The 57,671-nt window shown below is 66.4% G+C and carries 49 protein-coding genes and 1 pseudogene (1 of these 50 running past the window's edge); 28 read left to right on the top strand and 22 right to left on the bottom strand.

Going from position 1 to position 57,671, the window contains the following annotated elements; genetic code table 11:
- From sucC to BM031_RS26040, 3 genes are all read left to right on the top strand, one after another.
- Positions 1-753: the 3' portion of an ADP-forming succinate--CoA ligase subunit beta gene (sucC, locus tag BM031_RS17240; RefSeq protein ID WP_091875798.1), read on the top strand. It extends 417 nt beyond the left edge of the window; the window shows 753 of its 1,170 coding nt (coding positions 418-1,170); the start codon falls outside the window, past its left edge; the stop codon is at positions 751-753.
- 15 nt (positions 754-768) lie between these two features.
- Positions 769-1,650 carry a succinate--CoA ligase subunit alpha gene (gene sucD, locus BM031_RS17235; RefSeq protein WP_091875797.1) on the top strand — a complete coding sequence of 294 codons (882 nt, stop codon included), beginning with the start codon at positions 769-771 and terminating at the stop codon, positions 1,648-1,650.
- Positions 1,651-1,972: 322 nt separating this feature from the next.
- On the top strand, positions 1,973-2,425 hold the full coding sequence (locus tag BM031_RS26040) for a pilin (protein ID WP_307187169.1): 453 nt from the start codon (positions 1,973-1,975) through the stop codon (positions 2,423-2,425).
- Positions 2,426-2,515: 90 nt separating this feature from the next.
- Here the strand turns inward: BM031_RS26040 and BM031_RS17225 are convergent, their stop codons facing one another.
- Positions 2,516-4,588 carry a S9 family peptidase gene (locus BM031_RS17225; RefSeq protein ID WP_091875796.1) on the bottom strand — a complete coding sequence of 691 codons (2,073 nt, stop codon included), beginning with the start codon at positions 4,586-4,588 and terminating at the stop codon, positions 2,516-2,518.
- Positions 4,589-4,938: 350 nt separating this feature from the next.
- Positions 4,939-5,427 carry a cyclic pyranopterin monophosphate synthase MoaC gene (gene moaC, locus BM031_RS17220; protein ID WP_091875795.1) on the bottom strand — a complete coding sequence of 163 codons (489 nt, stop codon included), beginning with the start codon at positions 5,425-5,427 and terminating at the stop codon, positions 4,939-4,941.
- A gap of 164 nt (positions 5,428-5,591) precedes the next feature.
- On the opposite strand from moaC, the gene BM031_RS17215 reads away from it, so the two are divergent.
- The gene (locus BM031_RS17215; protein WP_091875834.1) at positions 5,592-7,094 is read left to right on the top strand and encodes a M48 family metalloprotease; all 1,503 of its coding nucleotides are present in this window, start codon (positions 5,592-5,594) and stop codon (positions 7,092-7,094) included.
- A gap of 7 nt (positions 7,095-7,101) precedes the next feature.
- On the opposite strand, the gene BM031_RS17210 is transcribed toward BM031_RS17215, so the two are convergent.
- The 3 genes from BM031_RS17210 to BM031_RS17200 are packed head-to-tail and all read right to left on the bottom strand — an operon-like array spanning position 7,102 to position 8,922.
- The gene (locus tag BM031_RS17210; protein ID WP_091875794.1) at positions 7,102-7,689 is read right to left on the bottom strand and encodes a DUF2946 family protein; all 588 of its coding nucleotides are present in this window, start codon (positions 7,687-7,689) and stop codon (positions 7,102-7,104) included.
- A gap of 13 nt (positions 7,690-7,702) precedes the next feature.
- Positions 7,703-8,689, bottom strand: a complete 987-nt coding sequence (locus BM031_RS17205; RefSeq protein ID WP_091875833.1) for a YheT family hydrolase — start codon at positions 8,687-8,689, stop codon at positions 7,703-7,705.
- Between the two features lie 38 nt (positions 8,690-8,727).
- Entirely contained in the window at positions 8,728-8,922 is a 195-nt protein-coding gene (locus BM031_RS17200) for a zinc-finger domain-containing protein (RefSeq protein WP_091875793.1), read from the bottom strand.
- A 233-nt stretch (positions 8,923-9,155) separates the two neighbouring features.
- On the opposite strand from BM031_RS17200, the gene BM031_RS17195 reads away from it, so the two are divergent.
- The 11 genes from BM031_RS17195 (at position 9,156) to BM031_RS17145 (ending at position 20,489) form a co-directional block, all read left to right on the top strand.
- Positions 9,156-9,917, top strand: a complete 762-nt coding sequence (locus BM031_RS17195; RefSeq protein ID WP_091875792.1) for an AzlC family ABC transporter permease — start codon at positions 9,156-9,158, stop codon at positions 9,915-9,917.
- On the top strand, positions 9,910-10,254 hold the full coding sequence (locus tag BM031_RS17190) for an AzlD domain-containing protein (RefSeq protein ID WP_091875791.1): 345 nt from the start codon (positions 9,910-9,912) through the stop codon (positions 10,252-10,254). The genes BM031_RS17195 and BM031_RS17190 overlap by 8 nt, the downstream gene beginning before the upstream one ends.
- Before the next feature lie 42 nt (positions 10,255-10,296).
- Complete coding sequence (locus BM031_RS17185) at positions 10,297-11,502, top strand: phosphoglycerate kinase (protein ID WP_091875790.1); 1,206 nt, start codon at positions 10,297-10,299, stop codon at positions 11,500-11,502.
- A 79-nt stretch (positions 11,503-11,581) separates the two neighbouring features.
- Positions 11,582-13,042 (top strand): pyruvate kinase, encoded by a 1,461-nt coding sequence (pyk, locus tag BM031_RS17180; RefSeq protein ID WP_091875832.1) that lies wholly within the window; start codon positions 11,582-11,584, stop codon positions 13,040-13,042.
- A gap of 19 nt (positions 13,043-13,061) precedes the next feature.
- Positions 13,062-14,126, top strand: coding sequence for a class II fructose-bisphosphate aldolase (gene fba / locus BM031_RS17175; protein ID WP_091875789.1), 1,065 nt, complete (start codon positions 13,062-13,064; stop codon positions 14,124-14,126).
- Between the two features lie 393 nt (positions 14,127-14,519).
- Positions 14,520-15,416, top strand: coding sequence for a phosphoribosylaminoimidazolesuccinocarboxamide synthase (locus BM031_RS17170; protein WP_091875788.1), 897 nt, complete (start codon positions 14,520-14,522; stop codon positions 15,414-15,416).
- Between the two features lie 2 nt (positions 15,417-15,418).
- On the top strand, positions 15,419-15,916 hold the full coding sequence (gene purE / locus BM031_RS17165) for a 5-(carboxyamino)imidazole ribonucleotide mutase (protein ID WP_091875787.1): 498 nt from the start codon (positions 15,419-15,421) through the stop codon (positions 15,914-15,916).
- Positions 15,917-15,921: 5 nt separating this feature from the next.
- Entirely contained in the window at positions 15,922-17,106 is a 1,185-nt protein-coding gene (locus tag BM031_RS17160) for a 5-(carboxyamino)imidazole ribonucleotide synthase (RefSeq protein ID WP_091875786.1), read from the top strand.
- Positions 17,103-18,140, top strand: a complete 1,038-nt coding sequence (locus tag BM031_RS17155; protein ID WP_091875785.1) for an L-threonylcarbamoyladenylate synthase — start codon at positions 17,103-17,105, stop codon at positions 18,138-18,140. Before BM031_RS17160 ends, BM031_RS17155 begins: the two co-directional genes overlap by 4 nt.
- 241 nt (positions 18,141-18,381) lie before the next feature.
- A complete protein-coding gene (locus tag BM031_RS17150) occupies positions 18,382-19,749 on the top strand; it encodes an SGNH/GDSL hydrolase family protein (RefSeq protein ID WP_091875784.1) in 1,368 nt (455 codons plus the stop codon).
- A 56-nt stretch (positions 19,750-19,805) separates the two neighbouring features.
- Positions 19,806-20,489: an OmpW/AlkL family protein gene (locus BM031_RS17145; RefSeq protein ID WP_091875783.1), complete on the top strand. Its 684-nt coding sequence runs from the start codon at positions 19,806-19,808 to the stop codon at positions 20,487-20,489.
- 273 nt (positions 20,490-20,762) lie between these two features.
- Here the strand turns inward: BM031_RS17145 and BM031_RS17140 are convergent, their stop codons facing one another.
- The 3 genes from BM031_RS17140 to BM031_RS17130 all read right to left on the bottom strand — a co-directional run bounded on the left by BM031_RS17140 (position 20,763) and on the right by BM031_RS17130 (position 26,556).
- Positions 20,763-23,717 carry a TonB-dependent receptor gene (locus tag BM031_RS17140; RefSeq protein ID WP_218147620.1) on the bottom strand — a complete coding sequence of 985 codons (2,955 nt, stop codon included), beginning with the start codon at positions 23,715-23,717 and terminating at the stop codon, positions 20,763-20,765.
- 219 nt (positions 23,718-23,936) lie between these two features.
- On the bottom strand, positions 23,937-25,139 hold the full coding sequence (locus BM031_RS17135) for a BT3233 family polysaccharide utilization protein (protein ID WP_091875831.1): 1,203 nt from the start codon (positions 25,137-25,139) through the stop codon (positions 23,937-23,939).
- A 7-nt stretch (positions 25,140-25,146) separates the two neighbouring features.
- Positions 25,147-26,556, bottom strand: coding sequence for a glycoside hydrolase family 88/105 protein (locus BM031_RS17130; RefSeq protein WP_091875781.1), 1,410 nt, complete (start codon positions 26,554-26,556; stop codon positions 25,147-25,149).
- A 140-nt stretch (positions 26,557-26,696) separates the two neighbouring features.
- Between BM031_RS17130 and garD the strand changes: the two genes are divergently transcribed.
- The 6 genes from garD (at position 26,697) to BM031_RS17100 (ending at position 32,741) form a co-directional block, all read left to right on the top strand.
- Entirely contained in the window at positions 26,697-28,238 is a 1,542-nt protein-coding gene (gene garD / locus BM031_RS17125; RefSeq protein WP_091875780.1) for a galactarate dehydratase, read from the top strand.
- Between the two features lie 136 nt (positions 28,239-28,374).
- Entirely contained in the window at positions 28,375-29,193 is an 819-nt protein-coding gene (locus tag BM031_RS17120) for an NAD-dependent epimerase/dehydratase family protein (protein ID WP_091875779.1), read from the top strand.
- 3 nt (positions 29,194-29,196) lie between these two features.
- Positions 29,197-30,072, top strand: a complete 876-nt coding sequence (locus tag BM031_RS17115; RefSeq protein WP_091875778.1) for an aldose 1-epimerase — start codon at positions 29,197-29,199, stop codon at positions 30,070-30,072.
- Positions 30,069-30,995, top strand: a complete 927-nt coding sequence (locus tag BM031_RS17110; protein WP_229408963.1) for an alpha/beta hydrolase — start codon at positions 30,069-30,071, stop codon at positions 30,993-30,995. The genes BM031_RS17115 and BM031_RS17110 overlap by 4 nt, the downstream gene beginning before the upstream one ends.
- A 98-nt stretch (positions 30,996-31,093) precedes the next feature.
- On the top strand, positions 31,094-31,357 hold the full coding sequence (locus tag BM031_RS17105) for a hypothetical protein (RefSeq protein ID WP_091875777.1): 264 nt from the start codon (positions 31,094-31,096) through the stop codon (positions 31,355-31,357).
- Positions 31,358-31,436: 79 nt separating this feature from the next.
- Entirely contained in the window at positions 31,437-32,741 is a 1,305-nt protein-coding gene (locus tag BM031_RS17100; protein WP_091875776.1) for a dipeptidase, read from the top strand.
- Positions 32,742-32,786: 45 nt separating this feature from the next.
- On the opposite strand, the gene BM031_RS17095 is transcribed toward BM031_RS17100, so the two are convergent.
- The 9 genes from BM031_RS17095 to BM031_RS17060 all read right to left on the bottom strand — a co-directional run bounded on the left by BM031_RS17095 (position 32,787) and on the right by BM031_RS17060 (position 44,677).
- Positions 32,787-34,619, bottom strand: a complete 1,833-nt coding sequence (locus BM031_RS17095) for a glycoside hydrolase family 28 protein (protein ID WP_091875775.1) — start codon at positions 34,617-34,619, stop codon at positions 32,787-32,789.
- A gap of 129 nt (positions 34,620-34,748) precedes the next feature.
- The gene (locus BM031_RS17090) at positions 34,749-37,574 is read right to left on the bottom strand and encodes a TonB-dependent receptor domain-containing protein (protein ID WP_177207802.1); all 2,826 of its coding nucleotides are present in this window, start codon (positions 37,572-37,574) and stop codon (positions 34,749-34,751) included.
- Positions 37,575-37,886: 312 nt separating this feature from the next.
- A complete protein-coding gene (locus BM031_RS17085) occupies positions 37,887-38,585 on the bottom strand; it encodes a FadR/GntR family transcriptional regulator (protein ID WP_091875773.1) in 699 nt (232 codons plus the stop codon).
- Positions 38,586-38,693: 108 nt separating this feature from the next.
- Positions 38,694-39,446 carry a M56 family metallopeptidase gene (locus tag BM031_RS17080; RefSeq protein WP_218147618.1) on the bottom strand — a complete coding sequence of 251 codons (753 nt, stop codon included), beginning with the start codon at positions 39,444-39,446 and terminating at the stop codon, positions 38,694-38,696.
- Positions 39,443-39,613, bottom strand: coding sequence for a M56 family metallopeptidase (locus BM031_RS25790; protein ID WP_218147617.1), 171 nt, complete (start codon positions 39,611-39,613; stop codon positions 39,443-39,445). The genes BM031_RS17080 and BM031_RS25790 overlap by 4 nt, the downstream gene beginning before the upstream one ends.
- The gene (locus tag BM031_RS17075; RefSeq protein WP_091875771.1) at positions 39,600-39,989 is read right to left on the bottom strand and encodes a BlaI/MecI/CopY family transcriptional regulator; all 390 of its coding nucleotides are present in this window, start codon (positions 39,987-39,989) and stop codon (positions 39,600-39,602) included. Before BM031_RS17075 ends, BM031_RS25790 begins: the two co-directional genes overlap by 14 nt.
- Positions 39,990-40,058: 69 nt before the next feature.
- The gene (locus BM031_RS17070; RefSeq protein WP_091875770.1) at positions 40,059-43,187 is read right to left on the bottom strand and encodes a pectinesterase family protein; all 3,129 of its coding nucleotides are present in this window, start codon (positions 43,185-43,187) and stop codon (positions 40,059-40,061) included.
- On the bottom strand, positions 43,184-43,912 hold the full coding sequence (locus tag BM031_RS17065; RefSeq protein WP_091875769.1) for a rhamnogalacturonan acetylesterase: 729 nt from the start codon (positions 43,910-43,912) through the stop codon (positions 43,184-43,186). Before BM031_RS17065 ends, BM031_RS17070 begins: the two co-directional genes overlap by 4 nt.
- Positions 43,913-43,987: 75 nt before the next feature.
- A complete protein-coding gene (locus BM031_RS17060; RefSeq protein ID WP_229408962.1) occupies positions 43,988-44,677 on the bottom strand; it encodes a FadR/GntR family transcriptional regulator in 690 nt (229 codons plus the stop codon).
- A 165-nt stretch (positions 44,678-44,842) separates the two neighbouring features.
- Here BM031_RS17060 and BM031_RS17055 point away from each other — a divergent pair, with 165 nt between their 5' ends.
- The 5 genes from BM031_RS17055 to BM031_RS17035 all read left to right on the top strand — a co-directional run bounded on the left by BM031_RS17055 (position 44,843) and on the right by BM031_RS17035 (position 50,556).
- Positions 44,843-45,571 (top strand): FadR/GntR family transcriptional regulator, encoded by a 729-nt coding sequence (locus BM031_RS17055; protein WP_091875767.1) that lies wholly within the window; start codon positions 44,843-44,845, stop codon positions 45,569-45,571.
- Positions 45,572-45,705: 134 nt separating this feature from the next.
- On the top strand, positions 45,706-46,620 hold the full coding sequence (gene kdgD, locus BM031_RS17050; protein ID WP_091875766.1) for a 5-dehydro-4-deoxyglucarate dehydratase: 915 nt from the start codon (positions 45,706-45,708) through the stop codon (positions 46,618-46,620).
- A gap of 3 nt (positions 46,621-46,623) precedes the next feature.
- Positions 46,624-48,201, top strand: coding sequence for an aldehyde dehydrogenase (NADP(+)) (locus BM031_RS17045; RefSeq protein ID WP_091875765.1), 1,578 nt, complete (start codon positions 46,624-46,626; stop codon positions 48,199-48,201).
- Between the two features lie 76 nt (positions 48,202-48,277).
- A complete protein-coding gene (locus BM031_RS17040) occupies positions 48,278-49,669 on the top strand; it encodes an MFS transporter (protein WP_091875764.1) in 1,392 nt (463 codons plus the stop codon).
- Positions 49,670-49,677: 8 nt separating this feature from the next.
- Positions 49,678-50,556, top strand: a complete 879-nt coding sequence (locus BM031_RS17035; protein WP_091875829.1) for an SMP-30/gluconolactonase/LRE family protein — start codon at positions 49,678-49,680, stop codon at positions 50,554-50,556.
- Here the strand turns inward: BM031_RS17035 and BM031_RS17030 are convergent.
- The 5 genes from BM031_RS17030 to BM031_RS17010 all read right to left on the bottom strand — a co-directional run bounded on the left by BM031_RS17030 (position 50,553) and on the right by BM031_RS17010 (position 56,681).
- Positions 50,553-52,676, bottom strand: a complete 2,124-nt coding sequence (locus tag BM031_RS17030) for a putative bifunctional diguanylate cyclase/phosphodiesterase (protein WP_229408961.1) — start codon at positions 52,674-52,676, stop codon at positions 50,553-50,555. The genes BM031_RS17035 and BM031_RS17030 overlap by 4 nt on opposite strands.
- Positions 52,677-52,880: 204 nt before the next feature.
- Positions 52,881-54,074, bottom strand: coding sequence for an acyl-CoA dehydrogenase (locus BM031_RS17025; RefSeq protein WP_091875762.1), 1,194 nt, complete (start codon positions 54,072-54,074; stop codon positions 52,881-52,883).
- Positions 54,075-54,227: 153 nt separating this feature from the next.
- On the bottom strand, positions 54,228-55,190 hold the full coding sequence (locus BM031_RS17020; RefSeq protein ID WP_177207801.1) for an AraC family transcriptional regulator: 963 nt from the start codon (positions 55,188-55,190) through the stop codon (positions 54,228-54,230).
- A gap of 41 nt (positions 55,191-55,231) precedes the next feature.
- Positions 55,232-56,068 carry an SDR family NAD(P)-dependent oxidoreductase gene (locus tag BM031_RS17015; protein ID WP_091875761.1) on the bottom strand — a complete coding sequence of 279 codons (837 nt, stop codon included), beginning with the start codon at positions 56,066-56,068 and terminating at the stop codon, positions 55,232-55,234.
- A 109-nt stretch (positions 56,069-56,177) separates the two neighbouring features.
- Entirely contained in the window at positions 56,178-56,681 is a 504-nt protein-coding gene (locus tag BM031_RS17010; protein WP_091875760.1) for a flavin reductase family protein, read from the bottom strand.
- Between the two features lie 119 nt (positions 56,682-56,800).
- Here BM031_RS17010 and msrA point away from each other — a divergent pair, with 119 nt between their 5' ends.
- Both msrA and BM031_RS17000 read left to right on the top strand, forming a co-directional pair.
- The gene (msrA, locus tag BM031_RS17005) at positions 56,801-57,340 is read left to right on the top strand and encodes a peptide-methionine (S)-S-oxide reductase MsrA (RefSeq protein ID WP_091875759.1); all 540 of its coding nucleotides are present in this window, start codon (positions 56,801-56,803) and stop codon (positions 57,338-57,340) included.
- A 94-nt stretch (positions 57,341-57,434) separates the two neighbouring features.
- Positions 57,435-57,671, top strand: a pseudogene (locus tag BM031_RS17000) (IS110 family transposase); the annotation flags it as partial.

The following is a 57,671-nucleotide window of genomic DNA, read 5'->3' as shown; positions in this document are numbered from 1 at the left end:
AACCCGGAAAAAATCCACTCGATCGCGATCGATCCGGCCGTCGGCCTGACCGACGCCGAAGCGGACGACATCTCGACCAAGATCGGCGTGCCTGCCGAATCGCTGGCCGACGCCCGCACCCAACTGAAAGGCCTGTACAAGGCATACTGGGAAACCGATTCGTCGCTGGCTGAAATCAACCCGCTGATCCTGACCGGTTCGGGCAAGGTCATCGCCCTCGACGCGAAGTTCAACTTCGACTCGAACGCGCTGTACCGCCAGCCAGAAATCGTCGCCTACCGCGACCTGGACGAAGAAGATCCAGCCGAAGTCGAAGCATCGAAGTTCGACCTCGCCTACATCTCGCTGGACGGCAACATCGGCTGCCTCGTGAACGGCGCCGGCCTGGCCATGGCCACCATGGACACCATCAAGCTGTTCGGCGGCGAGCCGGCCAACTTCCTGGACGTGGGCGGCGGTGCGACGGCTGAGAAAGTCACCGAAGCATTCAAGATCATGCTGAAGAACCCTGGCCTGAAAGCCATCCTGGTCAACATCTTCGGCGGCATCATGCGCTGCGACGTGATCGCCGAAGGCGTGATCACCGCATCGAAGGCCGTGTCGCTGCAGGTGCCGCTGGTCGTGCGCATGAAGGGCACCAACGAAGACCTGGGCAAGAAGATGCTGGCCGACTCCGGCCTGCCGATCATCGCCGCCGATACGATGGAAGATGCAGCCAAGGCCGTCGTCGCCGCTGCAGCTGGTCAAGCCTAATTAAGGAATAAACAAATGTCGATCCTGATCAACAAAGATACTAAAGTCATCACCCAGGGTATCACCGGCAAGACCGGTCAGTTCCATACCCGTATGTGCCGCGACTACGCGAACGGCAAAGCTGCCTTCGTCGCAGGCGTGAACCCGAAGAAGGCCGGCGAAGATTTCGAAGGCATCCCGATCTACGCCAACGTCACGGAAGCCAAGGCCGCTACCGGCGCCAACGTGTCGGTGATCTACGTGCCGCCGGCAGGCGCAGCCGCCGCAATCTGGGAAGCTGTCGAAGCCGACCTGGACCTGGCGATCTGCATCACCGAAGGCATTCCAGTCCGCGACATGATGGCCCTGAAGGACCGCATGGCCAAAGCCGGCTCGAAGACCCTGCTGCTGGGCCCGAACTGCCCAGGCCTGATCACCCCGGACGAAATCAAGATCGGCATCATGCCGGGCCACATCCACAAGAAGGGCCGTATCGGCGTCGTGTCGCGTTCGGGCACCCTGACCTATGAAGCAGTCGGCCAGCTGACCGCACTGGGCCTGGGCCAATCGTCGGCAGTGGGCATCGGCGGCGACCCGATCAACGGCCTGAAGCACATCGACGTCATGAAGATGTTCAACGACGATCCTGATACCGACGCGGTCATCATGATCGGCGAAATCGGCGGTCCGGACGAAGGCAATGCTGCCTATTGGATCAAGGACAACATGAAGAAGCCGGTGGTTTGCTTCATCGCTGGTGTCACCGCTCCACCGGGCAAGCGCATGGGCCACGCCGGCGCGCTGATCTCGGGCGGCGCAGATACCGCGCAAGCCAAGCTGGACATCATGGAAGAGTGCGGCATCAAGGCCACCAAGAACCCGTCGGAAATGGCACGCCTGCTCAAGGCCATGCTGTAATACTGGCGATCTGGTAGTGAGGGAGAAGGGGAGCCGAGGCTCCCCTTTTTTCGTCTGGACATATCGCATGCCAGCGCCAGGTCGGCACTTTTCGTCCGCACCTGACAAATTGCGTTACGTAAACTATTCGCCTGACAAAATTTGCTGGTCTCCAGTGACAAATTTTGTCACCAATCAAGCCGAAACTTGTCCTGGCACGCCGTTTTGTTAGCTCCGCACTAATAAAATCAGCATTTTTGGGGCTGGCACACCGCTTGCATATAAGAAAGCGTGGCAACAAGCAGTAACCCAATCACCCCCGACTACCACCTGGAGAGACAAAATGAACTTCAAGCAAATGCAAACCAAAAAAGCCCAAGGCGGCTTCACCCTGATCGAACTGATGATCGTCGTCGCCATCATCGGTATCCTGGCTGCTGTCGCCATCCCGGCGTACCAGGATTACATCGCCAAGACCAAGGCTGGCGCTGCTTACGGCGAGATCGCTTCGGGCAAGACCGGTTACGAAATGGCTGTGGTCGAAGGCAAGACGACTGATGCCGCTGAATACCTGACCAAGTCGGGCCTGGCTGCCGACACCGCCAACTGCGAAGTCGCAGCCGCTGTCCCAGGCGAAGACACCGCCGTCCTGACCTGCACCATCAAGAATCCAGGCCGCCTGGGCGACGCTCCGACCATCGCCCTGCACCGCGCAGCCGCCGGCACCTACCGCTGCGTCGCTACCGGCTTCAACGAGGACGACAAGTTCATGCCAACCGGTTGCACCGCTGAATAATAGCAGCACCGCGTCAGTAAAAAGAGACCGCCAAGGCGGTCTCTTTTGCTTTGCTGGTCCGGAACGCCCCGCTGCCGCGGGGCGTTTGCATTATTGCTTCGTGTGGCGATCGAGCCAGTCGATCACGGTGTGATGCCACTGCAGCGAATTGGCCGGCTTGAGCACCCAGTGATTCTCGTCCGGGAACACCAGGAGCTGGCTGTCGATGCCCTTGCGCTGCAGCGCGGTGAAGGTCGACAGGGCCTGCGCGGTCGGGATGCGGAAATCGAGGTCGCCCTGGATCACCAGCATCGGCGTCTTCCACTTGTTCACGTGGTGGACCGGGTTGAACTTCTCGTGGTTGTTCGGCACCGCGAAATAGGCGCCGCCGTTTTCCCAGTCGGTGAACCACTGTTCCTCGGTCGAGTAGGCCATGCCGCGCGAATCGAACACGCCGTCATGGTTCACCAGGCAGCGGAAGCCGTCGTTCCAGTTGCCCGCGATCCAGTTCATCATGTAGCCGCCGTAGGAGGCGCCGAGGGCGCAGCTGCGGCCGCGGTCGAGCCACGGGAATTTCTTCACCGCCGCATCCAGGCCCTTGCGCAAGTCTTCGAGCGGCTTGCCGCCCCAGTCGCCGCTGATCGAATCGGTGAACTTCTGGCCGTAGCCGGTCGAGCCATGGAAATCGATGAACACGGTGGCATAGCCGGCGCCCGCATACACCTGCGGATTCCAGCGGTAGCTCCAGCCGTTGCCGAAGCTGCCCTGCGGGCCGCCGTGCACCAGGAAGGCGACCGGGTATTTCTTGCCCGGTTCGGCATTCCAGGGCTGCATCACGTGGCCGTACACGGTGTCGCCATTGGCGCCCTTGAAGCTGAACTGCTCGTACTGGCCCCAGCGCACGTCGGCCAGGCGTTCGGCGTTCAGGTTGGTCAGTTGCGCGGCCTGGCCGCCCAGTTTCTGCGAGAACAGCTGCGCGCCGGAGGCCAGGTTGGCCAGGGTATAGGCGACGGTATCGCCGCGCACATCGAACGCGCCGATCGCGCCCTTGTCGGTCAGCGCCGCCACCTTGCCGCTGGCGACGTCGATCGAGAACAGGCGGTGCTGGCCCAGGTCTTCCGCATCGACGATCAGCACCTTGCCGTCGGCGCGCCACTGCAGGCTGCCGGCCGAGCGGTCCCAGTCGGCCGCCAGCTTGCGCTTTTGCCCGCTTGCCACGTCCATCAGCATGATCTGGAAGCGGTCGGCCTCGAAGCCGGGACGCGCCATCGCCAGGTAGGCCAGGGTGCGGCCGTCTGGCGAGTACACGCCCTTGGTGTCCCAGGCCGCATTGTCCGTCGTCAGGTTGCGCGGCGCCGCGCCGCCTGCGGCCGGCACCGTGTACAGGTCGAAGTTGGTCGACCAGGCTTCGGTCTTGCCCGCAATGCGCGCCGAGAACACGATGCTCTTGCCGTCCGGGCTGAAGCGGAACTCCTCGCGGTCGCCGAAGGGCTTCGAGGGCACGTCGCCGTCGAGCGTGCCGGACAGGCTGACCGGCGCGCCGAGCTTGCCGCTGGCGTCCAGCGGCGCCGAGAACAGCACATTGTTGCGGTGGTCGTTCCAGGTATCCCAGTGGCGCACGAACAGGCGGTTGTACAGCTTGCCGCTGGCCTTGTCCTTTTCCTTTGCCTCCGCGCGCTGTTTCGTGCAGGCGAGGTCGGCGCAGTCGCGGAACACCGACAGGCTCATCGCCACCCGGTCACCGCTCGGGGAAACGCGGAAGCTTTCCACGTCCAGCGGCAAGTCGGTCACCTTGACCGGCTCGCCATCGGCCTTGCCGCCGGCGAGCGGCAGGCGCCACACCTGCGACGAGCCCGAGCGGGTCGACAGGAAATAGATGGCGTCGCCCGAGGCCGACCATTCCGGTTCGGTGCTGCTGGTGCTGTGGCTGGTGAGCCGCTGCGGCACCGGCTTGGCCGCGCGCAAATCGACCATCCACAACTGGGTATTGCCACGGTTCTTTTCCATGTCCGTGCTGCGCACCGTATACACGACGCGGCTCGCGTCCGGCGACACGGCCGGGCTGCCCACCCGTTCCATGTTCACCAGGTCTTCCACCGTGAACCCGCGCGGCGCGGCCATGGCAGTGGTGGCAGCCAGGGTCGCGGCAACCAGAGGTAACAAACTCAGCAAACGACTGTTCATTCTCCATCCTCGATATCTTGTCGGCACGCGGCAGGAGCGCCGCGCACGCAGGCCAGCAATTTACCATGCACCCCACCTTCGGGGTCAGGTCTGACATTTGGACACGGCCTCGGCTTTAGCTGCGGAAAACATGGCATAACGGCGACCTAGAGGCGTTGCGGTCAGGTGCTTGCAGCGGAGAATTGGGAATGTGGCCGGCAACCGGCTGGCGGCCGGGCTGGCGCTTGCAATCGGGCGCGAGCGGTGCAAAACCTCTCGTTACGGCTAAGCTCGTGTCCAAATGTCAGACCTGACCCCGAAGTTGGAAGTTGGGCGTGGGGCGGCAGCTAGACACGCGCAGTGGCGATGCGTTACAGGTCGGCGGTCCAGTCGCCGCTCTTGCCGCCATGCTTTTCCAGTACCCGCACATTGGTCATCACCATGCCGCGGTCGACCGCCTTGCACATGTCGTACACCGTCAGCAGGCCGACCTGCACCGCAGTGAGTGCTTCCATTTCCACACCGGTCTTGCCGATAGTTTCCACCTGCGCGCGGCAATGCACGCTGCAGGCCGGCGCGTCGAGCTCGAAATCGACCGTGACGCGGGTGATCGGCAGCGGGTGGCATAGCGGCACCAGGTCGCTGGTGCGCTTGGCGGCCATGATCGCGGCGATGCGGGCAATGCCGATCACGTCGCCTTTCTTCGCGTTGCCTGACTGGATCAGCGCCAGGGTTTCCGGCTTCATGCGGATGGTGCCGGCGGCGACGGCGATGCGGTGGGTGTCCTGCTTGGCGCCGACGTCGACCATGTGGGCCTGGCCAGTGGCGTCGAAGTGGGTCAGGTGGTCTGGTGTGCTCATTGTGCTGTCGAATGGGTGGGGTAACAAAGTGTTTCGCCCGGCTGCAAGCCGGCTGCGGATAGGGTTATCATAGCATCGTGAAACCCGCCTCCCGCCCAGCATCGGCGCGCCGCTGGCGCCCTGCCTTGACCGCCATTGCCCTGTGCACGGCGGCCGCCTGCGCCATGGCCGCGCCCGACGCGCCGCTGCGCAAACCCGACAGCACCCGCCTGCCCACGCTCGGCGACGCCGCGCGGGGCGACCTGTCGCCCATCGTCGAGCGCAAACTGGGCGAGGAGATCATGCGCGACGTGCGGCGCGACCCCGCCTACCTCGACGATGACCCGATCATCGAGTACCTGAACAACTTCGGCAGCGCTCTCGTCACGGCGGTGCCCGGCGCGCGCGGCGAGACCAATTCCGATTTCTTCTTTTTTGCGATGCGCGACACGGCCCTGAATGCGTTCGCGCTGCCGGGCGGCTTCATCGGCGCGCACACCGGCCTGATGGTGGCGGCCCAGACCGAATCCGAACTGGCCGGCGTGATGTCGCACGAGATCGGCCACGTCTCGCAGCGCCACATCGCGCGCATGCTCGGGCAGCAGAAGCAGGACGTGCTGCTGCCGCTGGCGGCAATGATCCTGGCGGCGCTGGCCGCCAAGGCCAGTCCCGATGCGGCGATGGGCGTGCTGATGGGCGGGCAGGGCCTGGCCGTGCAGCGCCAGCTGAACTTCAGCCGCGAAGCCGAGCGCGAGGCCGACCGGGTCGGTTTCCAGATCATGAGCGCGGGCGGCTACGACACCACCGGCATGGTGGGATTCTTCAAGCGCCTGCAAAGCGCCAGCAAGCTGTATGGCGACATCCCGGCCCACATGGCCAGCCTCAGCAGCCACCCGCTGACGGCCGAGCGCATCACCGATATGCAGGCGCGCATCCGCGAGATCCCGCGCAAGCCGCGCGTGGACAATGTCGACTTCCAGCTGGTGCGCGCCCGCGCCCGCATCCTGCAGGATGAAACCGTCAGCGGCCGGCGCGACGCGAAAAACGCCTTCGAGACCCAGCTGAAGGAAACCCACCGCCACCAGCAGGCCGGGGCCCAGTACGGACTGGCCTTCCTGGCGCTGCGCCAGGGGAATGTGGCCGACGCCCAAAGCTGGCTCGAGAAGGCGCGCGCCACCATGAAGCCGAAGGAGGGCGTGTTTTCCATCGAAGCCGGCGCGGGCGATGGCGCCCTGCTGTTCGACGGCCTGGCGATCGAGATCAAGCTCGCGCCCGGCCAGCCGGCGGCCGTGGTGGAGCAGGCCGTGAAGGACGCCGATGCGGCGCGCCAGCGCTATCCGCTGTCGCGCGCCATCGCCCGCCAGTACGGCGAGGCGCTGATCGCGTCGGGCAAAGTCGAGGAAGCCACGCGCTACCTGCGCGAGCAGACCCAGCTCTATCGCGAAGAACCGAAGCTGCACGACATGCTGGCGCAGGCCTATGCGAAGCAGGGCAGGATCGCCCTGCAGCACATGGCGCTGGCCGAATCCTACGTGGTGGCCGGCGCGCTGCCGGCGGCCGTGGCCCAGCTGGACCTGGCGCGCAAGGCCAATGACGTGTCGTTCTACGACCAGGCCGTCATCGATGCGCGCGAGCGCGAGCTGAAGGCGCGCCAGAAGCTCGAGAAGGAAGAAGAGAAGGAGCGGTGAACGTGCGTTACAGCCCCGGCGCGGGCACGTAGCCGAAGCGGCGCGGCAGCGCGTCCGCAGCCAGCCGTTCCACCACGACGCGCGCCCCGTCCGTCACCAGCGCCAGTTCTTCCGCATCGTCTTCCAGCCACGCCATGATGGCCTCGATCGAGGCCGGGTGCCCATCGAATTCCATGCGTGCCAGCACCGAGGCCACGTCGCGGTCGTCGAGCTGGGCGACGATGTCGCCGGCCTGCAGCACCAGCGCGCCGGCGTCGGTCATGAAGACGCCCTCCAGCGGCCCCATGGCCTGGCCGGTCTGCACCACGAAGCCCTGCGCCGGATCGGTGCGCGCGATGAAGGGCGTGCTTTCCAGGTTCACGTACACGCGCTGCGGCCCGTTCTGGAAGTACCAGCGGCCCTTGTCGTCGTGCCCGTAGTTGCGGTTGATGAAGCCGGCCAGCTTGGTATTGGCCAGCTTGTCGCCGGGCGCACCCGCCTGCTGCGCCGCTTCGTCGCGCATGCGCCAGTTGCCGCGCGCGTCCAGTCCCAGCCAGCCGTAGCAGTGCGGAACGTTGGGCCACTTGGCCATGGCCTGTTTTACGATGTCGTCCATGTCTTCCCTTGTTTCATGAAGCTTCGCATGCTACCTGCGCGCCGGGCGCACGGGTCGCCGGGCAGGCGCCGTCGAAGAAGTGCAGGATGCGGCGCGGCAGCCAGTCGTTCCGGCCCGGGAACGGGCCCACGGAAAAGCCGACATGGCCACCTTCGTCAGGATACTCCAGCGTCACCGCGCGCGCCGCGGCCAGCGGCAGATGCTCGCCCGGCAGGAAGGGGTCGTTGCGCGCGTTGAGCACCAGGGTGGGCACGGTGATCGCGCCCAGCACGTGGCGCGCGCTGGCGCGGTGCCAGTAGTCGTCGGTGTCGCGGTAGCCGTGCAGCGGCGCGGTAACCACGTTATCGAAGGCGTACAGGTCGCGCGCGCGCAGCAAGGCGTCGCGGTCGAACAGGCCGGGGTAGCGTTCCAGCTTGGCCAGGCACTTGGGCTTGAGCGTCTGCAGGAACATGCGGGTATACAGCAGGTTGAAGCCCGCGCCGAGCGCGGCGCCCCCGCGCGCCAGGTCGAGCGGGGCCGATACTGCGCACGCCGCCTGCACGAAGCCGGCGCCGTGCCCGGATTCGCCGAGCCAGCGCAGCAGCACATTGCCGCCCAGGGATACGCCGGCCGCGAACAGCGGGCCGGGCGCACGCGCATGGAGCCGGCGCACGATCCAGTCGACTTCCGCCGCGTCGCCGGAATGGTAGAAGCGCGGCGCCAGGTTCGGCTCGCCCGAGCAGCCGCGAAAGTGCGGCACCGCGCCCGACCAGCCGCGCGCCTGCAGCGCCGCCATCAGCGCGCGTGCGTAATGGCTGTCCGAGGAGCCTTCCAGCCCATGGAACAGCACCACCAGTGGCTTGCCCGGGTCGCCGTCGACGAAATCGACATCGACGAAATCGCCGTCGCTGCTGCTCCAGCGCTCGCGCCGATAGGCGACCGGGGGCCTGGCGACGCAGGTCGCCGGATAGATGGTCTGGAGGTGGCCGCCAGGCAGCCACGCGGGCGCACGGTATTGCATGGGGCAGGGGGCGCGGCCGGGGACCGCGCCCATGACAATCAGTGGTGCTTGAGCTCGACGCCGGCGGCCAGGCGGTACTGGGTGCCGCAGTACGGGCACTTGGCGTCGCCATGGTGGTCAAAGTCGAGGAAGACGCGCGGGTGCGAGGACCACAGCGGCATTGCCGGATTCGGGCAGTGTGCCGGCAGGTCTTTGGCCTCGAGTTCCACCACAGGCATCGTCTTTTGGTTCATCAGGTTCTCCGTCTAGCGAATTGGGACAAAGACAGGATTCTACCGGATTCACCATGCATACCGAAATGATCGGTAGAATAACGAACTGATCATAATCGAGCCCGGGACGCAGCGCTTGCCAGCCCGGCGCCGCTGTTCGGAACACCTTTGGCACACCTTTACATGCGTTTCATGCCCGACCGTTTCAAGCCCGTCGCCGCATCCGCCCGAAACGGCCGTTGCAGGAAAACCACATGAACGGGGCCGCGCCGCCGGAGCAGCATCGCCCTGCCGGAGTGGATGCGCTGGACGCCCCCGACCCGGACGCCTGGCGCGAAGGGTTCAAGACCGGCCTGCCGACCCTGTTCGGTATCGCCGCCTGGGGCCTGGTGGTCGGCATCGCGATGGTGAAAACCGGCCTGACGGCCATGCAGGCCACCGGCATGACCCTGCTGGTGTTTGCCGGCTCTGCCCAGCTCGCTTCCCTTCCGCTGATCGCGGCCGCCGCGCCGATCTGGGTCATCTTCGCCACCGCGCTGGTGGTCAACCTGCGCTTCGTGATCTTTTCGGCCCTGCTCGGCCCGCACTTCTCCCACCTGCCCTGGAAGCAGCGCTTCCTGCTCGGCTATGTGTCGGGCGACCTGACCGTGGCCATGTTCCTGCAGCGCTTCCCCACCGCCGAACGGGTCGCCGGCAAGCTATCCTACCTGAAGGGGCTGATGTACCCGAACTGGTTCGCCTGGCAGGCCGGTTCGCTCACCGGCATCTTCCTGGGCAGCGCGATTCCGGCCGAATGGGGCCTGGGCTTCGCCGGCACCCTGGCCATCCTCTGCATTACCGTCCCCCTGATCATCAACAATGCCGCCCTGTGCGGCGTGCTGGTGGCGGGCGCCATCTCGGTGCTGGCCTATGGCCTGCCGTACAAGCTGGGCCTGCTGCTGGCGGTCGTGGTCGGCATGGTCACCGCGATGGTCGTCGAAGAAACCATCGCCAAGCGAAAGGGCAAGCATGTCTGACTGGGAAATCTGGGCCGTCATCGGCGTGTTGTGCGTCGCCACCGCCGCCACCCGCAGCTCGTTCTGGCTGATCGGCCACATGGTGACGATCCCGCCGCGCATGCAGGAGGTGCTGCGCTACGCCCCGGCCTGCGCGCTGGCGGCCATCATCGGGCCGGATTTGCTGGTCGACGTGCGCGGCGACGCCCAGCTCACGCTGGCCAACCCGAAGCTGCTGGCCGCACTGGCCGCGCTGGCCTTTTACCTGTGGCGGCGCAGCATGCTGTTGACCATCCTGTTCGGCATGGCGGTCTTTACACTGTTGCGCGTCTTGCACGTTTTTGGCGCCGCTGCCTAATGTACAATGACGGTCTTTCACTATTTCACTGTTGACTAGCCAATGGATGACGTTCTGAGTTTCACCCGCTTGCAAGACCTGATCGACCGCGATGCGCTGAAAAACAAGCGCGTCTTCATCCGCGCCGACCTGAATGTTCCGCAGGATGACGCTGGCAATATCACCGAAGACACCCGTGTCCGCGCCTCCGTGCCTGCGATCCAGGCCGCGCTGAAGGCGGGCGCCGCCGTGATGGTCACCTCGCACCTGGGCCGCCCGACCGAAGGCGAATTCAAGCCGCAAGACAGCCTGGCGCCGGTCGCCGCGCGCCTGTCCGAGCTGCTCGACCAGCCGGTGGAACTGAAACAGGACTGGGTCGATGGCGTCGAGGTCGCGCCGGGCGCGGTCGTGTTGCTGGAAAACTGCCGCGTCAACAAGGGCGAAAAGAAGAACGACGACGCGCTGGCGCAGAAAATGGCCAAGCTGTGCGACATCTACGTGAACGACGCCTTCGGCACCGCGCACCGCGCGGAAGCCACCACCCACGGCATCGCGAAATACGCGCCCGTGGTCGCCGCCGGCCCGCTGCTGGCGGCCGAACTCGACGCGCTCGGCAAGGCCCTCGGCCAGCCGGCCCGCCCGCTGCTGGCCATCGTCGCCGGCTCGAAGGTCTCGAGCAAGCTGAGCATCCTGCAAAGCCTGGCCGGCAAGGTCGACAACCTGATCGTCGGCGGCGGCATCGCCAACACCTTCATGAAGGCCGTCGGCCTGAACATCGGCAAGTCGCTGGTCGAGAACGACCTGGTCGCTGAAGCCAAGCAGATCATCGACATGATGGCCGCGCGGGGCGCCTCGGTGCCAATCCCCGTGGACGTCGTGTGCGCGAAAGAGTTCTCGCCAACCGCCGCCGCCACCGTCAAGGACGTGGCGGACGTGGCGGATGACGACATGATCCTGGACATCGGCCCGAAGACCGCCGCCATGCTGGCCGAACAGGTCGCCAAGGCCGGCACCATCGTCTGGAATGGCCCGGTCGGCGTGTTCGAGTTCGACCAGTTCGCCGAAGGCACCAAGACGCTGGCGCTGGCGATTGCCCAGTCGAAAGGCTTCTCGATCGCCGGCGGTGGCGACACCCTGGCCGCGATCGCCAAGTACGACATCGGCGACCGGATCGGCTACATCTCCACTGGCGGCGGCGCCTTCCTCGAGTTCCTCGAAGGGAAGACCCTGCCGGCAGTCGACATCCTGCTCCAGCGTAACGCCAAATAAGACAGTGCCAGCGCAGCTTCGAAAGCTGCGCTTCTCTTTTCAGAACCGAGGATTCCAACCCATGCAAGCTGCGCGCCCCCTGTACAACGCCACCAAGATCGTCGCCACCATCGGTCCTGCATCGACCGACTTCGACATCCTCGTGAAAATGATCCGCGCGGGCGTCGACGTCGTGCGCCTGAACTTCTCGCACGGCAAGGCCCAGGACCACATCGACCGCGCCACGCTGGTGCGCCGCGCCGCCGCCGAATGCGGCGTCGAAGTGGCGATCATGGCCGACATGCAGGGACCGAAGATCCGCGTTGGTAAGTTTGAAGAGGGCAAGATCTTCCTGAACAATGGCGAGAAGTTCATCCTGGACGCCAAGTGGGGCGACAACGGCGAGCTGGGCAACCAGGATCGCGTCGGCCTCGACTACAAGGCATTGCCGCGCGACGTCAAGCCGGGCGACAAGCTGCTGCTCAACGACGGCCTGATCGTGCTGGTCGTCGACAAGGTCGTGGGCCACGAGATCTGCACCACGGTCAAGGTGGGCGGCGAACTGTCGAACAACAAGGGCATCAACCGCCAGGGCGGCGGCCTGACCGCGCCGGCCCTGACCGCCAAGGACATGGAAGACATCAAGACCGCGATGAGCTTCCAGGCCGACTACCTGGCGATCTCGTTCCCGAAGAACGCCACCGACATGGAGATGGCGCGCCAGCTGGCCAACATCGCCGGCGAAGCCTATGGCCACAAGCCGATGATGATCGCCAAGATCGAGCGCGCCGAAGCTATCCCGGTGCTGCAGGAAATCCTGGACGCGTCGGACGGCATCATGGTCGCCCGCGGCGACCTGGCGGTGGAAGTGGGCAACGCGGCCGTGCCGGCGCTGCAAAAGCGCATGATCCGCATGGCGCGCGCCTCGAATAAATTGGCGATTACCGCGACCCAGATGATGGAGTCGATGATCGTCAACGCCGTGCCGACCCGCGCCGAAGTGTCCGACGTGGCCAACGCCGTGCTGGACGGCACCGACGCCGTGATGACCTCGGCCGAGACCGCATCGGGCAAGTACCCGGTGGAGACGGTTGAGATGATGGCCGCCATCTGCCTGGAAGCCGAGAATTCGGAATACAACAAGCAGGATGCCGATTTCCTGAACGTCCAGTTCACCCGCATCGACCAATCCATTGCCTACGGCACCCTGTTCACCGCCCACCACCTGAAGGTGAAGGCGATCGTTGCGCTCACCGAATCGGGCTCGACCGCCCTGTGGATGAGCCGCCATTCGATTGACACCCCGATCTTTGCCCTGACCCCGCTGCAGACGACGCAGCGCAAGGCGTCGCTGTACCGGAACGTGCGAGCATTCCACCTGCTGCAGGAAGGTGGCAGCCACGCGGTGCTGCGCAAGGCCGAAGAAGTCCTGATCAACGAAGGCATGGTGCGCAAGGGCGACCTGATCGTCGTGACCTGGGGCTCGCCGATGGGCCAGGCCGGCGGCACCAATGCGCTCAAGATCGTGCGCGTTGGCGAGCTGGACGAAAAAGTTTCTTAATTGTTTGGAGTAATCAACCATGGCACTCGTATCGATGCGTCAACTGCTGGACCATGCCGCCGAACACGGCTACGGCCTGCCGGCGTTTAACGTCAACAACCTGGAGCAGGTGCAGGCCATCATGGCCGCCGCCGACGCGGTCAACGCGCCGGTGATCATGCAGGCCTCGGCCGGCGCCCGCAAGTACGCCGGCGAAGCCTTCCTGCGCCACCTGATCGACGCCGCCGTCGAAGCCTATCCGCACATCCCGGTCGTCATGCACCAGGACCACGGCCAGTCGCCGGCGGTCTGCATGGCCGCGATCCGTTCGGGCTTCACCTCGGTGATGATGGACGGTTCGCTCGAAGCCGACGGCAAGTCGGTGGCGTCCTATGAATACAACGTCGACGTCTCGAAAGAAGTGGTCAAGTTCGCGCACTCGATCGGCGTGACGGTTGAAGCGGAACTGGGCGTGCTCGGTTCGCTTGAAACCATGATGGGCGACAAGGAAGATGGCCACGGCGCCGACGGCGCCATGACCCGCGAGCAGCTGCTGACCGACGTCGCGCAAGCCGCCGACTTCGTCGCCCGCACCCAGTGCGACGCCCTGGCCATCGCCATCGGCACCTCGCACGGCGCCTATAAATTCACCCGCAAGCCGACCGGCGACATCCTGGCCATCGACCGCATCAAGGAAATCCACCAGCGCATCCCGAACACCCACCTGGTGATGCACGGCTCGTCGTCGGTGCCGCAGGAACTGCTGGCGATCATCCGCGAATTCGGCGGCGACATGAAAGAGACCTACGGCGTGCCGGTCGAAGAGATCCAGGAAGGCATCAAGCACGGCGTCCGCAAGATCAACATCGACACCGACATCCGCCTGGCCATGACCGCGGCGATCCGCAAATACATGTTCCAGAACCCGGGCAAGTTCGATCCGCGCGATTACCTCAAGCCTGCGCGCGAGGCGGCCACCGAGATCTGCAAGGCGCGCTACCTGTCCTTCGGCTGCGAAGGCATGGCGGCCAAGATCAAGCCGATGCCACTGGACAAAATGGCCGAGCGCTACAAGGCGGGCGAGCTGTCGCAGATCGTGCAGTAATTTGGCAATAGGTGAAGCTGGCTGCGCGGCAGGAGTCGCGCAGCCAGCTTCACCTACGTCCCTTAGCAACGTCGTCCCGGCGCAGCCCGGGACCCAATTTCTTCACCGCAGTTGGTAACGTTAGCGCAGTCGTAACGCACACAAACTTGGGTTCCGGCCTTCGCCGGAACGACGGTTTTTAGTGTGGTAGCTGGAGCGTACTGAGTCGGCTTTTTAAACAAAATTGGGTTCCCGCCTTCGCGGGAAGTCGTAGCGCCAGTGACGCTACGACGGTGCTGGCTTCGGCGGCGCATCGTGAATTGACGTAAAATTACGCACCGGCCCAGGCCACCCCCAGACCTGACCCACCCGACCGGCGACAAACCCCGGTTCCGTTTCCCTGATATCCCATCTATGAACAGCCTCTACCAATCCACTATCAAGTCCCTGCCACTGCTCGGCCACGGCAAGGTACGCGACAACTACGCTGTCGGCGACGACAAGATCCTGATCGTCACCACCGACCGCCTGTCGGCCTTCGACGTGGTCATGAACGAGCCGATCCCCGGCAAGGGCATGGTGCTGAACCAGATGAGCGACTTCTGGTTCGAGAAGCTCGGCCACATCGTGCCGAACCACCTGACCGGCGTGGCGCCTGAGAGCGTTGTGGCGCCAGATGAGGTAGAACAGGTCCGCGGCCGCGCCGTGGTGGCCAAGCGGCTCAAGCCGATCATGGTCGAGGCGGTCGTGCGCGGCTACATTATCGGGTCGGGCTGGAAGGATTACCAGGCCAGCGGCGCCATCTGCGGCATCGAACTCCCAAGCGGCCTGCGCCAGGCCGACAAGCTGCCGCAGCCGCTGTTCACGCCGGCCGCCAAGGCCGACCTGGGCGAGCATGACGAGAACATCTCGTTCGAGGACATGGAAAACCGCATCGGCAAGGAACTGGCCGCCAAGATGCGCGACGTCAGCATCCAGCTCTATACCGCCGCCGCCGAATATGCGGCCACGCGCGGCATCATCATCGCCGACACCAAGTTCGAATTCGGCCTGGACGACAACGGCGTGATGCACCTGATGGACGAAGTGCTCACCGCCGATTCCTCGCGCTTCTGGCCTGCCGACTCGTACGCGCCGGGCATGTCGCCGCCATCGTTCGACAAGCAGTTCGTGCGCGACTACCTGGAAACGCTGACCGACTGGGGCAAGACCGCGCCGGCGCCGGCGCTGCCGGCGGACGTCATCGAAAAAACCCAGGCCAAGTATTTCGAAGCCATCGAACGCCTGACCGGCGAAAAGCTGAAGGCGTGACGATGACCGAGCAAGCAAAACCGCTGGTGGGCGTCATCATGGGGTCCTCGTCCGACTGGGACGTGATGCAGCACGCGGTCGCCATCCTGAAGCAGTTCGGTGTGCCTTTTGAAGCCTCGGTAATCTCGGCGCACCGCATGCCCGACGAGATGTTCACGTATGCCGAGACCGCGCGCGCACGCGGCCTGCGCGCCATTATCGCCGGGGCAGGGGGCGCCGCCCACCTGCCGGGCATGGTGGCCGCCAAGACCATCGTGCCGGTGCTGGGCGTGCCGGTGCCGTCCAAGTACCTGCGCGGCGAGGATTCGCTGCTGTCCATCGTGCAGATGCCGAAAGGCGTGCCGGTTGCCACCTTCGCCATCGGCGAAGCGGGCGCCGCCAACGCGGCCCTGACCGCGGTGGCGCTGCTGGCCGCGAACGACGAGGACCTGGCCCAGCGCCTGGTCGCGTTCCGTACGGAGCAAACCGCGGCCGCCCAGGCCATGACCCTTCCCGTCTGAATCGCATGAGTGACTCCTTCCTACCCACCGCCCAACCGTCCGCCTGGCTGGGCGTGATGGGCGGCGGCCAGCTTGGCCGCATGTTCGCCCACGCTGCCCAAGCCATGGGCTTCAAGGTCGCCGTACTCGAGCCGTCGCAGGACTGCCCGGCAGGGCAGGTGGCCGAGCGCCTGATCCCGGGCGCCTACACCGACGCTGCGGCCCTCGCCGAACTGGCGAACGCCTGCGTGGCCATCACCACCGAATTCGAGAACGTCCCGGCCGACAGCATGGCCTGGCTGGGCGAGCGCAGCTTCGTCGCACCGAACGCCGCCTGCGTGTCGATCGCGCAGGACCGCATCGCGGAAAAGCGCTTTTTCGTCGACTGCGCGCCAAGCTCCGGCGTGATGCCGGCGCCGCACAAGACCATCGCTTCATACGCCGACATCGACGCCATCGATGACGACCTGCTGCCGGGGATCCTGAAGACCGTGCGCATGGGCTACGACGGCAAGGGCCAGGTGCGGGTGAAGTCGCGCGAGGACGTGCGCGCCGCGTTCGACGCCATGAACGGCGTGACCTGCCTGCTGGAGAAGATGCTGCCGCTGGCCTATGAAGTCTCGGTGCTGACCGCGCGCGGCGCGGATGGCGCCTCGGTGGTCTACCCGATCGCCGAGAACGTGCACCGCGACGGCATCCTGTTCACGACCACGGTGCCGGGACCGAACGTCTCGAGCGCCTGCGCGAAACAGGCGCAGGAAGCGGCGCGCGCCATCGTGGCCCAATTGGGCTACGTGGGCGTGCTGTGCATCGAATTCTTCGTGCTGGAAGATGGCACGCTGGTGGTCAACGAAATGGCGCCGCGTCCGCACAACAGCGGCCACTACACGATGGACGCCTGCATCACCAGCCAGTTCGCGCAGCAGGTCCGCGCGATGGCGCGCCTGCCGCTGGGCGACGTGCGCCAGCATTCGCCCGCCGTCATGCTCAACATCCTGGGCGATGTCTGGTTCGAGCCAGGCAGCGACACCGCGCGCGAACCGGCCTGGGACCGCGTGCTGGCGCTGCCGGGCGCGAACCTGCACCTGTACGGCAAGGACGACCCGCGCCGCGCGCGCAAGATGGGCCACATCACCTTCGTGGCGCCGACGCTGCTTGAAGCCCGGGCCAGCCTGGCCCAGGCCTGCGCGATCCTCGGTATCGCCGAATGAGTAGCGTTAGCCAGGACCTCGACCCGCAAGCCATCGCCGCCGCCGCGCGCGCGCTGGAAGCGGGCGCGCTGGTCGCCTTCCCGACCGAGACCGTGTACGGCCTTGGCGCCGACGCCGAGAACCCGGCGGCGGTGGCCGCCATCTACGCGGCCAAGGGCAGGCCCCAAGACCACCCGGTGATCGTGCACCTGGCCCCCGACGCGCCGCTCGATTACTGGGCCACCGACATCCCGCAAGAGGCGCATGCCCTGGCCGAAGCCTTCTGGCCCGGCCCGCTGACGATGATCCTGAAGCGTGCCCCGAACATCCCGGCCGCCGTCAGCGGCGGCCAGGACACGGTCGGCCTGCGCTGCCCGTCGCACCCGGTGGCGATCGCGCTGCTGCGCGCCTTCAAGGGCGGCAGGGGCGGCGTCGCGGCGCCCTCGGCCAACAAGTTCGGCGCCGTCAGCCCCACCCTGGCCCAGCACGTGCGCGACGAATTCGACGCCGACGGTACGGTTGCCATGGTGCTCGACGGCGGCGCCTCGCAGGTGGGTATCGAATCGACCATCGTCGACCTGTCGCGCCTGGCCACGCATGGCCCGGTGCTGCTGCGTCCGGGGCATATCAGCAGCGAGGCCATCGCCGCCGTGATCGACCAGGCGCCGGCCAGCCCCGACGCGGCCGCGCCGCGCGCCTCCGGCACGCTCGAATCGCACTACGCGCCGCATACCCCGGTGGCGATGCAGGACAGCGAACAGCTGCGCCAGACCCTGGCCAGCCTGGCTGGCGCCGGGCGCAAGGTCGCCCTGATCCATTATTCCAGCATGCCGCCCACCCACGCCGCGCTGCGCCTGCCGGCCACGCCGGACGGCTTCGCCCACGCCCTCTATGCCGCCCTGCGCGCGATGGACGGCCACGGCGCCGACGTGATCCTGGTCGAAGCGCCCCCGTCGGGCGGCGACTGGCTTGGCGTCAACGACCGCTTGCGCCGCGCCGCCCATGGCTCCACCGGCATCGTGCACGGTCTGCTCAACCAGGTCCCGCTGGCCTGAGCTCATCCGCCAGACCGCCCGTCTTTACTGGCGGTCTGCAAAACCACGCTGTTCAACAACCACTTCTGCCGGGCTCGAGAGCGGGGCTATAATCGGCACCCGATCCGGTTGTCAGTTGTCACTAAAAACTGACATATTGGCAACCGTTTTCCTATACAAGTAAGTTGAACACTGGCATATTATTCATAGACACGAATAGCACGGGCGTTCGTTTCAGAATAAAACCAACTTAGGAGACACAATGCGTCAAACCAAACTCGCGCTTGCCCTGTTGACGGCAGCGGTGCTGGCAGCTTGCGGCGGAACCAGCCCAGGCGGTGGCGACCAAACGCAGAAACTCAAGTTTTCCCAGCAGGTGTCGTTCGGCGACAGCCTGTCCGACGTCGGCACCTATGCCGTCGGCGCGGTCAAGGCCGCGGGTGGCGGCAAGTTCACGATCAATGGCGACGGCACGTCGAAAAATCCTGAGTTGAACGGCAAGATCTGGCTCGACTTCATGGCGGCCGAACTGAAACTGCCGGTGCCTTGCGCCGCCCAGACCGGCCTGATTGGCGACGCCGCGCGCGGCTTCTCCGTACCCGTCGTGCAGAACCTGAACTGCTTCAATTACGCCCAGGGTGGATCGCGCGTGACCAACCCGATCGGCCCGGGCAATCCAGGCACTGGCTCGCCGATTGGCGAAACTACCGTGCCGCTGGTCACCCAGATCGCCAACCACCTGGGCCGCAACGGCAACAAGTTCAGCGGCACCGAGCTGGTGACCCTCCTGTCGGGCGGCAACGACGTGCTGATGCAACTGAGCGTCCTGTCGACCGCCGCCACCGCTGCCGGCGCCGCCGCCGGCGCGCAGACCTTCGCCACCTCACTGACCATGCAACTGGCCGCCGGCGCCACCAACCCGCAGACCGCCGCGCAGGCGATCGGCGTGGCCATCGCCACCGAAAACGCGCGTCCGGGCAAGACCGACCAGACCGTGGTCGCCGCCGCCGTCGGCGCCGCCGCGCGCCAGCCGGGCAACGCCGCCGTGGCCCAGGCTTCGGTGTACGGCCCGATGGTCGCCAAGGCCCAGGCTGACGCTACCGCGGCCGGCACCAAGGCCGGCAACGACTACGCCGCCGCCAACGGTCCGAAACTGGTCGCCGAACTGGGCACCGCCGGCGCCCAAATGGCTGCGCTCGTGAAGAACGAGGTCGTGGCCAAGGGCGCCAAGTATGTCGTCGTGGCCAACCTGCCGGACGTGGCCAGCACCCCGGCCTCGAAGTCGAAATCGGCCGACATCCAGGCCCTGACCGCCGCCATGGTCAATGCCTTCAACACCCAGCTCAAAGCCGGACTGGGCACCGACGACCGCATCCTGTACGTCGACCTGTACACCGTCAGCAACGACCAGGTGAAGAATCCGGCCCCTTACGGCCTGACCAACACCTCGTCCCCGGCCTGCGGCGCCAATGCACTGGGCACCACGTCCCTGATCTGCACCAACGCCAACACGGTAGCCGGCGACGTCAGCCACTACATGTTCGCCGACGACATCCACCCGACGCCGTTCGAGAACAACCTGATTGCGCGCTACGTCCTCAAGGACATGGCGATCAAGGGCTGGCTGTAAGAACGGGCAGGCCTGCTCCCGGGAGCGGGCCTCGACAAATGAATTCAGGAGAAAAGATGAAACAAGGTTTCAATTGCCTCGTCAAAGTGCTGGGTGTGGCCGCCGCGCTGGCCTGCGCCTCGACGGCATCGGCCCAGTCGGCCGGCCAACTCACCGCCAAGATCGGCCTCAACCAGCTGACCCCGAAGGTCGAAAGCGGCGACATCAGCGCGCCGGCACTGCCGGGCTCCAAGGCGGACGTCGAGAAGGACACCCAGCCGGTACTGATCTTCGCCTACGGCCTGACCGATAACATTTCGCTGGAAGCGGCGATCGGCACGCCCTACAAGCACAAGATCTACGGCGCGGGCGCCATCGCCGGCACCGGCCAGCTCGGCACCGTGGAAGCGCTGCCGCCGACCGTGTTTGCCCAGTACCGCTTCTTCGCCCCGACCTCGCTGTTCCGCCCCTACGTGGGCATCGGAGCGACCTATGCCTACTTCATGAAGGAACGCGGTTCGGCCCGGATGACCGCGGTTACCAACCCAGGCAGCGGCGTGCCGACCACCTTCAGCATCGACAACAAGCTGACCTACACGGCGCAGGTCGGCCTGGCGATGAACATCGGCGAGCGCTGGTTCGCGGACGTGACCGCCAACAAGACCAAGCTGCGGACCGACGTGCATTTTTCGACCGGCCAGACCCAGCGGATGAAGCTCGATCCGGTGGCGGTGGTGGTGGCGGTGGGGTACAAGTTCTGACAAGCGCTGCGCTTGCAACCGAGGCCCGCCGCGTGCGGGCCTTTTTCTTGGATTTCAAGGCAACCCCGGGGTCAGGTCTGACATTCGGACACGAACTCTGCCGTACGATGTCGGTTGATGGCTTACGACTGGCGAAATCGTGTAACAACAAGTGGCGTGCCATGGTTACAGATCAGGCCGTGTCCAAATGTCAGACCTGACCCTGAAGTTTTTCACGCGCCCCGCCAAAAAAAAGCCCGCGAGATCGCGGGCTGAAGTCACAGCAGGAGTCGATCAGAACTTGTAGCGCAGCCCCGCCAGGAACTCGCGGCCGGTAACGTTGTTCACCACCACGCTGTTACGCGCACGGCTGATGAACTGGTCGTTCGCTTCGTTGGTCAGGTTCACGCCTTCCAGGGTGAATTCCAGGTGCTCGTTCCACTTGTACGACAGCGACACGTCCACGTTGAAGGTTTCGTTCTTGCCTTCGACGTCGTTGTTGTTCTGCCCTGGTACGCGGGTGATGAAGGACGAGCGCTTGGCGCCCGACAGGCGTGCGCTGAACTTGCCGTCGTCGTAATAGACGGTGGCGTTCCACGATTTCGGCGACAAATTCAGCAGGTCGTCGACGATGCGCTCGTTGCTGGTCGGCGATACCGCGTATTCGATCTTCGAGCTCACCTTGGTGTAGTTCAGCAGGGTGCCGAAGTTCTTGCCCCAGCCCGGCAGGAAGGTGAAGGGCTGCTGGTAGTTCAGCTCGACGCCTTTCAGCTTGCCGCCATCGGTATTGATCGGCGCCGTGACCTGGAACACTTCCTCGCCGCTGAAGTTGGCCGGCAGCAGCGACAGCGGCAGGCCGGTCTCGCGGAAGGGCACGTTGGTGCGCAGCGACTGGATGTAGGTGTCGATGTTCTTCTGGAACAGCCCGATGCCGACGAAAGCCTTGTTGGCGAAGTAGTACTCGAAACTCGAATCGAAGGTCTTGGCGCGGAAAGGTTTGAGCAGCGGGTTGCCGGTGGTGATGGTCAGGGTCCCGGTGGTGGCGATGGTGCCGCCCGGCGACAGGAAGCCCAGCTGTGGACGGGTCATCACCTTGGCGGCGCCGAAGCGGACGATGAAGTCGCGCGTCAGGTTGGCGGCCAGGTTGAACGAGGGCAGGGTGTCCTTGTACTCGTGGTTCACCTTCACCGCGGTACCGCCGCCGGCGGCCTGGTAGCCGATCGCTTCCAGTTCGGTCTTCACGTGGCGGGCGCCGAAGTTGCCGCGCACCGGGATGTCCCACAAATCGTACTTGAACTCGCCCATCAGGTAGAAGCCGCTGTCGCGCTCGGTGACGGTGCGGTTGTTGCCGCGCGCGTTGCCGTTGGTGATCGAGGACAGCGTGAAGTCGCCCGGGCCGCCCGCAGGGCCGGCCTTGATGCAGTTGCAGTAGATGTCGTAGGCAGCGGCGATGGCGTTCAGGTTCGGGATCACCCAGCCGGTCACGTTACCGTTCGGCATATCGAGGCCCTTGCCGAAGCCGGTCACGGTGCTGGTCAGGCCGGTCGCGCCTGCGCTTGGTGCGAAGATCGTGTCGTTCTGGTTCACGCGGCGGAATTCATACGTGTCCGACGAGTATTTCTTCTTGTTGACGCCACCCTTGAAGGTCAGGCCCTCGGCCGCTTCCCAGGCCAGGTCGAGCTGGCCGACGTCGTTGACGTTGGTCGCGCCCTGCGGACGGATGCGGATCTCGCTGGTGGTGGTGTTGGCGACCGTGGTCGGCTGGGTGCCGGTGGCCACCTGCGGCACGCCGATGATGCCCAGCGCGCCATTGGCGGCCATCGGGTCGAACGGGTAGGTGATGATGGCGTTGCGGTCGCCGTTGCGGAAGTCGAGGGTGTAGCCGTTGACGTTGAGCGCGTCGAGCGTGACCGTGGTCTGCACCGGGTTGCGGAACTTCGAATTCGCGCGGCCCACCTTGGCGCTCATGCTCAGGGTGTCGCTGATCTTGTGTTCCAGGGTCAGGGTCGGCTGGGTGAAGGTGGTGGTCAGCTCGTCGAAGCGCGACTCGGAGCGGATGTCCACGCCGTTGTACTTGCCGTACAGGAGGGCGCCGTTGGGCGCGTACTGCGCCTCGACCACGCTGATCTGCGGCTTGCCGCCCTGGGTGGCGCTGCGGCTGAACGAGATCGCCTCCAGGAAGTCTTCCTGGCGCGTGGCGTCGAGCTTCGAGTACAGCATGTCGAAGGTCAAGAGGGTGCCGCGCTGCGGGCGCCATTGCACCGACGCGGTCAGGCCCAGGCGGTCCTGGTCGTGGGTCAGGCGGCCATAGCGCGGCAGGCGCGGATGGAAGTTGTTGATGTTGCTGGCGGCGTTGTAGGCATCGGTGGCGGCCCGGGAAGCCGGCAGGCGCGGCACGCCCTGCGCGGCCGGGCCGCAGGTGGTGGCGGTGGAGGTGGCCGGGTTGTTGGCCACGCCCATCGGCGCGCACCAGCCGCCGGACGACGGGCCGTTATCCCAGCGCACGGTGGAGAAGCCGTCTTCCAGCACGCGCCGTTTCGAGAACGCGCCCGAGACCAGCACGCCCAGCGTGCGGTCCATGAAGGTATTCGACAGCATGAAGGCCAGGCGCGGATCGATCTTCTCGGAGCCGTCGTTGTACTTTCCCTTGGCCGCGATGGTGGCGTTGAAGCCTTTCAGGTCGAAGGGGCGCAGGGTCTGCAGGTCGACGGTGGCGCCGAGCGAGCCTTCGTCGACATCGGCCGAGGAGCTCTTGCGCACCGTGAGTGAGCTGAACAGTTCGGAGGCGAACACGTTGAAGTCGAAGCCGCGGCCGCGGTTGGTGCCGCCCGAGCTGTCGGTGCCGCCGGTGGTGGCCAGGCCCTCGATGCCGTTGATGCGCACGCGCGTAAAGTCCTGGCCCAGGCCGCGCACGGTGATATTGCGGCCTTCGCCGGCGTCGCGGTCGATCACCACGCCCGGCACGCGCTGCAGCGATTCGGCCAGGTTCGTATCCGGGAACTTGCCCATGTCTTCGGACTTGATGACATCGACGATGCCGTTGTCGGTGCGCTTGGCGTTCAGTGCGCTCTCGAGTGAGGCGCGCAGGCCGGTCACCTGGACCGTCTGCAGCTGCTGGGTTTCTTGTGGCGGGGTCTCGGCCGCGGTCTGGGCGTAGGCAACGCCGATCGAGAGGGCGGACACCGAGGCTGTGCCGAGCAGGCACATGGTGAGTTGGCGTAAAACTGCACTCTGGTACTGTTTTTTCATGCTGTCTCCATGCGTTTTTATCCAGGCGGGTGCAAGTCTGGTGCCCACCACAGCGGCTTTTATAATTTGGTCAGGCCGGTTTCTGGATTTTAAGGCAATATTGCGCTTTCTGGTCAGTCCAATTTAAATAAATATGTAAATTGGTCTGCCCACGCAGGGGGAGGTAGTACTTAAGGAAGAGATGGACAGACCCGGGCATGGCGCCCGGGTCTGGGGTGTTTACTGCTGTCGCGCCAGCGACACACGCACCGGATTGCCCGCACGCGCCGCCGTGTCCTGCGCCAGGCGCTGCCACTGCTCGAGCGTGGTGATCTCGCCACCGCGGCTCCAGGCGCCGCCGGCGTAGTAGCGCAGCGGCTTGCCGGAAGAAGCCTTGGCCAGCACCAGCTCATTGAGCGCGTCCTGGGTGAAGCCTTCCGCGCCCGGCAGCACCACCGCCGTGCCGAAGGCGCCGTTGCTCTTCTGCTCGACCCACTGCAGCAGCACCGCGCCTTCGCGCTTGACCGTGATCGACGGGTTCTGGCCCTTGTCGCTCGGGGTCTTGTTCAGGCCCACGGCCACCGTGATCGGGGCGTCGCCCGCGTACTGGAAGGTAGAGTCGATGCGGTCGAGGTAGTGGCCGGCGTCGACGGTGAAGCGCTTGATCTCGCTCACTGGCGTGCCGGCCGCGTCCCAGCTGGCGTAATGCAGCTCGAACACCGCGCGCACCGGGCCGTTGGCCAGCACCTTCCACGACGCGTAGTTCACGCTCGTGTAGAGCTGCTTGCCGTCCCACACGCCGGTGCCGCCCGCCCCGCGCGACTTGCCGACGTTGTACATGTCCATGCCTTCGCCTTCGTCATGGTGGTAGTGGTCGTGGCCCTTGTTGTACCAGCGGTCGACGATCGGGTAGGGCACCCGCTTGAACCACAGGTCCAGGCCACTGGTGACCAGCACTTCCTTTTTCACGTCCGGCGGCGACGGTGCGGCCAGCGCCGGCCCGTAGGTACGGTGCGCGACCTTGTCGTTCTCCCAGGCGAAATCGTCGAGGCGTTCCGGCACGTAGCGCGCGAAGGACTTCGGTGCGAACACCGGCGCCACCGTGTCGATCTTCTCGACCGTGAAGCTGGCGCTCTTCTCGCCCGCTGCGAAGCTGTGCTGGAACAGCAGTTCGCCGTAGGCGGCGCCCACGCCCTGCGGGTCCTTGGCCAGCGGGGCGACGTTGGTCACCTGGTAGGGCAGCACGCGGCCCTTGGCGTCCTTGATCGCGATCTTCTGGATCAGCGCGCCCGGCAGGGCGGCGTTGACCTCGCTCCACGGGATCGTGATGGTCTCCGAGGCGCGCGCGGTCGGCAGGTCGTGCTGGACGGTCACGGCCAGGCGCTCGGCAGCCTGTGCGCCGAACGCGGTGGCTAATGCAGCTGCAAGGATCAGTGGTTTCATGTTCACCTTAATGATGTTCGCGGTAGTCGGTCTGGCCGCCTTTGGGCATGTAATGATACGTGCGAACCTTGTGCTGCACCTCGAAAGCCGGGTTGGTCACCAGCTTGATGATCTCGGCGCCGGCCATCAGGGTCGGGCCGTAGCCGTGCAGCGCCTCGGCGCTGGTGGGGCGATGGTAGTAATAGACCATGTCGCCGGCCAGCGTGGTGCCGACGCAGGTGCCTTCCACTTGTCCCTTGGCGGTGATGCGGGTCGACAGCCCCGCCCAGCCGGCCTGCGCGATCGAGCCGTAGGTGGTCGGGCTGACCCAGCCCTGGTTGACCGCGTGCGCGATCACGTAGGTGAACATGGCGCTGGCCGAGGTCTCGAGGTAGGAGTCGTTCCGGTCGAGCATCTGGTGCCACAGGCCGCTGCCGGACTGGCGTTCGGCGATGCCCTTGATCGATGCGCGCAGCTGCGCCAGCACCTTCGGGTAGCCCGGATGGTCTTTCGGCAGCACGTCGAGCAGGTCGGACATCGCCAGCACCGCCCAGCCATTGGCGCGCGCCCAGTAGAAGCGCGGCGCGTCCGGCAGGTTGGCGTGCCAGCCGTGGGTGTACAGGCCCAGCTCGGCGTTGAACATGCGGCTCGACATGCCCATCACATTGTTCACGGCGTCGTCGAAGTGCTTGCGGTTGCCGGTCAGGCGGCCCATCTCTGCCAGCGCCGGGATGCTCATGTACATGTCGTCGGCCCACAGCGAGACTTCCTGCGGACGCTTGCGCGCCATGGTGCCGTCGCCCAGGCGGAACTGCTTGTTGATCACCCAGTCGCTGCAGGTGTCGATCATGGCCTTCAGGTCCGGGCCCACCTTGGCAAGGCGCGCGCGAATCAATGCCGCGCACATCGAGCCCGAATCGTCGAGCGAGCGCGGGTCGAGGAAGCGCGAGAAGCTGTTGGCGCGCTCGAGGTGGAACTTCTGTTCCTGGGCGCGGAAGTAAGGCAGGGTTTGTGCGAAGAAGCCGAAGTGGCGCTGGGTCATGGCGGTGAAGCTTTGGTCGCCGGTCGCTTCCGCTGCCTTGAGCAGGCCGGAATGGACCACGCCCATCTCATAGACCTGGATGCCATAGTCGCCGTCGCTGGGCTCGAAGATGGCGTCGGCGTTCGGGGTCTTCAGGTCGGTGATCGGCTGTTTGGTGCGCTTGCTGATGATGCGGGTCGGCGTGGTGGCGTCCATGTGGGCGCGGATCGCCTTCAGCTGGGCGGTTACCTCGGCCACCACCGGCTTCTTGTAAGGGACCGGATAAGTACCTTCGCCCTTGTCCTTGGGGTTGGTGTTGTCGGGATTGCGGTATTGGCCTTCGGCCAGGGCAGGGCCGCAAGCAAGCGCGCAACCCAGTAAGGCAGCAACCGAGGCTGCCAGCAGTGTCGTCTTCATGTGTCTCCGTCGTCGTTGTTGTACAGCCGCGTATTGGTCAGGCCATTCTAATTTGGTCAGGCCAAAATCGCAAGGTGGACTAGCCGATTTGAGAAGTTGTATGGCATACTGAAAAAGACCCCACCGAAAGGCACTACAACATGAACACCCAAGTTCCGCGCACCATCCGTATGCAGGCCAGCGACAATGTCGCGATCGTCGTCAACGACGGCGGATTGCCCGCGGGCACCGTCTTCCCCGACGGCCTGGTCCTGCTCGAAGCCGTGCCCCAGGGGCACAAGGTGTCGCTGACCGACCTGGCCGAAGGCGAGGCCGTGATCCGCTACGGCGTGACGATCGGCTATGCCAACGGGGCGATCCCGCGCGGCTGCTGGGTGTCCGAGCGCGTGCTGCGCATGCCGGAGGCGCGTTCGCTGGACAACCTGCCAATTGGAACCCGCGCCATCGCCGCGGTGCACGACCTCGAAGGCTATACCTTCGAAGGTTACCGTAACAAGGACGGTTCGGTGGGAACCCGCAACATGATGGCCATCACCAGCACGGTGCAGTGCGTCTCGGGCGTGATCGACTACGCGGTCAAGCGTATCCGCGAAGAGCTGCTGCCGCGCTACCCGAACGTCGAAGACGTCGTCGCGCTCGAACACGTATACGGATGCGGCGTCGCGATCGACGCGCCGGGCGCCGAGATCCCGATCAAGACCATCCGCAACCTGTCGCGCAACCCGAACTTCGGCGACAGCGTGATGGTCGTGAGCCTGGGCTGCGAAAAGCTGCCGCCGGCGCGCCTGTTCCCGGCCGGCGCCATCCCGATCGGCAATGCCGAACCGTCGGTCGTGACCCTGCAGGACCAGCAGCACGTGGGCTTCATGTCGATGATCGATTCGCTCATGTCCACCGCCGAGAAGCACCTGCAGGAACTCAATGCGCGCCAGCGCGTCACCTGCCCGGCCTCAAGCCTGGTGGTGGGCGTGCAGTGCGGCGGCAGCGATGCCTTCTCCGGCGTGACCGCCAACCCGGCGGTGGGCTTTGCCACCGACCTCCTGGTGCGCGCCGGCGCGGCCGTGATGTTCTCGGAAGTGACCGAAGTGCGCGACGGGATCGACCAGCTGACCGCGCGCGCCGCCACCCCGGAAATCGCCGCGGCGATGGTGCGCGAGATGCAGTGGTACGACGATTACCTGGTGCGCGGCGGCGTCGACCGCAGCGCCAACACCACGCCCGGCAACAAGAAGGGCGGCCTGTCGAACATCGTCGAAAAAGCCATGGGCTCGATCGTCAAGTCGGGCACCACGGCGATCACCGGCGTGCTCTCGCCAGGCGAGAAGCTCCAGCAGAAGGGCCTGATCTACGCCGCCACCCCGGCCAGCGATTTCATCTGCGGCACCCTGCAGATGGCAGCCGGGATGAACGTGCACATCTTCACCACCGGCCGCGGCACGCCCTACGGCCTGGCCGCGGTCCCGGTCATCAAGGTGGCCACGCGCACCGAGCTGGCCAACCGCTGGCATGACCTGATGGACGTGAATGCCGGCCGCATCGCCAGCGGAGAGGCTACTATTGAGGATGTGGGCTGGGAGATGTTCCGCCTGATCCTCGAGGTGGCGAGCGGGCGCAAGACCTGGGCCGAACACTGGAAACTGCATAATGCGCTGGCGCTGTTCAATCCTGCGCCAGTGACCTGATGAATATTTGTAGGGTGGCCGGCTTCGCCGGCCGCGCGTTCAACGTACCGATGCAAGCCTTGGGAGCGGGCCGGGAGACGTGATCCGAACGCGCGGTCGGCATAGCCGACCACCCTACGCAAACAAGGAGTCCTGAATGACCGAAGCTGCAAAGGGTAAACCGTTCAAACGCATCCTGCTGACCGGCGCGGCCGGCGGCCTGGGCAAGGTGCTGCGTGAGCGCATCAAGCCATGGGCCGACGTGGTGCGCCTGTCTGACGTCGCCGACATGGGCGAGGCCGGCCCGGGCGAGGAAATCGTCCAGTGCGACCTGGCGGACAAGGAAGCGGTGCTCAAGCTGCTCGAGGGCGTGGACGCGGTGCTGCACTTCGGCGGCATCTCCACCGAAAAGCCGTTCGAGCCCATCATGCAGGCCAACATCCTGGGCGTGGCCAACCTGTATGAAGCCCTGCACAAGGCCGGCACCAAGCGCGTGATCTTCGCCAGCTCGAACCACGCGATCGGCTACCACCATGTGAACACGGTGCTCGACGCGAATTCGCCGACCCGCCCGGACAGCTACTACGGACTGTCGAAGGTCTTCGGCGAGCAGATCGCCCGCTACTATTTCGACCGCTTCGGCGTCGAGACCGTGTGCGTGCGCATCGGCTCGAGCTTCCCGGAGCCGGCCAACAAGCGCATGATGAGCACGTGGTTTTCGTATGACGACCTGGTCGAGCTGCTGCGCTGCTCGCTGTTCGCGCCGCGCGTGGGCCACACCATCGTCTACGGCATGTCCGACAACGACAGCGTCTGGTGGGACAACCGCCTGGCGGCGCACCTGGGCTACAAGCCGAAGGACAGCTCCGCGCAGTTCGCCCACCTGTTCCCGGATTCGTCCGAGTTCCCGGCCAAGGACGACGTCACCACCATCTACCAGGGCGGCAAGTTCCTGCTCGACGGGCCGCAGTACTGACCGATGTTGGAACGGCTCGCGCTGCGTAATAGCAGCCTGCTCGCCGAGGTCCTGCCGCAGGTCGGCGGCGGCCTGGCGCGGCTGGACTGGTTGGGCGAGGGTGGGCAAGCCCCCCTGCTGCGCGGCCTGCCGCACGATGTGGCGGACCTGCCCATCCCCTCGCAACTGGCCTGCTTCCCGCTGCTGCCCTGGTCGAACCGGATGGCGCCTTCCGGCTTCCAGTTCGAGGGCCGGCGCCACGTGCCGGCGCCGAACCGGGCAGGGGAGCCCTGCCCGATCCATGGCGACGCCTGGCAGCAGCCGTGGCAGGTAGCGTCCCATTTCGACACTTCGCTGGTCCTGACGCTCGACCGCACCAGCGCCGCTCCCTTCGCCTACAGCGCCGAACTGTGCTACACCCTCGTCGACGATGCGCTGGTGCTGGAGCTGGCCGTGTGCAATGCGGGCGAAGTCGCGCTGCCCTTCGGGATCGGCCTGCACCCCTGGCTGCCCGACCCGCAGGGAGCCCGGCTCACGGCCGGCGCCAACAGCGTCTGGATGGCCGGTCCCGACAAGCTGCCCGTAGTGCGCCAGGATATTCCGTCCCACTGGCGTTTCAACGTGCCGGCGCCGCTGCCCCAGGACGGCGTCGATCATGTCTTCGAAGGCTGGCATGGCGCCGCCCGGATAGCCTGGCCGGCGCGCGGCCTGGCGCTGGAACTGCAGGCGGACATGGATTACTTCATCCTCTACGTTCCGCCGGGCCGCGATTTCTTTTGCTTCGAGCCGGTGGACCATCCCATCAATGCGCACAACCTGCCCGGCTATCCGGGCTTGACGGTGCTGGCGCCCGGCGCCACGCTGCGGCGGCGCTGCGCCTTCCGGGGCATGGCGCTGTGAAGCGGCTGTCATGGAGCCTGCTGCTGGCGCTGGCCGCGCTGCCGGCGGCTGCGCAGTCGACCTACAACGCCGACACCACCTACCGCAAGCTGGTCGCCCAGTACCCGTTCATCCGCATCGCCAGCAGCGACGCGGCGGCGCCGGTACAAGTGCGCAAGGACCTGGTGTACCTGCAGCGCGACGCCGTCTCGCTGGCGCTCGACCTCTACCTGCCCGGTCCTGCCGGCGCGCCGGCGCCGCTGGTCGTGCTGGTGCATGGCGGCGGCTGGGGCAGCGGCGAGCGGACCAATATGGCGCCGCTGGCAGCGCGCCTGGCCGCACGCGGCTATGCGGCGGCGACGGTCAGCTACCGGCTGTCCGGCCAGGCGCGGTATCCGGCCGCGATCCACGATGTGAAGGAAGCAGTGCGCTGGCTGCGATCGCATGCCGCCAGCTTCGGCATCGATCCCGCGCGGGTAGCGATCGCGGGCGGCTCGGCCGGCGGCCAGATCGCCGCGCTGGTGGGCATGCTTGATCCGCAGGCGATTCGCGCCGTGGTCAATATCGACGGCCTGTCCGACTTCACCTCGCTTGAAGCGCGCAAGCACGAGGACGATCCGGCCAAGAACCCCTCCGCCGCCGGCGCCTGGTTCGGCGGCCGGTATGCCGAGAAGGAAGCGCTGTGGCGCGATGCCTCGCCCATCACCCATGCCGGCAAGGGCAGCCCGCCGGTGCTGTTCATCGTGAGTGGCGTGCCGCGTTTTTCGGTCGGCCGCGAGGCGATGGCCGCGAAGCTCGCCACGCATGGCATCCAGACCGACACGGTGGCGCTACCCGGCACCCCGCATTCGTTCTGGCTGTTCGACCCGTGGCTGGCGCCGACGGTGGATGCGATGGACGCCTTCCTCCAACAGATATTCAAGACACACCGGCGCGCCGGCTAAGGTAGGCATCGTCCTGCCGGCGTGGCTGCCTGAGGTCTGATTCGCAGCAACGCGGCGTTCAAGAGTAGAATCCGGTCTCGATACTACAAGGACGAGCAATGAAAAAGACTGACCTGGCAAAGAGCGACGCCAAGAAACTGATGAACCAGATGGGCAAGGGCGCGGCCATCGGCGCCCCCGGCAAGAGCGCCGCCCCGGACCGCCGCGAACAGCGCGAACGCGAACGCGCCCTCGGCCTGGTGCCGTTCGCCGTCAAGCTCAACGGCGACCTGGTGCAGCAACTGCACGCGCAAGCCAAGGAACGCGGCGTCGAGCTCAACGAGCTGGTTGCCGAGCTGCTGCAAAAAGGCCTGTCCGCCTGAACTGCGAACTTCGGGGTCAGGTCTGACATTTGGACACGACCTCGGCTGTAACACCCGCCACGGCCACGATGGGGATGCGATGACAAGCGGACAATGCCTTAAAATCATTGCCCTGTGTGTGGGAATGTGGGAGGCGCTGCCGGCCACTGCGCAAGCCCCTCAAGTTGCCGGGCGCGTCGAGCGCCTGCTGACAAAGTCGCCCGTGATCGACGCCCACAACGACCTGCTGTGGGAGCTGCGCGACCGCTACGGCAGCGACCTGGCAAAAATCGATCTGCAGTCGGATACCTCGCGCCTTCCGCCCACCCCAGGCGTGCCGGTGGACCTGCCGCCCCTGATGACCGACCTCCCGCGCCTGCGCGCCGGCCACGTGGGCGGGCAGTTCTGGTCCGTGTGGATTCCCGGCAGCGTCACCGGGCCTGCCGCCGTCAAGATGACGCTCGAGCAGATCGACCTGGCCAAGCGCATGGTGCAGCGCTATCCCGAACACCTGGGCATGGCCTACACGGCCGACGATATCGAGCGCGCCGGCAAGGCGGGGCGGATCGCTTCGCTGCTGGGCATCGAAGGCGGCCACCAGATCGACAATTCGCTGCCGATGCTGCGCCAGCTGTACGCGCTGGGCGCGCGCTACCTGACGCTCACGCACACCTCCAACAACGCCTGGGCCGATGCCGGCACCGACAATCCGGTCCACAAGGGTTTGAGCCCGTTCGGCCTGGCCGTGATCCAGGAGATGAACCGGCTCGGCATGGTCGTCGACCTGAGCCACGTCTCCAGGGCGACGATGCTGGCGGCATTGAGCGCCAGCCAGGCGCCGGTGATGTTCTCGCACTCCAACGCCCGCGCCCTGGTCGATCACCCGCGTGGCGTGGACGACGAGGTACTGGCGCTGGTGGCGAAGAACCGGGGCATCGTGATGGTCAACTTCAATCCCGGCTACGTGTCGCAAGCCGTGGCTACCTACGAGGCCGCGCTGGCGGCGGAGCAGCGCCGCTATAACGCGCCGCCCTATGCGGGCCTGTACATCGGGCAGCCGGAACGCGCGGCCGCCGCGCTCGAAGAGTGGAAGCGCAACAACCCCGCGCCGCGCGCCACCCTGGCGATGGTGGCCGACCACATGGATCACATCCGCAAGGTGGCGGGCGCGGACAGCGTCGGTATCGGCGGCGACCTCGATGGCATCAATGACACCCCCGACGGGCTGGATGGCGTAGACAAGTATCCGCGCCTGTTCGACGAGCTGGCCCGGCGCGGCTGGAGCGACGCCGACCTGGCCAAGGCGGCGCGCGGGAATATCCTGCGCGTGCTGCGCCGGAACGAGGAAGTGGCGAGGCAGCTGCAGGCGAAGCCGGCGCCGCCAGACGCCGTCTTCACCCCTTGACTGTCGAGGCCGTGTCCAAATGTCAGACCTGACCCCGAAGTTGGTTTACGCGGACAGGGTGGCGTTGTGGACCTTGCCGGCGATGGTCACGTTGCTCAGCTTGACGTTGCGGACGTTGTAGAGGTACCAGGGCTGGGCGGCGTTGACCGGGGTGCCGAAGTCGCAGTCGGTGATGGTGACGTCGCGAATCGGGAAGATCTCGGCTGGCTGGGGGCCGTTGTAGTCGAAGGCGACCGGGCCCAGCAGCAGAATCGCCTGGTAGCACGAGCGCGGGCCGTCCTTGGTCGCGACGTTCCCCACTTTCACGCCCGAGATGTGGATGTTCTCCACCGCCGGCGGACGGGTGCGCACATTGTCGGCGTTCGGGTCGTAGTCGCAGTCGATGGTGACCACGGCGCCGGCCGACGAGCCGACCGATTTCTGCGGGATGGGCGAGCCGGGCAGGGGCTTGTAGAACTGGGGCTTGAGGTTGACGCCGTTCGGCATGGTCACGTTGCGCACGTAGAAGTGGCGCAGGAAGCCGCCGCGGTTCATGTTGGTCTTCATGCGGATCGCGGTGTTGAGCGGGTCGGTGGCCCAGTTCGCGTTGCGGAACTCGATGTTCTGCGCATACACGTGCTGGATGCCGCCCGACATTTCGCTGCCCAGGGTCACGCCCCCGTGGCCGCTGTTCATGATGCAGTTCTGGATCACCACGTTCTGGGTCGGGCCGTATTGCGTGTCGCGGTTCTTGCCGGCCTTGATCGCGATGCAGTCGTCGCCGCTATTGAAGGTGCAGCCGTCCACCAGGACCGTGTTGCAGGCTTCCGGATCGAAGCCGTCGCTGTTCGGGCCCATGCTGTCCAGGTGCACGTTGCGGAACTCGACCTTGTTGCAGTTGACCGGGTGGTGCAGCCAGAATGGCGCCTGGTTGATCTGGTAGCCCTGCATCAGCACGTCCGTGCAACTGATGAATTCGACCATGCACGGGCGCAGGTAGTGGCCGCGCCCGAAAATGCGCTTGGCGACCGGGACGCCCGCTTCCGACAGGGTCGGCAGGAAGACTTCGTCGGTACGCCACCTGTCGCTGGTCCCTTCCAGCAGCGCGACCTGCGCCGGCGTCAGGCCGGGGACGATGTCCTTGATCGAGGCCGGAGTGCGCGGGTTGACGACGGTCTGGGCCTGGTGCTGGTTCGGGCCCGCCTTGCGCTTGCCCTTCCAGTCCCACCAGGTGTCGCCGTTCGCCTGCGGGACGCCGCCCTGGCCGTCGAGGATACTGGTCCAGTCTTCGCCGGTGAGGGCGATATTGGTCTGGTTGTAGGCATAGACCATCGGCGAATAGTTCAGGCAGTCGTTGGCCTGCCAGCGCGAGATCACCAGCTTGCCGCTCGCGCCGCAATCGAACTCGCCATACTTGGCGAAGTCGTCGGGGTCGTTGCTGAAGTAGACGTGGGCGCCCTTGGCCAGGTGCACGTTGACGTTTGACTTGAGCACGATCGGGCCCTTCACCAGCCAGCTGCCGGCCGGGATGACCACGCGGCCGCCGCCGGCGGCGCTGCAGGCCGCGATGGCCGCGGCGATCGCGGCGTAGCAGTCCTTCGCGCCCGGCGCCGGGGTGCTGACCTGGCCAAGCTCGTGGTGGGCCACGAAGCCCTCGACCATGATCGCCTTGCACGGCTCGGCGCCGTAGGCGGTAACCAGGAAGTCCTGCTTGCGGAATACCAGCGGCTTCTTGAACTGGTCCATGATGCCCTGGGCGCGCGCCCAGGCCTGCTCGATTGCGGTGCTTGCGGTGGCGCCGGCGGCCAGCGCCTGCGGGCCCACGGCGAGGCCTGCCACCGATGCCGAAGCGGCGCGCAGCAGCGAGCGGCGTTGCGGGTTGGGGTGCCTTGTCGTCATATCGTCTCCATCAGCTAGTTGAATTCGTCGACCGGCTCGTCGTCCGGTGCTGGTATCGCCAACTCTACAGAAAAACAGGGTGGACGGGAGATCCCGGCCACCCTGAGTCCTGTCACGCTCTACATGCGCTTAGAACGCGTAGTCCGCGCGTACCGTGAAGGTACGGCCGATCGGCTTGGCGACGTTACGTGCGAACACGACGCGCGAGCTGAGGCGCTGGTTCGACAGCGGCGGGTCTTCGTCGAACAGGTTGTTCACGCCGGCGCCGACCTTGAGCTGCTTGTTGACCTTCCAGCTGGTCGACAGGTTGTAGACGCGGTACGGCGCGATCACGTTGAAGAACGGCTGGCCCGGCTTCTGGGTCGCCAGCGCGTTGGTGTCTTCGTAGCTCGACGAGTACTGCTGCGTCAGCTGGGCGAAGAAGGGACCGTAGGCCCAGTTCACGCGCGCCTGGTGCTTCCACTTGTACACATAGGTATTGGAGGAAGTGGCGCCGGTGGCGAGCGCGCCGTTCTTGCCCACGCTGTCGGTCCAGGCGCCGCCGGCTTCGTTCTGGCCCTCGTACTTGTCGGTATAGGTCCCGTCGAGCGAGAAACCGAAGCGGCCGTAGCTGGCGGTCGGCAGCGAATAGTTCAGGGCGATGTCCACGCCCTGGGTACGCAGGCCGCCCATGTTCAGGCGCGTCTTGGTGATGTAGGCCAGGGTGCCGTTGGCGTTACGCACGAACAGGTCCTGGTACTGGCCCAGGTTGTTGAAGATCGTATCTTCGGCCACTTGGGCGATGGTGCCTTCCATCTCGATCTTCCAGAAGTCGACGGTGGCCACGAAGTTCTTGACCGGCTCGATGACGACGCCGACGGTGAAGGTCTTCGACTTTTCCGGTTCCAGGTCCGGGTTGGCGCCGGTGAGCGTGGTCAGGCGGGTGTTGCAGACGCGGCTCGCGTCCAGGCCCAGGCCGGCGTAGCGCGGGTCGGTGGTCAGGGTGCCGGTACCCGGCACGCCTGGGGTGGCGCTTGGGCACAGCAGCGGGTCATCCCAGTTCGAGGTCGACGGGGTCAAGGTGCGCGGGGTGCCATACAGTTCCGGCAGGGTCGGCGCGCGGAAGCCCTTGCTCACGGTACCGCGGAACATCAACTCCTTCATCGGCTGGTAGCGGAAGCTGGCCTTCGGGTTGACGGTCGAACCGAAGTCGCTGAAATGGTCGGCGCGCACGGCGAAGTTCAGGTCCAGCGTCTTGGTCACCGGCGCATCGAGTTCGGCGTACATGCCGGCTACCCGGCGCGAGCCGCTCGGGTTGCGGCCCGGGGTGCCCGAGACCTTGTAGACGACTTGGTCGCCCAGCATGTTCATGTTTTCTTCGAAGGTCTCGCGGTGCCAGTCGGCGCCCACGGCCAGGCCCAGTGCGCCGCCGCCGAGGTCCATCAAGGTGCGCGACAGGTTGACGTCGGCGCCGTAGTAGCGCACGTCGGCGCTGCGGTATTCGAGGCCGTCGGCCGAGATGCTGTCCAGGTAGGCGCGGCCGGCAGTGTCCTGCGGGCCGAACGGGTTCAGGGTGCCGTTGGCGACCCCGGCGTACAGGCCCGGGGTGCGCACGAAGTTGTCCTTGAAGCCGATGTTGCGCTTGCTGTAGGCGTAGGACAGGCCGCCGCGGTAGTCCCAGCCCTTGAACTGGCCTTCGTCGGCGACCACCAGGCGGTGGTTGAGCTGCTCGTCGTGGGTGGTCACGGCGCCCAGTTCGTCCAGGCTCCAGGTCAGCGCCAGGTCTTCGCCGTTCAGGCCGGCCACGGCCGGCACGCCGCCGCTGCCGCCCGGGTACCACTTGCTGGCGCGGGTGATCATCAGCGGCACGCGCGACGCGGTCAGGCGGTCGTAGTCGGTGTTGGCGCCGAAAGGCTGGGGCGCGTCGGACGCATCGATATAGGACTTCGACAGGTTCAGTTCCACGCTCAGCAGCCCGCCGTCGCCGTGCGCCAGGCTGCCGCGGGTGAACAGGGTGGTCTGCTGCGCTTCCGGCAGCAGTTCCGGGTAGATGGTCGGGTCGGTGATGCAGGTCTTGGCGCCGTTGGCGTTGGTGCGGGTCGACGGCAGCGTGGTCTGGTTCGCCAATGGGCTCACGCAGCCGGCCGCGAAATACGGGTTGCCGGTGATGTTGGCGCTGCGGCCGTTACGGTAGATCGTGAAGTTGGCCGGCGACGAGGCGCCGCCCGAGGTGTTCGCGGTGAACGGCGTGCCGCCCAGTTGCGCGATCAGGGCCGGGTCGGTGATGTTCGGGCGGTCGCGCTGCAGCAGCGAATCGCGGCGCTGGGTGTCGAAGGCGGTATAGATGTTCCAGCCGTCGGTGGCCAGGTCGCCCTTGCCGGCCACGAAGCCGGCGCGGCGCTGGGCGCCCCCGCCCGACTGTTCCGGCTGCACGGTGCTGGCGCTGACGGTCACGCCGGTGATCGATTTCTTGGTGATGAAGTTGACCACGCCGGCGATCGCATCGGTGCCGTACAGGGCCGAGGCGCCGTCGCGCAGCACTTCCACGCGCTCCATGGCGGCCATCGGGATCACGTCGACGTTCACCGAGCTGTCGCCCAGCGCTTCGTTGGCCAGGCGGCGGCCATTGAGCAGCACCAGCGTGCGGTTGGTGTTCAGGCCGCGCATATTGATCATGGTGCCGCTGCCGCCGCCACCCACCGGTTCGTTGGTCGAGGCGACCGTCAGGGCCACGGCGACTTCCGACATCGTGGTCAGGCCGCGCACCAGCAGCTCTTCGGCCTTGATGGTGGTGACGGGCAGGGCGTTTTCGGTGGCGAGGCGCTTGATCGAGGAACCGGTCACTTCCACCCGCTGCATCGACGCATCCTGCGCGGCTGCAGCGTTGGTCAGGGCCAGTACTGCGACGGCGACTGCCGAGAGCAGGAAGCGTGGTTGGGCCAGGCGTTGCCCGGTAATGCTGTTCTGGTGTTTCACTGATGTCTCCTGCGTGTGATCGTGCGTGCGTCCGGGTGTGAGCCCCTGGATCGAACGAATGGATACCCGTGCAAAGTGCGGTCGCCCGTGCAAGCCGGGTCGTGTGTGACGGCCCGGCAGGCGATTGGTATGAATTTGATTGTACTTTGGTCCGACCAGTTCTGCAATCTGGACGAGCCAGTTATTTTTCTGGTACGAACGCATTGCCAAGCATGCAAGCTTGCGGGGAGGCGAGAGGGCGATCGGGACCAGGCGCCGACCGGCGCCGTGCTGGAAAGGAGAGGGCCGGGCGGACGCCCGGCCAGCGGAAGATCAGCCGCGCGAGAAGGTGCGCGTGACGCGGTCGAGGTGGGCGCGCATGGCGGTGCGGGCGCCGGCGACGTCGTGCGAGGCGATCGCCGCGAAGATGTTGCGGTGGTCGATCAGGGTCTGCTGGCGCAGTTCCTCGGTCTGGAAGTGCTCCTTGAGCTTGTGCCAGAGCGAGCCGCGCTGGCTCCACAGGTATTCGATCACGCCCACCATCGCGCTGTTGCCGGTGGCGCGGGCGATCGCCAGGTGGAAGTTGCGGTCGGCCGACTCGTTGCCGCTGCGCTCTTCGTGGTGCTGTTCCATCTCTTCGACGGCGCGCAGGATGGCGTCGATGGCCGAATCGCTGGCGTGCTTGGCGGCCAGGGCGGCGACTTCGACTTCGATCAGGCGGCGCGCGGCCAGCACTTCGAAGGGGCCGGGACCGGCCGTGGGCACATCGGCCTGGGGCGTGGCCTGTTCGCTCACATACACCCCCGAGCCGCCGCGCACCTCGACCTTGCCGCCCAGTTCCAGGGCGATCAGGGCTTCGCGCAGCGAGGTGCGGCTCACGCCGAGCTTGGTCGCCAGCTCGCGTTCGGCCGGCAGGCGTTCGCCCGGCTGGATACTCTCGGCGCGGATCAGTTCCTCGATCCTGGCCGAGACCACCCGGTACAGCCGTGGCTCGTTGACGCTGGTTTCGTTCAGCGCAGGGGGTTTCTTCATGGGTGCTTCGTCCTGATTAATTGGTAGCCGGTACCAAAACTAGGGAATCTTAGTTTGGTATGGTTAATGTTGCAAGTGGACTAACCAATTAATTGTAAACGGCTGCCCTCAAGGCTGGGGCGTAACGATCATCGCCATGCTGATGGCCCCGTCGCCGTCGCCGACCCGGAGGCTGGCACGCTCGCCGACTTGTACCAGCAGCTTCGGCGTGGTCACCAGCGCCGCGCCCTTGAACAGCTTGCCGTCCAGCCAGACCTTGTCCGGCGTGGCGGCCGGATTCACCACCATGTCGAGACGCCATTCGCCCGTGCTGATGCTGAATTTCTCGCCGGCGGGGGTGACCACGCGCGGGATGGCTTGCTTGCCGCTTGTTTCGAAGCCTTCCGCCTTCAGTTCGAAGGTCACCGGCGCCGGGCGCCCTTCGGCGATGGCGATCGACACCGAATAGCGGGCCACGCTGGCGGCGTGTTCGGCGCGCACGCCCAGCGTGGCGCCGCACGCGGCCACGGCCAGCAGGGCAAGGATGCGGCGGCCGGCGAGGCGGCGAAGGGGGCCGGGCGAGGTGTGCTGCAGGCTCATGATGCGTTCCTTGGTGGGGTGGGGGGATTGCCAGTGGCAGTGGATCCCGGTCGCGGCGACGGCGCCGCTATGGGATTTGAGCAGGGCTGCGGCATAGGTGCGGCGCTGCTGCAGGTAGTGCCGCATGACGCTGGCGTCGCAGGCCAGTTCCTGGTCATGGCGCAAGCGCCGTGCGCCCAGGTGGGCAAGGGGATTGAACCAGAATACGCATTGGAACAAGGCCACCAGCAGGTTGATACGGGCGTCGCCACGGTCGATGTGGGTCTGCTCGTGGGCGATCACCAGGGCCTGCTCGGAGGGCGGAGCGGCACCAGCAGCCAGGCCTGGTAGGCGAGGGCGGCGCCGAGCCAGCGCCGCAGCGGCCTGCCCAGGGCCAGCAGCACCAGGATCGCCAGGCCCGTGCACAGCGCCGCGCGCAGGATGAGGGCCATCACTTCACTTGCCATCATCGAGCTCGTCGATCACCTTGCGCAGTTCCTGGATATCGGCCTGCGACAGCTTGCGCTGGCTGCCGAAGTGGGCGACCAGCGGCGCGATGCGTCCGCCGAACAGGCGCTGCACCAGGCTTTCGCTTTCGCGGGCGAGCCAGGCTTCGCGCGGCAGCACGGCGCAATACAGGAAGCGCCGCCCGTCCTTTTCGGCGGCGATCGCACCTTTTTTCAGCAGGCGGTTGAGCAGGGTCTTGACGGTGGCGCTCTGCCAGTGCTGGCTTTCATGAAGGGCGACCACGACCTGCTCGGCCACGATCGGGCCGGGCGCACGCCACAGTATTTCCATGACGTGGGATTCGGCGTCGCTGATGTTGACCGGTGCGGGTGTTGGCATGGCAGTTCCGTTTACATGTGTAATCTTCGCTCATGATTACAACTGTAAACGCAAATGTCAAGTGCTGTGTCAGGGCTGCGGGTTCCAGCCGCGCGCTGCGAATACCGCTGCGCGGCTGCCCAGGCGCGCCGCCTCGCTGCTGTCGAGCTGGGTGCCGCCGAAACCGCGTGCACTGCCATCCTCGGCCTTGTTGCCGTATTCGCGCCAGCCGCCCTGCAGGGGATGGGGCAGCGGCTTGCGGTACCAGGCATCATGCGCGATGTGCGGCCCTACACTGCACTCGATGAAGGCCACGTGGTCCCAGGTGTTGGCGGTGCCCGGCGAGCGCGCGAAATAGGTGGCGCCGTCGGGCGGGAGGTTGCCGGCAGGGCCAGGCCCGCGCGTGAGGCGCGAGCGCAGGAAGATGAAGCCCGGGTCTTCCTGCGCCACGGTGCGCGCCTGCACCAGGTAGCCGCCGCTTTCCGGGTTGGCGCTGTCGCCGAGGGTGCGGATCTCGCTGTCCTCGAACAGGGCGGCGCGGTTGTTCCCCCAGATGAAGTCGACGTTGCCTTCGATGAGGGACTTGTGGAACCAGGCGTAGCCGGTCAGCTGCAGGGTGTCCTGTTCGCTGATGAAGTGGGCGTTGCGCACCTGCAGGCGGCCCTGGTCGCTGCTGAAGAAGATGGTCTCGGCCTGGGCCGAGTGGCCGTCGCTGCGGCGGGTGCTGTTGTGCAGGGCGATGTCGCGGATCTCCAGCAGGTCGCTGTCCTGGGCCAGGAACAGCGCGCGCCCGCCGAGGATGCCGGCCGAGCCTTGCGGCTGGCCGGTGCCGGAGCCCGGGTTGCGGGTCTCGCTGTTGGCGGCGCGGATGATGGTCGCTTCGCGGCTCTGGCCGCGCAGGCTCACGTTGTCCTTGTCGCGCAGGTAGAGCAGTTCGGGATAGACGCCGTCGCGCACGTTGACCGTCACCGCCTGCGCACGCGGCAAGCCCATGGCGTGATCGAGCGCGCCCTGTACGGTGCGGAAGTCGGCGCGGCCGTCGTCGTCCACCGTGATGCTGTCGCCCACCGGCCGGTAAGCCGTGGTGCGGAAGGACCAGCGTGCGCCCTTGAAGCCGCGGGCGGCAACCAGGCGGGCTTCAAACACGGCATCGTAGTCGGTGCCGTAGTCCAGCAAGCGTGGCAGCTGGATGCGCACTTCCTTGCCGCTGGCCGTGATGTGGTGCTGGCGCACCAGGCGCTGGCGTTCGCGCGGGCCGAGCGCGGTGACGGCTTCGCCCGGACGGACGACGGCCACCAGCGCCCGGTCGCGCTTGCGGTAGACCCGCACGCTGCCCTGGCCGCTCAGTACCGCGTCCTGCGCCAGCACCAGTCGCAAGGGCGTATCCGGCGGCACGCCGCGCTCGCCCCGCGCCGGGTAGGTGGTGGCGTGCACCAGCGCGCCGGGCGCCGCGAATGGGGCGCCGACTTCCACCATGAAGACCGCTTGCGCCCATGGATCGTCGAGGCTGCGCACGGTGATGGCGGTGCGCCCAGGCGCGTGCGGCGTGAGGCGCAGGCCGTCGCCTGCCGCTTCGACCGAGACCAGGCGCGGATCGGCCGCGCTGGCTTCGAACCGCGCCGCGCCACCGACACGCACCGTTTCCGGCGCGTCGCCGGCCTGCAGCAGCAGGCGGTCCGCCGCTACGTGCACGGTCACGCGTTCGGGTGCGCCGGCCGGGCCGCTGCGCAGGTCGAGCAGGGTGCTGGCGCCGGCGTCCCAGGCCACCGGCTGCAGCGCCGGCAGCGCTGGGGCCACCAGCCAGGTGGCGCGCTCGCCGTCCACCGAGACGTTCAGCATGCCGCCCTGCGGTCCCGGTTCGGCAGCAAAGCGCAGCACCACCGGTACGCCCGGCAGGCCGGCATTGCGGCGCACCTGCTTGATGCGGCGGGTCTCGCCGCCGCGCGACTCCAGCAGTTCCACCACCAGCAACTTGCCGCCTTCGCGCAGCGCGATGGAGGCGCCCTGCCAGTCGCCGCCAGCGTCCTGGCGTGCGCGCAGCACGAAGGGCGCGCCGACGCGCGGCAGGACGCGGGCCTCGGCATAGCCGTCCGCTCCGCCCTGCAGGGGACGCGGGCCGGCGTTGTCGAGGACGTGGCGCGCCACATCGCCGGCCGGCATGGGCGTGAGCGCATAGGGCAGGCGCGCGCCGGTGTCGCCGCCGAAGGGGCAGTCCGCCAGCGGCGCGCCGTTCAGGAGCGAGCCGGTGTCCGCGAACACGCCCGGGCTCGAGGATGGGTCGCGCACCACCTGCCTGCAGGTCTTGGCGCCGGCGATGTCGAACACGTTCGCATGCGAGACGATGTGCGAGGCGTGGGCCACGCCGACGCTGTAGCCGTGGCCGTACACCGGGTGCTTGCGGTCGCCCACGTAGTAGTTGTTGAGCAGGTGCACCTGGCCGTAGCGCACGCGCGGCGCGCGCTCGGCCACATGCTCGAACAAATTGGCCTTGAGCGTGATGCGCAGGTGGCCCGCGTCGCCGGTGGCGCGGTCGCCGGCGCCGACCAGCATGTTCTTCTCGTGCTGCGCGAAGCGGTTGTAGGTGACGCTGACGAAGTCCGAGCCCTGGGTGATATCGAGCGCGCCGTCGTGGCATTGCTTGCGCATGCCGTTCTCCAGCGCCGCCCGGTCGTCGGTGTCGGGCGCATCGGTGAAGCTGTTGTGGTCGATCCACACGTGGTGCGAGCCGGTGATGCTGATGGCGTCGAACGAGGAGTTCCAGTTGCCCTTGGCGCCGTCCTTCGGATCCCAGCGCGGGCCGACGTCGCACGGATTGCGGATGGCGAGGTTGCGGATCACCACCTGCGAAGCGTTGGCCACGGCCAGGCTGCCGTTCACGAAACCCGCGCCCGGCGCACTGCCAACCAGCGTGGTGTTGGACGGGATGCGCACCACGCCGCGTTTGGCCTGGTCGGCGCTGTCGCTGAAGGCGCGGCCTTCGCTCATGTCGATGCTTGCCGCCACGCGCACGATGCGGGCGGCGGCCGGTGCGCTCAAGGCCGCGAGCAGCTGGGCGCGGTCGCGTACGGTGTAGACGTGGGCGGGAGCGGCGAGGGCGCCGCCGCGGGTGCCGCCTTCCTGCGCGGCCCAGCCGTCGGGCGGTGCGTGCTGGCGTTCGGCCAGCGGGACGGCCAGCGTGCCGGCCGCCGCGAGGGCGATCGCCGCGATGGTCGCGCTCACGGTGCACCCCGCACGGCGGCCGCCAATGCCGGTACCGCGCGCACCAGTTCCTGCGCGACGATGCCGGAGAAGCGCTCGGCGCCGAGCGGCCCCAGGTGGGTGTAGTCGAAGTTGGCGCCGGTGCGCGCCATGGTGTCGGCTTCCTTCGGCCCCATCGCCTGTACTGCCGCCAGCGACAGCGCATTCAGGTCCACCAGCGGCACTTTGCTGCTGCGCGCGATGCCGCGCACCGTTGCTGCCCAGGGCGCCAGGTCATTGTGGACGTAGCCGTCCTTGAAGCTGCGGCGCGTCAGCGGCGTCACCAGCACCGGCACGGCGCCGAGCGCGCGCGCCTCTTCCACGTAGCGCGTCATGTTCGCTGGGAAGCCGGTGACGTAGTCGGTGGAGCGGCCTGGCTTGCCCGGCTGGTCGTTATGGCCGAACTGGATCAGCACATAGGTGGTGCGAAAGCCCGCGCCGTCGCCCAGCAGCTTGCTCACTTCATCCCAGCGGCCCTCGGCCCGGAAGCTGCCCGAACTGCGCCCGCCGCGCGCCAGGTTGATGCAGGCCGTCTCCGGCGTGAGGCGGGCGCACAGGGCGTCGCCATAGCCGGTGCTGCTGGCCATGGTGGAGTCGCCGACCAGGATCACGCGGTCCGGCAGGGCCGGGGCGGCGGCGGCGCCGAAGGAGGCTGCGCACAGCAGCGTGGCGAGGATGGCGGGGGTGAAGCGGGAAGGGCGCGGCATGGGCAAACTCCTGATGGTTTGCCTGATTCTATTTTGGTCTGACCAATTTATCAAGCGGTCAGGCCATTAAGGGCATCATCCGCGCGAGAAGGTCCTGGTCACCCGCTCGAGGTGGGAACGCATCGCGGCGCGCGCGCCGGCCACGTCGTGGGCCGCGATCGCCGCCACGATGTTGCGGTGGTCGATCAGGGTCTGCTTGCGCAGATCTTCGGTCTGGAAGTGTTCCTTGAGCCGGTGCCACAGGCTGCCGCGCTGCTTCCACAGGTAGTCGACCGCGCCCACCAGCGCCGTGTTGCCGGTGGCGCGCGCCAGCGCCAGGTGGAAGTTGCGGTCGGCCTGCTCGTTGCTGGCGCGGTCCTCGTGCTGGCGTTCCATCTCTTCCACCGCCGCCAGGATCGCGTCGATGGCCGAATCGGTGGCGTTCTTCGCGGCCATGGCGGCCACTTCGGATTCGATCAGGCGCCGCGCAGCCAATACCTCGAACGGACCGGGGCCGGCTTCGGGGACGTCGGCCGGCGCCGCGGCTTTCTCGCTCACGTATACGCCCGAGCCGCTGCGCACGTCGACGATGCCGGACAGCTCCAGCACGATCAGTGCTTCACGCAAGGACGCGCGGCTGACGGCAAGCTTGGCGGCCAGCTCGCGTTCGGCGGGCAGGCGGGTGCCGGCCGCGAGCTGTTCATTGCGGATCAGTTCCTGGATGCGGGCGGCCACCACGCGGTACAGGCGGGGTTCGGCGTGGGTTGGTTCTGCGGCAGGCGTCATTCTTATTCTCGTTGTGGGAACCATCCGCAGATTCTAGTTTGGTCAGTCCAATATCGCAAGGCGGACCAACCAATGTTCCGAAAAAAGACATCATGTCATAAGATGTCGTACAACAGAACTTGGGATATAATCAGCGCTTTCCTGACCTGTTCCACCTCTCACTCCATGATTCCAGCGCAGCGCAAACCCCGCAATCTCGCCCAGGGCGTGGTCGAACAGATCAGCAGCAGCATCCGCCAGGGCCTGCTCAAGCCGGGCGAGAAACTGCCGACCGAGTCGTCGATGATGTCCCTGCATGGTGTCAGCCGCACCGTCGTGCGCGAGGCGATTTCGCACCTGCAGGCCTCGGGACTGGTGGCGACCCGGCACGGCATCGGCACCTTCGTCCTGGAGCGCCAGCAGGCCGGCCTGGGCATCGATGCGGAAAGCATCCTGACCCTGCGCGACGTGCTGGCGATCCTGGAACTGCGCATCGGCGTGGAGACCGAAACGGCGGGCCTGGCCGCAGCGCGCCGCAGCGACGAACAGGTGGCGGACCTGGGCGCGGCGCTGGGCGAGATGCACGCCGCGATGGCCGAAGGCCGCTCGGCGGTGGAGGCCGACAAGCGCTTCCACCTGCTCATTGCGCAAGCCACCGGCAACCGCTATTTCGTCGACATCCTGGGCCAGCTCGGCAACGCGATCATCCCGCGGGCGCGCCTCAATACGGTGGAGCTGGAGCAGGACAAGCCGGCCAATTTCAACGAGCGCGTGAGCCGCGAGCACGATGACATCTACCGCGCCATCGAACGGCGCGACCCGGAAGCGGCGCGCGCCGCAATGCGCACCCACCTGTCCAACAGCCGCGAACGGCTGGTGCAGGCGCAGCGCCGCCTCGAATCCCAGGTGAACTGAAACATTCCTGCATTTTGTGCTTGCCGCATCATGGTTTAGGTTGTACGATGACCTACAACTGATCGGCAAACGCAGCACAACGATCTGAAGCCACGCCTCATGCGACAACGACACCTTTTCTCCTGGAGACCCGAATGCACCCGTTAGAGCTCAAAAAAATCCTGTCCCACGGCCTGCTGTCCTTCCCGATCACCGACTTCGACGAGCAGGGCGATTTCAACCCGGCCGGGTACGCCAAGCGCCTCGAATGGCTGGCCCCGTACGGCGCGACCGCGCTGTTCGCCGCCGGCGGCACCGGTGAATACTTCTCGCTGCACGGCGAAGAGTACGGCCAGATCATCAAGACCGCGGTCGACACCTGCGCCGGCGTGGTGCCGATCCTGGCCGGTTGCGGCGGCCCGACCCGCACCGCGATCGCCCATGCACAGGAAGCCGAGCGCCAGGGCGCCAAGGGCCTGCTGCTGCTGCCGCACTACCTGACCGAAGCCAGCCAGGATGGCCTGGTCGCCCACGTGGAAGCGGTGTGCCGCGCGGTGGATATCGGCGTGGTGGTCTACAACCGCGCCGCCTGCCGCCTGACCCCGGATTCGCTCGAACGCCTGGCAGAACGCTGCCCTAACCTGATCGGCTTCAAGGACGGCAACGGCGACATCGAACTGATGGTCGCAATCTGGCGCCGCATGGGCGACCGCTTCAGCTACCTGGGCGGCCTGCCGACCGCGGAAGTGTATGCCGGCGCCTATAAAGCGCTGGGCACCCCGGTCTACTCGTCGGCCGTGTTCAACTTCGTGCCGCAACTGGCGATGGACTTCTACCATGCCACCGCCGCCGGCGACACCGCCACCACCAACCGCCTGCTGGACGAGTTCTTCCTGCCTTACCTGGAGATCCGCAACCGCAAGGCCGGCTACGCCGTCAGTATCGTCAAGGCCGGCGCCCGCCTGGTCGGCCATGGCGCGGGTCCTGTGCGTCCGCCGCTGACCGACCTGACCGCGGAAGAAGACCAGATGCTGCTGGCCCTGATCCAGAAACAATCGAACCCGGTATAAACCATGCAGATCACTGGTGACATGATCATCGGCAGCCAGCTGGTCCGCGGCAACGCGGGCCAGCAGCAGGCCTACAACCCTTCCACGAAAGCCCAACTGGACCCGGGCTTCGGCCTGGCCTCCAGCGCCGACGTGGAGCGCGCCTGCGAACTCGCTGCCGCCGCCTTCGACCCTTACCGCGCCCTGCCGCTGGAGCAGCGCGCCGCCTTCCTGGAAGCGATCGCCGAACAGGTGCTGGCCATCGGCCCGGCCCTGATCGAACGCGCCCAGCTGGAAACCGGCCTGCCGCAAGCCCGCCTGGAAGGCGAGCGCATGCGCACCGTCACCCAGCTGCGCCTGTTCGCCAAAGTGGTCCGCGACGGCCGCTTCCTCGGCGCCACCATCGACAGCGCGCTGCCGGACCGTGCGCCGCCGCGCCCCGACCTGCGCCTGGCGAAAATCGGCCTGGGCCCGGTCGCCGTCTTCGGCGCCAGTAACTTCCCGCTGGCCTTCTCGGTGGCGGGCGGCGATACCGCGTCCGCCCTGGCCGCCGGTTGCCCGGTGGTGGTGAAGGCCCATACCGCCCACCTCGGCACTTCGGAGCTGGTCGGCCGCGCCGTCCAGCGTGCGGCGCTGGATTGCGGGCTGCCGGAAGGCGTGTTCTCGATGGTCTACGGCGACGGCCGCAGCATCGGCCAGCAGCTGGTCGGCCACCCGGCCATCAAGGCGGTCGGCTTCACCGGTTCGCGCCAGGGCGGCACCGCGCTGATGCGCACCGCAGCAAGCCGTCCGGAACCAATCCCGGTCTACGCCGAAATGAGCAGCGTGAACCCGGTGTTCCTGCTGCCTGCGGGCCTCGCGGCTGGCGGCGCCACCCTGGCGCAGGGCTTCGTCGATTCGCTGACCATGGGCGTGGGCCAGTTCTGCACCAACCCGGGCCTGGTGTTCGGCCTGGCCAGCGCGGAGCTGGACGGCTTCGTCGCGGCCAGCACCGAAGCACTGGCTGCCAAAGGCGCCGGCACCATGCTGACCGCCGGCATCCACGAGGCCTACAACAGCGGCATCGCGCGCTTCGGCTCCACCACCGGCCTGACCCAGGTCGCCCGTGGCGGCGAGCAGGGCGTGGGCTGCGCGGCCCAGGCGGCGCTGTACCTGTGCGACGCCGAGACCTTCATCGGCAACCCGGACCTGCAGGACGAGGTCTTCGGCCCGGCCGCCATCGTGGTGCGCTTCAGCGACGAGCAGCAACTGCTGCGCGCCGCCGAAGGCCTGCACGGCCAGCTGACCGCCACCGTGCATGCCCAGGCGGCCGACCAGGCGATTGCGGCGAAACTGCTGCCAATCCTGGAGCGCAAGGCGGGCCGGGTGCTGTTCAACGGCTTCCCGACCGGCGTCGAAGTGGCGCATGCGATGGTCCACGGCGGCCCGTTCCCGGCCACCAGCGACAGCCGCAGCACCTCGGTGGGCGCGACCGCGATCGACCGCTTCCTGCGTCCGGTCTGCTACCAGAACGTGCCGGAGGGCTTGCTGCCGGAGGCGCTTCGCGACGACAATCCCCTGCGCCTTGCACGCGTGCAGGACGGGGAATTGAAAACCGCTTGATTTTGATTGTTGCACCAGCCGGCGGAGACTCCGGCTGTTTTCATTTTAGAGAACTGATCATATGAATCAGCAAGCAATGAGCTTCAAACCGGACCAGGTGCCGGACCAGGCCTCCACCGTGGGCAAGTACCGCTGGACCATCTGCGCCCTCCTGTTCTTCGCCACCACCATCAATTATCTCGACCGCCAGGTACTGAGCCTGCTGGCCCCCTTGCTGACCAAGGAGTTCGGCTGGACCAATACCGACTACGCCAACATCACCGCCACCTTCCAGTTCGTGTACGCGATCTCGATGCTGTTCGCAGGCCGCGTGATCGACCGCATGGGCACCAAGCGCGCCTTCGTGCTGGCCATCGTCGTGTGGTCGCTGGGCGCCATCGCGCATGCCTACGCGATCGGCATCGGCACCGCCGTCAACAGTGTTTTCACCACCCTCGGCCTGGCCGCGGTGCCGGTGTCGATCGTCGGCTTCATGGTGGGCCGCGCGGTGCTGGCGATCGGCGAGGCGGGTAACTTCCCGGCCGCGATCAAGGCCACCGCCGAGTACTTCCCCAAGCGCGAGCGCTCGTTTGCCACCGGTATCTTCAACTCCGGCGCCAACGTCGGCGCCATCCTGGCGCCGCTGTCGGTGCCGCTGATCGCCGAGTACTGGGGCTGGCAGGCGGCCTTCATCGCGGTCGGCGCGGTGGGCTTCATCTGGATGGGCATGTGGATCTGGCTGTACGACACGCCGGAACGCCAGCGTCGCCTGAGCGCCGGCGAACTGGCCTACATCAACAGCGACACCGTGGCCGCGCCGGCCGCAACGACCGCCGCCGCGCCGAAAGCGTCGTGGTTCAAGCTGCTCGGCTACCGCCAGACCTGGGCCTTCGCCTTCGGCAAGTTCATGACCGACGGCGTGTGGTGGTTCTTCCTGTTCTGGCTGCCCAAGTACATGTCGGCCCAGTACGGCCTGTCCGGTCCCGACATGGTCGTGCCGCTGGCGGTCCTGTACAGCATGACGATGATCGGCAGCGTCGGCGGCGGCTGGTTCCCGACCTGGTTCATCGACCGCGGCCACAGCATCTACCAGGGCCGCATGCGCGCCATGTTCACCATCGCCCTGTTCCCGCTGGTGGTGCTGGCGGCCCAGCCGCTGGGCTACATGGGCTACTGGATCCCGGTGATCCTGATCGGCATCGGCGCCTCGGCCCACCAGGCCTGGTCGGCCAACCTGTTCACCACCGTGTCCGACATGTTCCCGAAACACAGCGTCGGTTCGGTGGTGGGCATCGGCGGCATGGCCGGCGGCCTGGGCGGCGTGCTGCTCACCAAGCTGGGCGGCGCCCTGTTCGACCACTACGGCGCCCTCGGCCATCTGGAAACCGGCTACATGATCATGTTCTCGATCTGCGCGGTGGCCTACCTGGTCGCGTGGTGCGTGATGAAGGCCCTGGTGCCTGCGCACCGCGAGATCACCGACCTGTGATGGCGGCCATGGACATCACCCGTATCGAGGGCGTGCACTGCGCCACCGGCGAAAGCCCGCTGTGGCACGCGGCGCAATCCGCGTGGTACTGGGTCGACATCCCGGCGCGGCGCGTCTGGCGCATGGAGCATGCCAGCGGCGCGCTGCGCCACTGGGATGCGCCGGAAATGGTGGCCTGCATCGCAGCAGCCGACGATGGCGGCCTGGTGGCCGGCATGGAAACCGGCATCTTCCACCTGGCCCTGCAGGACGACGGCCAGGCCCGGGCCACGCGCCTGGCCGCGCCCCCAGGCGCGGAACTGGGCGAGGGCATGCGCTTCAACGACGGGCGCTGCGACCGCCAGGGCCGTTTCTGGAGCGGCACCATGTTCATGGACATGGGTGCGGCGCGCGCCGTCGGTGGCCTGTACCGCTACAGCCGCGCCGGCGGCCTGCATGGGCCGGTGGTGTCGAACATGCTGACGCAAAACGGCCTGGCCTGGTCTCCCGATGGCCGCACCATGTACCTGTCGGATTCGCATCCGCAGCGGCGCATGGTGTGGGCCTTCGACTACGACACCGACGAAGGACTGCCGCACGAACAGCGCGTGTTCCTCGACCTGACTGGCCAGAAGGGCCGGCCGGACGGCGCCGCGGTGGACGCGGACGGCTGCTACTGGACCTGCGCCAACGATGCCGGCCTGGTGCAGCGCTTTACGCCGGCAGGAAAGCTGGACCGTGAGATCGCACTGCCGATGGCCAAGCCGTCGATGTGCGCGTTCGGCGGGCCGGGGTTGGACACCTTGCTGGTGACCTCGATCGATCCGGGCACCGGGGGCGATGCGGGTTCGGTGGTGATGCTGCGGCCTGGTGTGACTGGGGTGGCGGAAACCTCGTTTTCTGCTTAATGCACCATGCGCGCGTACTGCGTGAAATGCTCGGCGCTCAGCGCGTGCTGGTATAAGAAGCCCTGGTAGATGAAGCAGCCGGCGTCGGACAGGAACTGGCGCTGGCCCGGGGTTTCCACGCCTTCCGCAATCACCTGCAGTCCCAGGCTGTCGCCCAGTGCGATGATCGAGCGCACGATCGAGGCGTCGTTCTGGTCGGTCAGCACGTCGCGCATGAAGGACTGGTCGATCTTGAGCTGGTCCAGCGGCAGCTTGCGCAGGTAGGCCAGCGACGAGTAGCCGGTGCCGAAATCGTCGAGCGAGAAGCTGATGCCGCGCTGCTTGAGCATGCCCATCGTGCGCGCGGTCTGGGTGAAGTCGCTCACCACCAGGCTCTCGGTCAGTTCCAGCTTCAGGCCCGAGGGCTGGACCCCGGTCTGCTCGAAAATCTGCTGCAGCATCGGCACGAAATCCGGTTCGATGAACTGGCTGGCGCTGACGTTCACCGACAGGGTCAGGCCGGCCGTATCCGGATAGCGCTGCCAGCGCGCCAGCTCGGCGCAGGCGGTGCGCAGCACCCAGCGGCCCATCTCGATGATCAGCCCACTTTCCTCGGCGGCATGGATGAACTCCGCCGGGTACAGCAGCTTGCCGTCCGGGAGGCGCCAGCGCAGCAGCGCCTCGGCGCCGATCACCCGCGTGCTGCGGTCCAGCTGCGGCTGGTAGTGGAGCACGAATTCGTCGTCGCGCAGCGCGCGCCGCATCGCGTTTTCCAGCTCGGCCCGGGCCGACCACGCGGCCTGCGCCGCCGGGTCGTGGAAGCGGTAGGTGTTGCGCCCGCAGGCCTTGGCCTCGTACATCGCGGCGTCGGCCTGGCGCAGCGTCGATTCCACCGTGTCCACCGTGCCGCACATCGTGGTCACGCCGACGCTGACCGATACCGAATACGACATCTCGGCCAGCTGGAACGGCGCGGCCATCGCCGCCACCACCTTGGCCGCCACCGTCTCGGCCTGCGTCGCGGCGCCTTCGCGCGTGTCTTCCACAGGCTGGATCAGGATCACGAATTCGTCGCCGCCCAGGCGCGCCACCATGTCGGCTTCGCGCACGCAGTGCTCGAGGCGGCGCGCGACCGCCTGCAGCAGCATGTCGCCGGCCGCGTGGCCCTGGGAATCGTTGAGGTACTTGAAGTTGTCGAGGTCGCAGAACATCAGGGCGCCGCACTTGCGCGTGCGCGCGCTGCCCAGCAGGGCGCGGCGCAGGTGATCGAGCAGGCTGGCGCGGTTCGGCAGGTCGGTGAGGGCGTCGAAGAAGGCGAGGTGGTAGATCTTCGCTTCGCTGTGCTTGCGCTCGCTGATATCGGTGCTGATGACCAGGATCTTCTGCGGCGCGCCGAGCGCTTCGTCGGCCTCGATCAGGGTCCAGCGGGTGTCGGTCTCGATCGCCACCCCGTCGCGCCGGACATGGGCCAGTTCGCCCGACCATTCGCCATTGCTGAGTGTCGCCTCGCAGGCTGCGTGGTAGGCAGGCAGGTTGCCGCACAGCAGCTCGCTGAATTTGCGGCCGCGCACTTCCGCGGCATTCCACCCGTAGAGCCGTTCGGCGCCGTTGTTCCAGTAGGTGATGCGTGAATTGATGTCGATCGCGACGATGCCGTCGCGCGCGCGCTGCAGGTAGGACGCCTGTTCGTGGACCAGCATGTCGGCGTTACGCACCCGGGTGAAATCGAACAGCAGTCCTTCCAGGACCTTACCCGATGCCGCGACCGAGCCTTGCTCGCAAATCCACTTGATGGCGCCATTGGCGCAGCGGATGCGGTAGGTGAGCTGGAAGGCGCGGTGTTCTTCGATTGCCAGTGCAATGCCGCGCTCGACCGCGATCCGGTCTTCAGGGACGATGACGCTGGCAAAGGGGATGCCGGGCCTGGCCATGAATGCGGCAGGCGGATAGCCGCAGAGTTTTTCGATACCGTCGCTGACGAATTCCATCGTCCACACGCCATCGTTCAGGCAACGGTAAGCCGCCCCTGGAAGATTCTGCAGCAAAAGTTCGAGCGACAGCGCGGGCGCGCCGTCGACATGAGCGTCGGCAATATGCGTATCCCCGCCTGCAGGCATTTGCGGTTCGTCAAGGGCGCTCATCGTGCCTCTCGGAGTGGTCTGTGTTACGTATAGTTATGCACTGCTGGTAACTATCCTAACGCAAACGGCACTACATTGACACAGCGCGATTGAAATCTGAAAAGTTTGTTGCGTAACAGTATGCCGGCGTGTTTCACCCCTGCAAGGTGAAGCGTTTCCAACCGACGGCGGCCCGTACCGGCAGGCGGTACGGGCGCGGGGGACCTAGAACGCGGCAATGCCGGTCTGGGCGCGGCCCAGGATCAGCGCGTGGATGTCATGCGTGCCTTCATAGGTGTTGACCACCTCGAGGTTGACCATGTGGCGCACGATGCCGAACTCGTCCGAAATACCGTTGCCGCCGAGCATGTCGCGGGCGACGCGGGCGATGTCCAGCGACTTGCCGCAGGAATTGCGCTTCATGATCGAGGTGATCTCGACGGCGGCCGTGCCTTCGTCCTTCATGCGGCCCAGGCGCAGGCAGCCCTGCAGGCCGAGGGTGATTTCGGTCTGCATGTCGGCCAGTTTCTTCTGCACCAGCTGGTTGGCGGCGAGCGGCTTGCCGAACTGGTGGCGGTCCATCACATACTGGCGCGCGGTGTGCCAGCAGTCTTCGGCCGCGCCCAGCGCGCCCCAGGCGATGCCGTAGCGCGCCGAGTTCAGGCAAGTGAACGGGCCCTTCAGGCCGCGCACGTCCGGGAAGGCGTTTTCTTCCGGGCAGAACACGTTGTCCATCACGATTTCGCCGGTGACCGAGGCGCGCAGGCCGAACTTGCCGTGAATGGCCGGAGCCGACAGGCCTTTCCAGTCCTTTTCCAGCACGAAGCCGCGGATCGCGCCTTCGTCGTCCTTGGCCCAGACCACGAACACGTCGGCGACCGGCGAGTTGGTGATCCACATCTTGGAGCCGGTGAGCGAATAGCCGCCCTCGACCTTGCGGGCGCGGGTGACCATCGAGCCGGGGTCGGAACCGTGGTTCGGCTCGGTCAGGCCGAAGCAGCCGATCCATTCGCCGGTGGCCAGTTTCGGCAGGTATTTCTGCTTCGTCTCTTCGTTGCCGAATTCATAGATCGGAACCATGACCAGCGAAGACTGCACGCTCATCATCGAGCGGTAGCCCGAATCGACGCGCTCGACTTCACGCGCGATCAGGCCATAGGCGACGTAGTTCATGCCCGGGCCGCCGTACTGTTCCGGAATGGTCGGGCCGAGCAGGCCGAGCTCGCCCATCTCGCGGAAGATCGAGTTGTCCATGCGCTCGTGGCGGAAGGCCTCGAGGATGCGCGGCTTGAGCTTGTCCTGGCTGTAGGCGGCGGCGGCGTCGCGCACCATGCGCTCTTCGTCGGTCAGCTGGCTGTTCAGCAACAGCGGGTCATCCCAGTGGAAAGAGGCTTTGCGTTGCGAATCGGAATGGCTCATGGATCTTCCTGTCTCGGTAGGTTCTTGTACGACGGCGCGCCCCTCCCGGGAAGGGCGCCCAACCTGGCCATTATAGGGAATGCCGCGCCGCCGCATCTTTTGAAACTGCGACAGCCATTTTCATTTTTGCCCGAAGAATACCGGCGGGTAGGCCTAATATTGTTGCGAAAACGACACGGCTTGCTCCAGTCCGGCGCTGCGCAGGCGCAGCATGTCGCGGCTCGGGGCGGTTCCGAAGTGGCGCGCATATTCCCGGCTGAACTGCGACGCGCTCACATAGCCGACGCGCTGGCTGGCCACGCCCGCATCGATGCCGCTGGCCAGCATCAGCCGGCGCGCTTCCTGCAAGGGCAGGGCCTTCTGGAACTGCAGCGGGCTCATCGAGGTGAGCGACTTGAAGTGTTCGTGCAGCGACGAGCTGCTCATGTGCGCCAGCTCGGCCAGCTCCTCGATGCGCAGTGCCTGGTCGAAATGGCTGCGGATCCAGGCTACCACCTTGCCGATCCGGTGCGATTCGATCCGGCCCAGCTGCGCCAGGCGGGCGCCGAAGGGCCCGCGCAGCAGGCGCAGGACGATCTCGTCCTTGACCAGCGGCGCCAGCAGGGCGGCATCTTCCGGCTGGCTCGCCAGCGCCAGCAGGCGCGCGGCGGCGTCGGTCACGGCCTCGCCGGCCTGCGCCACGTAGACCGCGCGGCTCTCGCGCAGCAGCGGCACGCCGTCCGGCCAGGCCTTCAGGATGAGTTCGGCCAGGCGCTCCTGGTCGAAATCGAAGCGGAACGAGAGGTAGGGCGCGGCCACGCTGGCCTGGCGGATCATGGCGGCAATCGGCAGGTCGAGCGAGAAGATCATCATGCGCGACGGATCGTACTCGTAGGATTCGTCGCCCAGCATCACGGTCTTGGCGCCTTGCGCAACGATGCACAGGGCAGGGCGGTGCAGCCCGTGCACCAGCTCGGCGCTGGCGCTGGAGGCGCGGACCGCATGCACGCCCGGGATGCAGGTCGCGAACGAGCCGTCATGGGGCGCGTTGGCGGCGAGCAGGCCCGCCAGGCGCGCAAGCGGCGCCGCGGCGGCTTGTGTGGCTGGGGCGGCAGGTGGCGGGGAGGTCGATGTCATGGCGTGTCGATGGCAGGATACACCAGGCCATCGGCGCAGGATCAGGCGGCGTGGTCGGTCGAGCGCGACAGTTCCGCCATGCCGGCCAGCTCGCCCATGCGGGCGTCGATCGTGGTATTGGCCATGGCCAGGGCGTCGCTGCCGGCCAGGAACTGCTTCGGCGGATGCGCCATCGCCGCGATGCGCACGACGGCGGCGGCGAGCCGGGCCGGATCGCCCAGCTGCTTGCCGTGGTAGGCGCCGTAGGCGTGGGCCACCGAGCCATGGGCAGCGTAATCGTCGATCACCTTGGCGCCGTAGCGTACCGAGCTCTGGTCCAGGAAATCGGTGCGGAAGAAACCCGGCTCCACGCTGGTGACCTTGATGCCGAACTTGTCCAGTTCCAGCGCCAGCGAGGCGGACAGGCCTTCGATCGCATACTTGGTGGCGCAGTAGACCGAGGCGCCGTCGAAGCCGGTGACGCCGGCGATCGAGCTGATATTGATGACATGGCCGGCGCGCTGGCCGCGCAGCACCGGCAGCGCCGCGCGCAGCACGTGCATGACGCCGTACACGTTGACGCTGAATTGCTGTTCGATGTCGTGCGGGCTCAGTTCTTCGAAGTTGCCCAGCAGGCCGTACGCGGCATTATTGACGAGCACGTCGATCCGGCCGAAGCGTGCCACGGCGGCCTGGACGGCGGCCACGGCCTGGGCTTCCCGGGCAACGTCGAGCTCGACCAGGGCGAGCTGGGCCGGGTCGACGCCGTCGAAGGTGGATGTCAGTTGGGCCAGGCTGCGGCCCGCTGCGACGACGTGGTCGCCGGCGGCAATGGCCGCATGGGCGATGTGTGCACCGATACCGCGGCCGGCGCCCGTGATGAACCAGGTTTTACGCATGATGTTTCCTCTTCAAGGTGTGCCGCGCGGGGCGGCGTTGGGATGAAGAGCATGGTAGGGCCGGGTGCGGCGGCGAACTTGCCTGAAACTCCGGACTGCTGGCGCAATCCTAGCCGGTGACGCCGAAGCGGCCGCCGTGGAACAGCAGGGCCGGCTGCGGATGGACCGCGCATTCCTCGACTTCGCCCACGAAGATGACGTGGTCGCCTTCCGGGTAGCGGCTGCGGTTGTGGCATTCGAACCAGGCGGTGACCCCTTTGAGGATCGGCTGGCCGGTGCGCGAGAGCTCATACTCGACGCCCTCGAACGGGTTGTCGCTGCGGCGCGAGAAGCGCATCGCCAGGTCTTCCTGGCCGGCGGCCAGGATGTTGATGACGTAATGCGAGTTGCCGCTGAAGATGGGCAGGCTGTTGGCGCCGGCGCCCAGGCTCCACAGGACGAGCGGAGGCTCGAGCGAGACCGAGTTGAAGGAACTGGCGGTCAGGCCGCGAAACGACCCGTCGGCAAGACGGGTGGTGATGACGGTGACACCGGTGGCGAATTGCGACAGCGCATGGCGAAAATGCGACGAATCGAAAACGCGGGCGGCGGCGCGGGGAGCACGTGTATTCATTGGACCGCCATTATGCCACTGTCGGGCGATCCGCCGCTTCCGCATCCCGGCCGCACTGCACAAATGCCTGCTTTGCGTTACATTAAGAACCATCAAAACTGACAAAACCAAGGTGTGCGATGAGCCAGCAAACTACCGAAGTTGCCATCCTGGGCGGCGGCTGCTTCTGGTGCCTGGAAGCGGTCTACCTGGAGGCGCGTGGGGTGACGCGCGTCGAATCGGGCTATATGGGCGGGCACGTGGTGAACCCCAGCTACGAGCAGGTATGCGCGGCCACCACCGGCCACGCCGAGGTGGTGCGGGTGGAATTCGACCCGGCCGTCATCATCTACCGCGACTTGCTCGAGGTCTTCTTCACCATCCACGACCCGACCACCCAGGACCGCCAGGGCAATGACGTGGGCCCGCAATACCGTTCGGTGATCTTCACCACCTCGCCGGAGCAGGAAGCGACCGCACGCAAGGTGATGGCCGAAATGGCCTCGGTGTGGGACGCGCCGCTGGTGACCCAGCTGCTGCCGCAGGAGACCTGGTACAAGGCCGAGGACTATCACCAGAATTACTTTGCCCAGCATCCGCTGCAGGGATATTGCGCGTTCGTGGTGGCGCCGAAGGTGGCGAAGTTTCGCAAGACCTTTTCGGAGCGCCTTGTAAAGTAGACAGAATGTATTGACCTACCAACCTCAACAAGCGCGGGTTACGCTGAGGGTTGGTGAACCTTTCGGCGCAGAGCCGCAATTGAGGAGGTAGGTCATGAACGAGTTTAGCAAATATGTTGGCTTGGATGTCCATAAGGCGACGATCGCGGTGTCAATTGCGGATAGCGCTGGTGGTGAGCCTCGTTTCTATGGAGAGATCACGAACACGCCGGTCGCGATAGCGAAGCTGATGGCGCAGTTGGCCAAAGGCGGTGCAAAGCTGTCCGTGTGCTACGAGGCAGGTTGCTGCGGGTACGTGATCTATCGCCAGCTGACCAAGTTGGGTCACTTT

The sequence above is a fragment of the Massilia yuzhufengensis genome, from assembly GCF_900112225.1.
Classification (GTDB): Bacteria; Pseudomonadota; Gammaproteobacteria; order Burkholderiales; family Burkholderiaceae_D; genus Telluria; species Telluria yuzhufengensis.
This window is presented reverse-complemented; position numbering and strand designations above follow the sequence as displayed.

Coding starts and splice junctions, on each gene's coding strand:
- BM031_RS17025 (WP_091875762.1), bottom strand. CDS start 54,074: ATGAGCCATTCCGATTCGCAACGCAAAGCCTCTTTCCACTGGGATGAC.
- garD (WP_091875780.1), top strand. CDS start 26,697: ATGAACACCCAAGTTCCGCGCACCATCCGTATGCAGGCCAGCGACAAT.
- BM031_RS17045 (WP_091875765.1), top strand. CDS start 46,624: ATGCAGATCACTGGTGACATGATCATCGGCAGCCAGCTGGTCCGCGGC.
- BM031_RS17060 (WP_229408962.1), bottom strand. CDS start 44,677: ATGACGCCTGCCGCAGAACCAACCCACGCCGAACCCCGCCTGTACCGC.
- BM031_RS17020 (WP_177207801.1), bottom strand. CDS start 55,190: ATGACATCGACCTCCCCGCCACCTGCCGCCCCAGCCACACAAGCCGCC.
- purE (WP_091875787.1), top strand. CDS start 15,419: ATGACCGAGCAAGCAAAACCGCTGGTGGGCGTCATCATGGGGTCCTCG.
- BM031_RS17035 (WP_091875829.1), top strand. CDS start 49,678: ATGGACATCACCCGTATCGAGGGCGTGCACTGCGCCACCGGCGAAAGC.
- BM031_RS17105 (WP_091875777.1), top strand. CDS start 31,094: ATGAAAAAGACTGACCTGGCAAAGAGCGACGCCAAGAAACTGATGAAC.
- BM031_RS17015 (WP_091875761.1), bottom strand. CDS start 56,068: ATGCGTAAAACCTGGTTCATCACGGGCGCCGGCCGCGGTATCGGTGCA.
- sucD (WP_091875797.1), top strand. CDS start 769: ATGTCGATCCTGATCAACAAAGATACTAAAGTCATCACCCAGGGTATC.
- BM031_RS17205 (WP_091875833.1), bottom strand. CDS start 8,689: ATGCAATACCGTGCGCCCGCGTGGCTGCCTGGCGGCCACCTCCAGACC.
- BM031_RS17100 (WP_091875776.1), top strand. CDS start 31,437: ATGACAAGCGGACAATGCCTTAAAATCATTGCCCTGTGTGTGGGAATG.
- BM031_RS17150 (WP_091875784.1), top strand. CDS start 18,382: ATGCGTCAAACCAAACTCGCGCTTGCCCTGTTGACGGCAGCGGTGCTG.
- BM031_RS17040 (WP_091875764.1), top strand. CDS start 48,278: ATGAGCTTCAAACCGGACCAGGTGCCGGACCAGGCCTCCACCGTGGGC.
- BM031_RS17210 (WP_091875794.1), bottom strand. CDS start 7,689: ATGGACGACATCGTAAAACAGGCCATGGCCAAGTGGCCCAACGTTCCG.
- BM031_RS17135 (WP_091875831.1), bottom strand. CDS start 25,139: ATGAAACCACTGATCCTTGCAGCTGCATTAGCCACCGCGTTCGGCGCA.
- BM031_RS17200 (WP_091875793.1), bottom strand. CDS start 8,922: ATGAACCAAAAGACGATGCCTGTGGTGGAACTCGAGGCCAAAGACCTG.
- BM031_RS17160 (WP_091875786.1), top strand. CDS start 15,922: ATGAGTGACTCCTTCCTACCCACCGCCCAACCGTCCGCCTGGCTGGGC.
- kdgD (WP_091875766.1), top strand. CDS start 45,706: ATGCACCCGTTAGAGCTCAAAAAAATCCTGTCCCACGGCCTGCTGTCC.
- BM031_RS17215 (WP_091875834.1), top strand. CDS start 5,592: ATGGCCGCGCCCGACGCGCCGCTGCGCAAACCCGACAGCACCCGCCTG.
- BM031_RS17140 (WP_218147620.1), bottom strand. CDS start 23,717: ATGAAAAAACAGTACCAGAGTGCAGTTTTACGCCAACTCACCATGTGC.
- BM031_RS17170 (WP_091875788.1), top strand. CDS start 14,520: ATGAACAGCCTCTACCAATCCACTATCAAGTCCCTGCCACTGCTCGGC.
- BM031_RS25790 (WP_218147617.1), bottom strand. CDS start 39,613: ATGATGGCAAGTGAAGTGATGGCCCTCATCCTGCGCGCGGCGCTGTGC.
- BM031_RS17145 (WP_091875783.1), top strand. CDS start 19,806: ATGAAACAAGGTTTCAATTGCCTCGTCAAAGTGCTGGGTGTGGCCGCC.
- BM031_RS17155 (WP_091875785.1), top strand. CDS start 17,103: ATGAGTAGCGTTAGCCAGGACCTCGACCCGCAAGCCATCGCCGCCGCC.
- msrA (WP_091875759.1), top strand. CDS start 56,801: ATGAGCCAGCAAACTACCGAAGTTGCCATCCTGGGCGGCGGCTGCTTC.
- BM031_RS17030 (WP_229408961.1), bottom strand. CDS start 52,676: ATGAGCGCCCTTGACGAACCGCAAATGCCTGCAGGCGGGGATACGCAT.
- BM031_RS17055 (WP_091875767.1), top strand. CDS start 44,843: ATGATTCCAGCGCAGCGCAAACCCCGCAATCTCGCCCAGGGCGTGGTC.
- BM031_RS17190 (WP_091875791.1), top strand. CDS start 9,910: ATGTCTGACTGGGAAATCTGGGCCGTCATCGGCGTGTTGTGCGTCGCC.
- BM031_RS17195 (WP_091875792.1), top strand. CDS start 9,156: ATGAACGGGGCCGCGCCGCCGGAGCAGCATCGCCCTGCCGGAGTGGAT.
- moaC (WP_091875795.1), bottom strand. CDS start 5,427: ATGAGCACACCAGACCACCTGACCCACTTCGACGCCACTGGCCAGGCC.
- BM031_RS17065 (WP_091875769.1), bottom strand. CDS start 43,912: ATGCCGCGCCCTTCCCGCTTCACCCCCGCCATCCTCGCCACGCTGCTG.
- BM031_RS17225 (WP_091875796.1), bottom strand. CDS start 4,588: ATGAACAGTCGTTTGCTGAGTTTGTTACCTCTGGTTGCCGCGACCCTG.
- BM031_RS17075 (WP_091875771.1), bottom strand. CDS start 39,989: ATGCCAACACCCGCACCGGTCAACATCAGCGACGCCGAATCCCACGTC.
- BM031_RS17185 (WP_091875790.1), top strand. CDS start 10,297: ATGGATGACGTTCTGAGTTTCACCCGCTTGCAAGACCTGATCGACCGC.
- BM031_RS17115 (WP_091875778.1), top strand. CDS start 29,197: ATGTTGGAACGGCTCGCGCTGCGTAATAGCAGCCTGCTCGCCGAGGTC.
- BM031_RS17130 (WP_091875781.1), bottom strand. CDS start 26,556: ATGAAGACGACACTGCTGGCAGCCTCGGTTGCTGCCTTACTGGGTTGC.
- BM031_RS17010 (WP_091875760.1), bottom strand. CDS start 56,681: ATGAATACACGTGCTCCCCGCGCCGCCGCCCGCGTTTTCGATTCGTCG.
- BM031_RS26040 (WP_307187169.1), top strand. CDS start 1,973: ATGAACTTCAAGCAAATGCAAACCAAAAAAGCCCAAGGCGGCTTCACC.
- BM031_RS17085 (WP_091875773.1), bottom strand. CDS start 38,585: ATGAAGAAACCCCCTGCGCTGAACGAAACCAGCGTCAACGAGCCACGG.
- fba (WP_091875789.1), top strand. CDS start 13,062: ATGGCACTCGTATCGATGCGTCAACTGCTGGACCATGCCGCCGAACAC.
- BM031_RS17095 (WP_091875775.1), bottom strand. CDS start 34,619: ATGACGACAAGGCACCCCAACCCGCAACGCCGCTCGCTGCTGCGCGCC.
- BM031_RS17120 (WP_091875779.1), top strand. CDS start 28,375: ATGACCGAAGCTGCAAAGGGTAAACCGTTCAAACGCATCCTGCTGACC.